We start from the raw sequence: 54,595 nt of genomic DNA on the forward strand, positions 1-54,595 counted from the left end.
TCTTCATGGGCGACTCCGGTTCCATGATGATCGGCCTCATGCTCGCCGGCGCCACGACGTCGGCGAGCGGCCGCGTCAGCTACACCCGCTTCTCCGCTTCCGACGCGCTGGCGCTGCTCTCGCCCTTGGTCGTGGTCGTGGCCGTGCTCTTCGTCCCCGTGCTGGACCTCGTCATGGCCGTCATCCGCCGCACCCGCCGCGGCGAAAGCCCCTTCGCGGCCGACAAGATGCACCTCCACCACCGCCTGTTGGAGATCGGCCACTCCCAGCGCCGCGCCGTGCTGCTCATCTACTTGTGGGCGGGCATCCTCGCGTTCGGCGCGGTGTCGGTGACGTTGTTCGACAGCCCTCTGGTGTTCTGGGGTATCGGGGCGGGACTGGTGGTGGCCGTGCTGGTGTCGTTGGTGCCGCGGTTGCGGGCACGGCACCGAGCCGGTTGAGGGTTTCGCGAATTCATTTCTCCTGATTTGCCGCCGGCGTCTTGTGGTTTTCCGTTAGTCGGGAACCGAAGTGGGAATGCGCGGAGGCGTCGTGTTGTTGCCGGCCGGCGCGACGGCAAGCACCTTTCCTTGAACCCGCGTTGCTGCCGAGCCGGCGGGGGCGGGTCCGGTCGACTCGAGAAGATCGTTGCGGCGCAACGGGAGTCCTCGGCTGGCCACGCGCGCGTGAAGCAGTCCGGAGTGGTTTGATCCGGCGCAGGTGAGCAACGGCTGCGCAGTGCTGGGGACAATCCTGTGCAATTCCCCTGCGGCGACCCGGTCGTCGAAAAATGGTCGCCGGTGACACGAGTTCCCCATCTCCGCGAGCCCTGGGCAACGTGAGGCGCGACCAAGGAGCGTGGCGGGGGCTCCGGAGACCGGTCACCAGGTTCTCTACACTCGACGGGCGAACCGAGTAGGGAGCCAGCTGTGAGCGAAACAGAAACCTCGTCCGACGCGACGGAGAACCCGCACGCCAAGGTGGTGCTGCAGGCAGCTCGCGCGATGACGAGGGCTTCGCTGCTGGTCACGCCGCCGGCGGTGCTCGTGTGCATTGTGGTGTTCAGCATCGTCTTCGGGCTGCACGGCTTCCTCGGGTCGCTGGTCGGCGCCGTGCTCGCGATGCTGGCAGCCCTGTCGACGCTCGGGCTCATGCGCTTCAGCGCGGGCCAGGATCCGATGTTCGTCCTGGTGATCGCGCTCGGTGGGTACGTGGTCAAGGTCGTGGTGCTGTTCCTCGCGCTCACGCTGCTCAAGGGCGTCACCGCGTTGCACCCGTTGTCGTTGGGAATCACCATGATCGTCGCGATCCTGGTGTCCGCCGCAGCCGAGTTCGCGGCCTTCCGCAAGACGAAGATCCCGACGATCATTCCGTCCTGAGTGTGCCCGCTACTGCCAGTGAAAGTCGGCTGCTGCATCCGAGTGTGACCTGAAACACATCGGCCGACTTTCGGGCGTGAGCAGCACCTCGCCGCGGCCCTCACCTGTGGTGTTGCGAAACCGGTCGCGAGTGTCCCGGACTTGGGTCCCGGACCGTCCCGGGACCTAAGTCCTGAGCTGATCGGTTGGTATGAAGTACGCGTGTACGGCACCGATTGACCTGCTGGTAGGGTCCGCGTCAAGGGTGGCGGCCTCGACCGCGCACTCCCTCAGACGAACCGCGACCAGCAGTGTGGCGATCCGATTGTTCCGCCCCTCAGCCGCTGGTCCGAAGTGGATTGCAGGGCAGTGCTCACGCGAGCCGAACCTCTGTGCAGGGCTTGAAATTCATTCACTGCGCGGTGGCCATGGCCGCCTCCGGCGTGCTCGTGCGTATCGGGTACGTTAAGTCCAGATCGTGACGATTCCCCCGGCGGAGTGAACGCCGGCCGGGAGAACCGGGAGGAGCGCAGTGATCGCGCTGGTACTGACCGAGGGTGCGACTTTCACGCCCCCTGGTACTGATGCCTTCGAGCTGCCGCCGTTTTTGGGGTCTGGCGACTGGGGCCTGAACAAGCCGAAGCTGCTGGTGATCATCGCTTTGGTCATCGTCGCCGCCTACTTCTTGGTGGCTTCGCGCAAGCTGAAGATCGTGCCCACCAAGGGCCAGTTCATCGCTGAGTCTCTCTACGACTTCAGCCGCAACAACATCACGCGAAGCCAGATCGGCTCGAAAGAGTTCAAGCCGTTCATCCCGCTGGTTCTCGCGCTGTTCACCTTCATCCTGGTGAACAACCTCTTCGGGATCATTCCCTTCTTCCAGTTCCCGACCATGGCGCGGATCGGCTTCCCGCTGGCCATGTCGCTGCTGGTGGTCTACCCGGTGTACCACTACGTGGGCATCAAGAAGCACGGCCTGGGCGGGTACCTGAAGAACCAGCTGGCGCCGGCGGGAATCCCGAAGTTCGTGCTTCCGCTGTACGGCCTGATCGAGTTCGCGCAGAAGTTCTTCATCACCCCGATCACGCTGGCCATCCGTGTTTTTGCCGCCATGTTCGCCGGGCACCTGATCATCATCGTGTTCACCTTGGGCGGCACCTTCCTGCTCACGGAGACCTCGGGCTGGGCCCTCAAGCCGGTGTCGATCCTCGGCTGGGTCCTGGCGATCCTGATGACTTTCCTCGAGGCCTTCATCCAGGTGCTGCAGGCCTACATCTTCGCCCTGCTGTCGGCCGGGTACATCGGCGCCGCGCTGGCGTCGGAGCACTGAGAAACACACAAGCCCCCGATCCGCGCGAGTGCGCGGACCGAAGTGAAGGGAAACGCACGTGAGCAACATCGTTCTCGCCCAGGCCGCCGAGCAGGCTGTCAACATCAACCCCGGCCTCGCCGCCATCGGCTACGGCTTGGGCGCGATCGGCCCGGGCATCGGCATCGGCTTGATCTTCGCCGCGGTCATCAACGGCACCGCGCGTCAGCCGGAGGCCCAGGGCAAGCTGCAGGGCATCGGCTTCTCGACCTTCGTGCTCACCGAGGTCCTCGCGCTGATCGGTATTGTCATCTACTTCATCGCCTCCGCGGGCTGAGTCACCCCACTCTCGCCATTAAGGAGACGTCATGCTGAAGACCGAAGCGGTGTTGGCGGCCGAAGGCTCCAACCCGATCATTCCGGACATCCCGGAGCTGATCCTCGGCATCGTCGCCTTCCTGATCCTGCTGTTCATCCTGAAGAAGTACGTCGTGCCCCGCTTCGAGGCTGCGTACGAGGAGCGGGCGCAGAAGATCGAAGGCGGCATCGAGAAGGCCGAGAAGGCCCAGGCCGAAGCCGAAGACGCGCTCGCCGAGTACAAGGCGCAGCTGGCCGAGGCCCGGTCCGAGGCCGCGAAGATCCGTGACGACGCCCGGCTCGAAGCCGAGCAGATCAAGGCGGAGCTGCGGGCCGAGGCCGAGTCCGAGTCCCAGCGGATCGTCGCGCAGGGGCAGGCTCAGCTGCAGGCCCAGAAGGCGCAGATCATCGCCGAGCTGCGGGCCGACATGGGCCGCAACGCGGTGGAGCTGGCGAGCCGCATCGTCGGCGAGTCGCTCGAGGACGAGGTGCGCCGCCGCGGCACCGTCGACCGGTTCCTCTCGGAGCTGGAGACCGCCACCAACGGAGCGGGGAAGTAGACCAGAGATGACGCTGCATGCTGCGAGCCGTGAAGCGCTCGACCTCGCCGAGACCCGTCTCGGCGAGGTTCTGGCCGACGCGGGTACCGACCCCGCGACGGTCGGGGACGAGCTGCTCTCGGTCGTCGACCTCCTTGACCGCGAAATCGGCCTGCGCCGAGCGGTCAGCGACGCTTCGGCCAGCCCGGAGAGCCGCCAGGGCCTCGTCCGCCGCCTGTTCGACGGCAAGCTGAGCGAGCCGGCCCTGAAGGTTCTCGACGCCGTGGCGGGCAGCCGCTGGTCAAGCCCTCGTGAGCTGGTGGACGGGATCGAGTCGATCGGGCGCTCGGCCTTGCTCACCTCCGCCGAGAAGACCGGGAACGTCGAGACCGTCGAGTCCCAGCTGTTCCAGGTCGCACGGATCGTCTCGAGCTCCTCGGAGCTCGAGGCCGCGCTGTCCGACCTGGCCGCTCCCGCCGACGCCAAGCGGACCCTGGTCCGCGGGCTGTTCGCGGACAAGGTCGACGTGGTCACCGAGACCCTCGTCGAGCAGGTCGTGCGCCGCGCCAAGGGGCGCGGGGTCGGCAACGGGCTCGACAAGCTGGTCGCGCTGGCCGCGGAACGGCGTGAGCGTTCGGTCGCGTACGTGACCAGCGCCAACGCCCTCACCGACGAGCAGCAGGCCCAGCTCGGGTCGAAGCTCAACGGCATCTACGGGCGGACCCTCGCGCTGCACGTCGAGGTGGACCCCCGGCTGGGCGGCGGGCTCGTCGTCCGCGTCGGCGACGAGGTCATCGACGGCAGCACGGCCGGCCAGCTCGCGGCGGTGCGCCGCAGGCTCAGCCGGGCCTGACGGGTGCGCCCGCACCACAGACTTTGCACACTGGACAGAACAGAAGCGAGAGCGGGAACGAAATGGCGGAGCTGACGATCTCCTCGGACGAGATCCGCAGTGCGATCGAGAACTACGTCTCGAGTTACGCCCCGGATGTGAACCGGGAAGAGGTCGGCGTGGTCGCCGACGCCGGTGACGGTATCGCCCACGTCGAGGGCCTCCCCTCGGCCATGGCCAACGAGCTGCTCGAGTTCCCGGGCGGCGTCCTCGGTGTGGCGCTGAACCTGGACGCCCGTTCCATCGGTGCGGCCATCCTCGGCGACTTCGAGACGATCGAAGAAGGCCAGCAGGTCAAGCGGACCGGCCAGGTCCTGTCCGTGCCGGTCGGCGACGGCTACCTCGGCCGGGTCGTCGACCCGCTGGGCGCGCCCATCGACGGCCTCGGCGAGATCGAGACCACGACCCGGCGTCCGCTGGAGCTCAAGGCCGCCTCGGTGGTCGAGCGCCAGCCGGTGTCCGAGCCGCTGCAGACCGGCATCACCGCCATCGACGCGATGACGCCGATCGGCCGGGGCCAGCGCCAGCTGATCATCGGTGACCGCAAGACGGGCAAGACCGCCGTCGCCGTGGACACGATCATCAACCAGAAGGCCAACTGGGAGACCGGCGACCCGAAGCAGCAGGTCCGCTGCATCTACGTCGCGATCGGCCAGAAGGGCTCCACGATCGCGTCGGTCAAGAAGTCGCTCGAGGACGCGGGCGCGATGGAGTACACGACCATCGTCGCGGCCCCGGCTTCCGACTCCGCCGGCTTCAAGTGGATCGCCCCCTACACCGGCTCGGCCATCGGCCAGCACTGGATGTACGAGGGCAAGCACGTCCTGATCGTGTTCGACGACCTGACCAAGCAGGCCGACGCCTACCGCGCGATCTCGCTGCTGCTGCGCCGCCCGCCGGGCCGTGAAGCCTTCCCCGGCGACGTCTTCTACTTGCACTCCCGCCTCCTCGAGCGCTGCGCCAAGCTGTCGGACGAGCTGGGTGCCGGCTCGCTGACCGGCCTGCCGATCATCGAGACGAAGGCCAACGACGTGTCGGCCTACATCCCGACGAACGTCATCTCGATCACCGACGGCCAGTGCTTCTTCCAGTCGGACCTGTTCAACGCCGGTCAGCGCCCGGCCATCGACGTGGGCATCTCGGTGTCCCGCGTGGGTGGTGCCGCGCAGGTCAAGGCGATGAAGTCGGTCTCCGGCTCGCTCCGCATCGACCTGTCGCAGTACCGCGAGCTGGAAGCGTTCGCCGCCTTCGCCTCGGACCTCGACGACGCGTCGAAGGCGCAGCTCGAGCGCGGTGCGCGCCTGTACGAGGTGCTCAAGCAGCCGCAGTACTCGCCGATCCCGGTCGAGGAGCAGGTCTGCACGGTGTGGCTCGGCACCAACGGCCACTTCGACTCGGTCCCGACCGAGGACGTGCGCCGCTTCAACCAGGAGTTCCTGGACTCGGCGCGCCGCAAGCACACCGAGGTCCTCGGCGCGATCCGCGACAGCGGCAAGTTCGAGGACGACACGCGTGACGCGCTCGTGACCGCGGTGAACGAGTTCAAGAAGGAGTTCACCACCTCCGAGGGCAAGCCCCTGGAGTCGAACGCCGACGCGATGGACGCCGACAAGGTCGGGCAGGAGACCGTCAAGGTCAACAAGCCCGCCCCGAAGAAGTGAGCTGATAGCTCATGGCCGCACAACTCCGGGAACTTCGGTCGCGCATCAAGGCGACCAAGTCGATCGGCAAGATCACGAAGGCGATGGAGCTCATCGCCACCGCGCGCATCACCAAGGCGCGGGCGAAGGTCGCCGCTTCCCGGCCGTACGCGGACGAGATCACCAAGGTGCTCTCGGCGCTGGCCGGTGCGGCGGCGAACCTCGACCACCCGCTCCTGGTCGAGCGCCCCAACCCGAAGCGGGCCGCGGTCCTCGTCGTCACCAGCGACAAGGGCCAGTGCGGTGGCTACAACACCAACGTGCTGAAGGCGACCGAGGAACTCCTCGCCCTGCTCCGCGAGGAGGGCAAGGAGCCCGAGGTCTACGTCACCGGCAACAAGGGCCTGAACTACTACCGGTTCCGCGGCCGTGAGGTCGTCGACAGCTGGACGGGCTTCTCCGACCAGCCGGCGTACACGGACGCGGTCGCGGCGGCCGAGACGCTGGTGGAGTCGTTCCTCTCCGGCACCGAAGCGGGCGCCCCGGGTGCCCTCGCCGGCGTAGACGAGATCCACGTCGTCTACACCGAGTTCGTCTCGATGCTGACGCAGCGGCCGATCGCCAAGCGGGTCGCCCCGCTCGAGGTCGAGTACACCGAGAGCGAGGAGCAGAAGCCCGCGGGTGAGCTGCTGCCGAGCTACGAGTTCGAGCCGAGCGCCGACAAGCTGCTGGGCGCGCTGCTGCCGAAGTACATCAACACGCGCCTGTACTCGGCGCTGCTGGAGTCGGCGGCGTCCGAACTGGCAGCCCGCCGCACCGCGATGAAGGCCGCGTCGGACAATGCGAACGACCTGGTGAACACGCTCACGCGGGAGGCGAACCAGGCCCGCCAGGCGCAGATCACCCAGGAGATCTCCGAAATCGTCGGTGGCGCGAACGCGCTCACCGCAGCAGGAAGTGATGACTGATGACCAGTACTGAAGCCCCGCGCGCCAAGGGGCGCATCGTCTCGGTGACCGGGCCGGTCGTCGACGTCGAGTTCCCGCGCGGTTCCGTTCCCGACCAGTACAACGCGCTCAAGGTCGACATCGAGTTCGAGCAGCTGCGCAAGACCGTGACCCTCGAGGTCGCCAGCCACCTCGGTGACAACCTCGTCCGCACGATCTCGCTGCAGCCGCAGGACGGTCTCGTCCGCGGTGCCGAGGTCACCAACACCGGCGGCCCCATCACGGTGCCGGTGGGCGACAAGGTCAAGGGCCACGTCTACAACGCCCTCGGCGAGTGCCTCGACGAGCCCGGCTACGGCGAGGACCTCGAGCGCTGGGGCATCCACCGCAACCCGCCGGCCTTCGACCAGCTCGAGGGCAAGACGGAGATGCTGGAGACCGGCCTCAAGGTCGTCGATCTGCTGACCCCGTACGTGCAGGGTGGCAAGATCGGCCTGTTCGGCGGTGCCGGCGTGGGCAAGACGGTGCTCATCAAGGAGATGATCACCCGCGTCGCCCGGAACTTCGGTGGTACGTCGGTGTTCGCCGGTGTCGGCGAGCGCACCCGTGAGGGCAACGACCTCTTCCTGGAGATGTCCGAGGACGGCGTCATCAACGACACCGCCCTCGTCTTCGGCCAGATGGACGAGCCGCCGGGCACGCGTATGCGTGTCGCCCTGTCCGCGCTGACGATGGCGGAGTACTTCCGCGACGTGCAGAACCAGGACGTGCTGCTCTTCATCGACAACATCTTCCGGTTCACCCAGGCCGGCTCCGAGGTGTCGACCCTGCTGGGCCGCATGCCTTCGGCCGTGGGTTACCAGCCGACGCTGGCCGACGAGATGGGTCAGCTGCAGGAGCGGATCACCTCGACGCGTGGTCGTTCGATCACCTCGATGCAGGCGATCTACGTGCCGGCGGACGACTACACCGACCCGGCCCCGGCGACGACGTTCGCCCACCTGGACGCCACCACCGAGCTTTCGCGGTCGGTGTTCCAGAAGGGCATCTTCCCGGCGGTGGACCCGCTGGCGTCGACGTCGACGATCCTCGACCCGGCCATCGTCGGTGAGGACCACTACCGCGTGGCGTCCGAGGTCATCCGGATCCTGCAGAAGTACAAGGAACTGCAGGACATCATCGCGATCCTCGGTATGGACGAGCTCTCGGAAGAGGACAAGCTCACCGTTCAGCGCGCGCGCCGCATCGAGCGGTTCCTGTCGCAGAACATGCTGGTCGCCGAGGCGTTCACGCAGATCCCGGGCTCGACCGTGCCGCTGTCGGAGACGATCGAGTCGTTCGACCGCATCAGCAAGGGCGACTTCGACCACTACCCGGAGCAGGCGTTCCTGGGTATCGGTGGCCTCGAGGACCTCGAGAAGAAGTACAAGGAAATCACCAAGAAGTGATCTCCTGAGCGCGGCGGGGGCTGGGTCCACTGTGGACACCTGCCCCCGCCGTTCTCGTAACCGAAGCAGGACCTATTACACTCGGTGGTGACACCCCGAGCGAAGGAGTGCTACGTGGCTGAGATGTCCGTGGAGCTGGTGGCCGTGGAGCGCCGGCTCTGGTCGGGTACCGCCACCTTCGTGGTGGCGCAGACCACCGAGGGCGAGATCGGCATCATGCCCGGCCACGAGCCGGTGCTGGGCCAGCTCGTCGAGGGTGGTGTGGTCAAGGTGAACACGACCGACGGCGAGATCCTCACCGCCGCGGTGCACGGCGGTTTCCTGTCGGTCACGGCCACCGGGGTGAGCGTGCTCGCCGAGAGCGCCGAGCTGTCCGACGAGATCGACGTCGACGCGGCCAAGGCGGCGCTGACGGCCGACGACGAGGCGGAGCGCACGAGGGCGACGGCCCAGCTCCGCGCGGCCGGTCAGTCGGTCTGATCGAACGACGAGCAGGAGCCGGGCCGTGAAGATCGCCATCGTGGTGCTGGGGCTCCTGATCGTGCTCGCCGTGCTGGTGGCCTGGTACGGCCAGCGGTGGATCCGGATGCGCCGCGGCGGTGGCGTGAGCGTCGCGCTGCGGTGGCGTCCGGACAACCCGCGCGCCAGCTGGCACCTGGGGCTCGGCCGGTACGAGGGCGACGAGTTCGTCTGGTACCGCGTGTGGAGCCTGCGCAGTGGTCCGGACCGCGTGTTCCAGCGCGAGAGCATGCAGATCGCCGACCGCCGCGACCCGTCCGGCACGGAGGCGTACGCGGTGCCGGAAGGATCCACCGTCCTGCGGTGTGAGTCGCCCACGCAGGAAGCGATCGAGATCGCGATGGGGCCCGGTGCGCTCACCGGGTTCCTGTCCTGGCTGGAGTCGGCTCCACCGGGACGAATGCTGCCGCACGCGTCCTGATCAGCGGCTACCCTCGGGTGATGGAGCCCGAGGAGCAGGCCGACCGCAAGCGTCGCTGGGCCAAGCTGCCCGAGCACGTGCGGCTCGAGGACATGATCACGGCCCAGGACGTCGAGCCCGGGGGCGATTCGACGTGGGACGTCGACTACGAGCGCTACTGGACCGCGCGAGAGCTGCGCTGACCCGCTGGGTGACGGCTGCTCAGCCGCCCGGCTTCCACAGCACGTCGCCGTCCGGGTTGGCCAGCCGGCCGAGGATGAACAGCAGGTCGGACAGCCGGTTGAGGTACTTCACGGCGATCGGGTTCGTGGTGTCCGGCTCGGCCTCGACCAGCGCCCACGCCGAGCGCTCCGCCCGCCGCGTGACGGTGCGGGCCTGGTGCAGGTAGGCCGCGCCCGGGGTGCCGCCCGGCAGGATGAACGAAGTGAGCTTGGGCAGCCGCTCGTTGAACTCGTCGCACCAGCCCTCGACCCGCTCGAGGTAGGCCTCGGTGATGCGCAGGGGCTCATACGGGGGATTTTCCTGGATCGGCAGGCACAGGTCCGCGCCGACGTCGAACAAGTCGTTCTGCACGCGCTGCAGCACCGCGGTGAGCTCGTCGCCCAAGTTGCCCATCGCGATGGCCAGTCCGATGACCGAGTTGGCCTCGTCGGTGTCGGCGTAGGCGCCCAGGCGGGGCGAGGTTTTGGGGATCCGTGAGCCGTCGCCGAGCGCCGTGGTGCCGCTGTCGCCGACCTTCGTGTAGACGCGGTTGATGCGAACGACCATGCCTTCGACTCTACCGGCCCCGCGCGAGCCGAAACTGGGCGAGAGGGCATGATTGGCGGCCATGAGCGAGCACTTCGACGTGCACGGCGGGGCACGGCTGGTCGGCGAGGTCGACGTGGTCGGGGCCAAGAACAGCGTGCTGAAGCTGATGGCCGCGGCGCTGCTGGCCGAGGGCACCACCACCATCACGAACTGCCCGCAGATCCTCGACGTGCCCCTGATGGGCGATGTCCTGCGCAGCGTCGGCTGCGAGGTCGTGATCGACGGCGACACGGCGCGCATCACCACGCCGGCCGAGCTGTCGCACCGCGCCGACTCGGCGGCGATGGGCAAGCTGCGCGCGTCCGTGTGCGTGCTGGGTCCGCTGGTCGGGCGGCTCAAGCAGGCCGTGGTCGCGCTGCCCGGCGGTGACGCGATCGGCTCACGGCCGCTGGACATGCACCAGAACGGCCTGCGCAAGCTCGGCGCCACGAGCACGATCGAGCACGGCTGCGTGGTCGCGAACGCCGAGTCGCTGGTCGGCGCCCAGATCTGGCTCGACTTCCCCAGCGTCGGCGCCACCGAGAACATCCTGATGGCCGCGGTGCTGGCCGAGGGCACGACGGTGATCGACAACGCGGCGCGCGAGCCCGAGATCGCCGACATCTGCACGATGCTCGTGGAGATGGGCGCGAAGATCGAGGGTGCCGGCACCTCCACGCTGACCGTGCACGGCGTCGAGCAGCTGCGCCCGACCGAGCACCGCGTGATCGGCGACCGGATCGTGGGCGCGACCTGGGCCTTCGCCGCGGCGATGACCCGCGGCGACCTGACCGTGCGCGGCGTGAACCCCCACCACCTCGACCTGGTGCTCGACAAGCTGCGGCTCGCGGGCGCGGACGTGACCACGTTCGACGAGAAGGGCTTCCGCGTCGTGCAGCCCGAGCGGCCGAAGGCGGTCGACTGGGTCACGCTGCCCTACCCCGGCTTCGCCACGGACCTGCAGCCGTTCGCGGTGGCGCTTTCGGCGGTGTCCGAGGGCACGTCGATGATCACCGAGAACGTCTACGAAGCCCGCTTCCGCTTCATCGAGGAGATGATCCGGCTTTCCGGCGACGCCCGCACCGACGGTCACCACGCCGTGGTCCGCGGCGTCGAGCAGCTCTCCAGCGCCCCGGTGTGGGCGTCGGACATCCGCGCCGGCGCCGGTCTCGTGCTCGCCGGCCTGTGCGCCGAGGGCGTCACGGAGGTGTGGGACGTGTTCCACATCGACCGCGGTTACCCGCACTTCGTCGAGAACCTCAACCGCCTCGGCGCCCGCATCGAGCGCGTGGCGGGGGAGCCGGAACGGGCGTAGCCGGGCTCGTCGGTGTCAGGTCGTCCGGGCGTCGAGCGCGCGCAGGACGTGCTCGACGATCCGCTCCAGGAACTCCGGGCCCGGTGGCTCTCGCCGCACGATCAGGCGCCAGTACAGCGGGCCCGCGAGCAGGTCCATGGCCAGCTCGACGTCGGCGCCGGCCGGCACCTCGCCGCGCGCGATGGCGCGGTCGAACACGCTCCGCGCGATGTCACGGCGGGGTCCGCCGATGGCCGCGCGCAGGTTCTCCGCGGGGCCGGGGTTGCGGGCCCCTTCGGCGACGAGGTCCGGCAGGATCCGGGCGAATCGGGGGTGCGTGAGCCAGTCCTGCACGGCCTGCTGCATCTCCAGCAGGTCGCCGCGCAGCGTGCCCGTGTCCGGCGCGCTCGCGCGGCTCACGCTGAACTCCGCGACCACCGCCGAGATCATCTCGTCCTTCGACCGCCAGCGGCGGTACAGCGCTCGGCCCATTTGCGTGCAGTCCTGGGCGAGACCATGAACATCTTCGCTGCGTCGGCAGGGCGCCAGTTCTGCTCGATGATCAAACGCGCCAGCCGTAGACGGGCACGCGGCGTCAGCGCCGCGTTAGGGTGGGACACGAAGGCCTCCGGACATGTGAAGCGGTTCCTCGACAGCTCCACTTCACAACCAGAGGCCTTCACCTGTCTTCACGACAGGCCGTCACACCCTCAAACCAGAACAACGTCCCCGGAAATCACATCTAGGCCTCCAGCGCCAGCCCCACCCCGAACCCGATCAGCACCGTGCCGGTGACGCCGTCGAGGGTGCGGCGCACGTGGCGGCGTTCGAGCCAGCCCCGCACGCGGTGCACGAGCAGCAGCAACAGGATCTGCCACACCGCCCCGACGGCGGCGACGGTGTAGGCGAGCAGTAGTGCGTCGCCGGTCGTGGTGACGCCGGGGGTGAGGAACTGCGGCAGCACCGACAGGTACAGCACGAGCACCTTCGGGTTCGTCATGTTGGACAGGAACCCTTCGCGCCAGCGGCGGAACGCGCTCCGGCGGGCGCGTTCCCCGTCGGCGAGCGACGCGTAGTCACCACGCCAGGCGCCGCGCAGGGCCTGGAAGCCGAGGAAGCACAGGTAGGCGACGCCGAGCCACTTCACGGTCTCGAAGATCGGGCGCGAGTTCGTGATCACGGCGCCGAGCCCGAGGGCGGCGAGCGTGCCCTGCAGGAAGTTCGCGACGGCGATGCCGAAGCACGCCCAGGCACCACCGCGGGCACCGCCGGAGAGCGCGTTCTTGAGCACGACCATGCTGTCGGGCCCGGGTGCCACGGCGAGCACCACCATCATGGCGAGGAACCCGCCGTACACACCCCACGTCATGCGGCGAACGGTAACGCGGGTCAGGACTCCAGGGCCAGGGCTGCTCCGAAGCCGACGAGCGCGGTGCCCGTGACGCCGTCGAGCGTGCGACGCACCTTGCGCTGCTTGAGCCACGCACGCACGCGGTGCACGAAGAACAACAGCACCAGCAGCCAGATCGTGCCCAGCACCGCCACGGTGTAGGCGAGCACGAGCGCGTCCCAGGTGGTGGTGCGCACGGGGTCGAGGAACTGCGGCAGCACCGACAGGTACAGCACGAGGACCTTCGGGTTGGTCACGTTGGACAGGAAACCCTCACGCCAGCGGCGGAAGCTGCTCGCGCGCTTGCGCTGGGTCTCCTCCACGGCGGCGTAGTCGCCGCGCCACGCGCCGCGCAGGGCCTGGAAGCCGAGGAACACCAGGTAGGCCGCCCCGAGCCACTTGAGCGTGATGAACACGGGCTGCGACCGGGCGATGACCACGCCGAGGCCGAGCGCCGCGGCCGTGCCCTGCAGGGCGTTGCCGGCGAAGATGCCGGCCGTCGCGAGCAGCCCGCCGCGGGGGCCGCCGGACAGCGCGTTCTTCAGCATCACCATCGTGTCCGGTCCCGGTGCCAGGACGATGAGGACCACGATGACGAGATAGCTGCCGTACCCACTCCAAGTCACGTTGTTCCACGGTAATGGGCCGGCTCGGGGGAGTCTCGCGGATTTCGGTCACAGCACTTCGCGACGCGGGGCAACCTGGACGCGTCGGACGGCGTGCTCATACCGGAAGAGGGGGGACGCGATGAATCCGATCGCCGAGGGTGAGACGGTGTTGTGGACGGGCCGGCCGCGGCGGTACGAGCGGCGGTTCCGGGACTTCCTGCCATGGGTGCTGGTCGTATGGGTGATCGTGTGGTTGGGCCTGGGGTTCACGTTGCTGGTCGACGCCTCCTTCGCCTTCGTGGCGCCGTACGTGGTCGGCTTCGCCGTCGTGCTGGCGATCCTCGTCGAGAAGCAGCGGCCCCGGCAATTCGCCGCGACCTCGTATGTCCTGACCGACCGGCGGCTGATCTTCGTGCTGAACTGGGCGTACGGCGTCGAGTACCGCTGGGTTCCGATCGGCCTGCTCGGCACGCCGCGCGTGCGCGAGCTGAAGGACGGCGTCGGCACCGTCACTTTCGACCGGTCGGTACTGCGGTGGCTGCGAGGGCGGTATCCGTGGCGGCGCCCCACCATGGTTCCGGTGCTGCCGGAACTGATGGCGATCCCGGACGCGGGGCAGGTGGCCGACCTGATCGCCCGGAACGCACCGCAGCAGTCGGTCGTTGGGTGACACGTGCAGGTCATCATGTCGATCGCGCTGCCCGCCGCGACGCTGCTGCTCGTGATCGTGGGCGCGTGGGAGGTCCGGCCGGGGCGCAAGCCGTCGCGGCTGAAGAAACGGCTGTCCTCGACGTACCTCGACGAGGTCACCTCGTTCCTCTACGGCAGCAAGCGCAACGAGCTCGAACACCGCGACTCCGTGGAGATGACCCTCGACCAGGACGCGCAGGGCGCGCCGCCACTGGGCATCGTCGACCTGGACCGCGGGGTGGCGATCGTGTGTCCCGTGAATCAGGACAAGCGTCCCGAGCACTGAGCAGGATTTCGGGAACCCGGCCTTCGGAGTGTGCCGATCCGACACGGAACGAAAGCCCTCGGACACGCATTGTTCGAGCCCGGTCAATTTACGATAACGGCTTCCGGTCATTACTCTGTTCCGCGTGCTCTGTTCCAGGTGGACACCTACGTTCGATCCACGGAAATGTGATCGAAACGGGGTGCTGACATGAAGCACGACGAATGGTCGAGACGACAGCTGTTCCGGCGGTCCGCGCTGGTGGGGGCGGCTGTGCTGGGTGGTCCGGTACTGCTTTCCGCATGCTCGCCGACGTCGTCGGGAGACGCGTTGCAGGCGGCTCAGTCCGCCAAGAAGATCAAAATCGGAATCGCCAACGAATCTCCCTACGGGTACACCGATCAAAGTGGAAAAGTCACCGGGGAAGCGCCTGAAGTGGCGCGCGCGGTGTTCAGGAACTTGGGGATCGACAACGTCGAAGCGAGCGCCGTTTCCTTCGACCAGCTGATCCCGGCGCTCAACGCGAAGCAGTACGACGTGGTGGCTGCCGGCATGAACATCACGGCGGCACGCTGCGGCCAGGCCGCGTTCTCGATCCCGGACTACTCGGCGCTCACCGCGTTGCTGGTGCCGAAGGGCAACCCGCAGCAGGTGCTCACGTTCGCCGACATCGCGGCGAAGAAGGTCCAGGTCGCGGTCCTGTCCGCGGCGGTCGAGAAGGGCTACGCGACCAGCGCCGGCGTCCCCGAGAGCCAGATCCAGACACTGGACTCGCAGGACAACATGCTGCGCGCCGTGACCGACGGCCGCGTCTACGCCGCGGCGCTCACCGACATCTCGCTGAAGGACGTCCTGAAGAAGAACCCCGGCGCGCCCGCCGAGGTGACACCCGGGTTCGACCCGGTCGAGAACGGCCAACCGGTCATCTCGGCGGGCGGGTTCGTCTTCCGCAAGGGTGACAAACCGCTGCTCGACGCGTTCAACGCCGAGCTGAAGAAGCTGCACGACAGCGGGGAGTGGACGAGGATCGTCACGCCCTTCGGCTTCACGGCGGCGAACCTGCCGAAGCCGGACGTGACGACCGAGAAGCTCTGCGCGGCGTGACGGGCGGTGCGCCGTGTCGAACGTGCCGCACATCATCTCGTCCATCCTCGCCGGACTGGCCACGACGATCGAAGCCGCGGTCGGCGGGATCCTCGTCACCATCGTCGTCTCGCTGATCGCCGGACTCGCACTGCTCTCGCCACGGTGGCCCGTCCGGGCGGTCACACGGGTGTACGTCGAGGTTTTCCGCGGCACGTCCGAGGTCGTCCAGCTGTTCTGGCTGTACTTCGTGCTGCCGGTGCTCGTCGGGCTCCAGCTGGTGCCGTTGTTCGCCGGCATCCTGGTCCTCGGTCTGAACCACGGCGCGTACGGGGCCGAGATCGTGCGCGGCGCCGTGCGGTCGGTGCCGAAGGAGCAGTACGAAGGCGCTGTCGCGCTCAACTTCTCGCCGGCGCAACGGATGTTTCGGGTGCTGCTGCCGCAGGCCTTCGCCGAGATGCTGCCACCGTTCAACAACCTGTTCATCCAGCTGCTCAAGAGCACGGCGCTGCTGTCCTTCATCTCCGCGGGTGAGATCACCGAACGCGGTGAGCTGCTGCGGCCGGTGTTCGGCGCGGACATCGGCTGGATCTACGGCACCGAGCTGGTGCTCTACCTCGTGCTCGCCGTGCTGATCACGACCGGGATGCGGGCGCTGGAACGGTGGGCGGCGCGCCGGCTCGGCCGCGCACCGGTGGCGAGCACGCCCCGGGTGCTCTCGGCGGATCGCGGAGGTACTGCGTGAACTGGGACTGGCAGGCCGCCGCCGACGCGATCCCGTTGCTGCTCAAAGGATTGCTGGTCACGGTCGAGCTCACGTTGTTGGGCTCGGCGGTCGCGTACGCGCTCGGTCTGGTGCTGGCCTTGCTGCGCCGGGCCGGGATCCCGGTGCTGTCCCGGTTGGTGCTGTTCTTCATCGAGTTCATCCGCAGCACGCCGCTGCTGATCCAGGTGTTCGTGCTGTATTGGCTCGTTCCGCCGCTGACGGGGATCACGATGTCGGCGTTCGTCACCGGTGTCGTGGCACTCGGCGTGCACTACGCGACCTACACGGCCGAGGTCTACCGGGCCGGCATCGAAGCCGTCCCGAAAGGGCAGTGGGAAGCGGCGGTGGCGTTGAACCTGCCGCGGCCGCGGGTGTGGACGGCGGTCGTGTTGCCACAGGCGATCCCGCGGGTGGTGCCGGCGCTGGGCAACTACACGATCTCGATGTTCAAGGAAACACCGTTGTTGCTGGCGATCGGCGTGCTGGACGTGCTCAACCGCGCCAAGGAGGTCGGCGCCGAGACCTTCCGCGTCGTCGAGCCCTACACCCTGGCCGGGGTGCTGTTCCTGCTGGTGAGCCTGCCCTCCTCACTGCTGGCCCGACGATGGGAGCGCCGTGCCGAACGAGCCTGAGGCGATGATCCGGTTTTCCGGTGTGGTCAAGAAGTTCGGGGACCACGTCGTGCTCGACGACCTCGACTTCACCGTGGCACCGGGGGAGTTCGTGTCCCTGATCGGGCCCAGCGGCTCGGGCAAGACGACGATCCTGCGGCTGCTGATGACCTTGGAGAGGGTGGACGGCGGCACGATCGACGTCGGCGGCGAGTGCCTGAGCCACACTCGTCGCGGCGACCGGCTGGTGCCCGCCGACGAGAAGCACCTGCGGCTGATGCGGCGGCACATCGGCATGGTGTTCCAGCAGTTCAACCTGTTCCCCAACATGAACGTGCTGCGCAACATCACCGAGGCGCCGGTGCGTTCGCTCGGGCTGCCGGCGGCCGAGGCCGAGCGGCGGGCGCGTGAGCTGCTCGGCCTCGTCGGGCTCGAGGACAAGGCCGACGCGCACCCGACGCGGCTCTCCGGTGGCCAGCAGCAGCGGGTCGCGATCGCGCGCGCCTTGGCGATGCGGCCCGACGTGCTGCTGCTCGACGAGGTCACCTCGGCGCTGGACCCGGAGCTCGTCGCCGACGTCCTGCGAGTGCTGCGCGACATCGCGACCACCACGGACATCACCATCCTGTGCGTGACGCACGAGATGCAGTTCGCGCGGGACGTGTCGGACCGGGTGATGATGTTCGACCACGGCCGGGTCCTGGAGGACGCTGCGCCGGAGAAGCTCTTCACCGCGCCGTCCCACGAACGCACGAAGGAGTTCCTCCGCGCGGTGATCGACCGTCGTTAGCCCAGGATCCCTCGGTGGAGTGCCCGATTCGTACCGGCGCCCGTTCCGTTGCGCGCCCGGCGGCGTTACGGTCGGGTCATGGCCGAGTACGAGCACCTCCTCGTGAAGCGTGACGGCGACACGATCACTATCACGATGAACCGCGCCGCGCGGCGCAACTCGCTGTCCGCCGAGCACCTGACCGAGCTGCTCGCGGCGTTCCGCGAAGCCGGTGCCACCGACGCGACGGGCATCGTGCTCGCCGGCGCCGGCCCGGTGTTCTCCGCGGGCCACGACTTCGGTGACGTCGCCGCGCGTGATCTCATGGGTGTGCGCGCGTTGCTGACGATGTGCACCGAGCTGATGCGCACGATGCAATCGCTGCCGCAGGTGGTCGTCGCCCGCGTGCACGGCCTGGCGACGGCGGCGGGCTGCCAGCTCGTGGCCTCGTGCGACCTCGCCGTCGCCGCGGCGTCCGCCGGCTTCGCCCTGCCCGGCGGCAGGGGCGGCTGGTTCTGCCACACCCCGGCCGTGCCGGTGGCGCGCTCGGTCGGCCGCAAACGCTTGATGGAGCTGGCTTTGACGGGCGACGTCGTCGACGCCGCCACCGCGCTCGACTGGGGGCTGGTCAACTCCGTCGTGCCCGACGAGGAGCTGGACGACGCCGTGGCCGCCCTGCTCGCGCGCGCCACCCGCGGCAGCCGGGCGAGCAAGGCGATGGGCAAGCAGACCCTCTACGCGCAGCTCGACCGTCCGGAAGCCGACGCCTACGCGATCGCTCTGGAGGTCATGGCGTCGGCGTCGCAGCTGCCGGGTGCGCGTGAAGGGATGGCGGCGTTCCTGGAGAAGCGCAAGGCCGAGTGGCCGGACTGATGAGGTCTGGTCTCAACCGCGCTCGTGCAGCAGCAGGAGCGTGTACGCGGCGATCGACTGCGCGTCGGTGATGCCGCCGGTCGAGATCATCTTCTCGACCTCCGGGCGGGTGAACCACGCCGTGGTCATGTCCTGTTCCTCGAGCTCGCGCTCCGGCTCTCCCTCGGTGAGGTCGGTGGCGAGGTAGACGTGGCCGCGCTGGCTCGACATGCCGGGAGCGACGTCCAGCAGCCCGATCGCGGTCATCGTGGCGGCCCGCAGGCCCGTCTCCTCGCGCAGCTCGCGGCGGGCGAGCTCGGCCGGCGGCGTCTCGGCCAGGTCGGGGGCCGTGCCCTGGCAGAACTCCCAGCGGCGCTCGCCGACGGGGTAGCGGAACTGGTCGACCAGGAGCACACGCTCGCCGTCGAGGGGGATGACGAGGGCGTAAGTCGGTTTGTCGACCACGCCGTAGATGCCTTCGCTGCCGTCGGGGCGGCGGATGGCGTCCTCCCGCACCGTCATCCAGTTGTTCCGGTACACCTCACGGGTCGCGACACGCTGAATGGGGTCCACTCGCCCAGTATCACCGAGCCTGTCCTACCCTCGGCGGGTGCGTCTCGTGATCGCTCGCTGCCAGGTCGACTACGCCGGCCGCCTCACCGCCCACCTGCCGATGGCCACGCGCCTGCTGCTCGTCAAGTCGGACGGCTCGGTGTCCGTGCACTCCGACGACCGCGCGTACAAGCCGCTGAACTGGATGAGCCCACCCTGCTGGCTCATCGAGGACGGCAAGTTGTGGATCGTCGAGAACAAGCAGGGCGAGAAGCTCGTGATCTCGATCGACGAGATCTACCACGACCACGAACAGGAACTCGGCGCCGAACCGGGCCTCCAGAAGGACGGCGTGGAAGCGCACCTGCAGGAACTGCTCGCCGAGCACATCAAAACCCTCGGCGACGGCTACACCCTCGTGCGCCGCGAGTTCCCCACCGCCATCGGCCCGGTCGACATCATGGCCCGTGACGCCGACGGCGGCTCGGTCGCCGTGGAAATCAAGCGCCGCGGCGAAATCGACGGCGTGGAACAGCTCACGCGCTACCTCGAACTCCTCAACCGCGACCCGCTGCTGGCGCCCGTGCAAGGCGTTTTCGCCGCGCAGATCATCAAACCCCAGGCCCGCACCCTCGCGGAAGACCGTGGCATCCGCTGCCTGACCCTGGACTACGACGCGTTGCGCGGCATCGAATCCGACGAGTTCAGGTTGTTCTGACCGTGGGGCTCGAATATCCGGGCCCCACTCGGTGAATCGGAAACGCGACACCGCGGCAAAACGTGACGAATTCATTGCGGCTGCGCCATTCAGGTGGACTGAACAACCTTCAATGAGATCTGTGTCACACTTTATCCGAGGGGTTTCACGCCGTTCGCCGAGGTGACCCGAGGCCGCGAATTCCAGTACTGCCAACGGTTTCACGCTGCGCGGAAATCCCTCCGGAAATGTGGCCAGAGGAGGGACCATGCGTTATCGACCCATCGGCACCGATCCCGACGACCCGCGGCTCGGCCGGTTCATCCCGGACGACTGGCACCACGTCGAGCGTTATCCGCTCGCCGCGCTCCCGGCTGAAGAACGGCCCGCGCGCACGCCCGTGGTGATCGGCGTCAACTGGTACCGGGAGTTCGACGAGCCGGAGCAGGACGAGCGGTCCGGGGAACTGTTCATCGCCAGGGCCGGCTCGCTCTCGACTGTCCGAGGTGGACACTGCGTGTGCCTCGAACCGGGTGGCACGCCGGATTCCGACGAGTGGTACGCGTTCTACGACCAGGGCGCTGAAGGCGCGTGCGTGGGCTTCGGCTGGTCGCGGTGCATGTCGTTGTTCAACAACGAGGAGTACGCCGCCCGCTGGCTGTGGGATGCGGCGAAGCGCCGCGACGAATGGCCCGAGACCAAACCCGGTGACGACAACGGCACCTCCGTGCGGGCGGCCGCCGAGGTGCTGAAGGACGTGGGCCACGTCAAGTGGCGGTCGAAGTACGCCGACGACACCTGGCAGGAGCGCGAGGGCTACACCGCCGACGTGAAGCAGGGCATCCGGGCCTTCCGCTGGGCGCGCTCGGTCGACGAGGTCCACACCGCGCTCGGCAACAAGCGCGCGGACGAGCTCGGCGCCGTCCCGCTGCTCAACTCGTGGGGCTCGGGCTACCCGCGCCGCGTCTACCTGCCCGACGGGGTGCTGGCGCGCCTGATCGAGGAGGACGGCGAGATCGCGATCCCCACGGACCGCTGAGCGGATCGTCGAGGGCTTCGTTTTCCCACGTCAACCTGGGGAGACGAAGCCCTCTCCGCGGAACCCCCGTGTCAGAGTGCCGCTGCACGATCGATGCAGTACTGTCCGCATCTGACGAGACGCTGGTGTTTCCTGTGGGAAATTGTTTGATTCGGAGGTGGCTCGCGTGGAGGTCCTTGCCGACGCGAACCTGCGGCTCGACGCGAGTGCGATCGACTACATCGAGCTGGCGTTCTACTTCGTGCTGGTGCTGGGCATCGGCTACCTGGCCCGCAGGCAGGTGTCGAGCAGTCTCGACTTCTTCCTCTCCGGGCGATCGCTGCCGGCGTGGGTCACGGGGCTCGCGTTCATCTCGGCGAACCTCGGCGCGATCGAGGTCATGGGCATGTCCGCCAACGGCGCCGAGTACGGCCTGCCGACGGCGCACTACTTCTGGATCGGCGCGATCCCGGCGATGCTGTTCCTCGGCGTCGTGATGATGCCGTTCTACTACGGCTCGAAGGTGCGCAGCGTTCCCGAGTTCATGCTCCGCCGCTTCGGCCCGACCGCGCACTGGGTCAACGGCGCCAGCTTCGCGCTCGCACAGATCCTCATCGCCGGCGCGAACCTGTACCTGCTGGCCAGCGTCGTGAACCTGCTGCTGGGCTGGCCGATCTGGGTTTCGATCATCATCGCGGCCGTCATCGTGCTCACCTACACCGCGCTCGGTGGCCTGTCCGCGGCCATCTACAACGAGGTGCTGCAGTTCTTCGTCATCCTGGCGGCGCTGATCCCGCTCACGATCGTCGGCCTGTACAAGGTCGGCGGCTGGAACGGCCTGATGGAGAAGGTGGCCGGCAGCCCGGGCGGCGCCGCGCAGACGCACTCGTGGCCGGGCAACCAGCTGACCGGTTTCGGCAGCAACTTCCTGTCGGTGCTGGGCCTGGTCTTCGGCCTCGGGTTCGTGCTCTCGTTCGGTTACTGGACCACGAACTTCGTCGAGGTCCAGCGCGCGATGGCGTCGAAGAGCATGTCGGCCGCGCGCCGGACGCCGATCATCGGCTCGTTCCCGAAGATGTTCATCCCGTTCGTGGTGATCATCCCGGGCATGGTCGCCGCGATCACCGTGACCGAGCTGCAGGGCGCGAACAAGCAGGCCCTGCTCGACGGCAAGCCCGCACCCAGCGGCGCGACCTTCAACGACGCGCTCCTGCTGCTGATGCGCGACGTGCTGCCCAACGGCATCCTCGGCGTCGCGATCGCCGGCCTGCTCGCGTCGTTCATGGCCGGCATGGCGGCGAACCTCAGCTCGTTCAACACGGTGTTCACCTACGACATCTTCCAGACGTACTTCGTGAAGAACCGGCCCGACAGGTTCTACCTGAGCACGGGTCGCGTGGTGACCATGGTGGCGACGGTCCTGGCGATCGGCACGGCGTTCATCGCCTCGACGTACGCGAACCTGATGGACTACCTGCAGACGTTGTTCTCGTTTTTCAACGCACCGCTGTTCGCCACGTTCATCCTCGGCATGTTCTGGAAGCGGATGAGCAAGGCGGCCGGCTGGTCGGGCCTGGTGTTCGGCACCTTGGCGGCCATCGTGGTGTTCGTGCTGAACGAGACCGGCGCGTTCACCCTGCCGGGCCAGGGCAGCAGCTTCGTGGCCGCGATCGCGGCGTTCGTCGTGGACATCGTGGTGAGCGTGGGCGTCACGTACTTCACGCCGCCCAAGCCGGAGTCGGAGCTGGTGGGCCTGGTCTACTCGCTCACGCCACGCGATTCGCTCAAGCACGAGGCCACCGGCGAGGACGCGGGCTGGTACCGCAAGCCGGTGCTGCTGGCCGGCATCGCCGCGGTGATCACCATCATCCTGAACTTCGCCTTCTAGGAGGACGCGAGCCATGGCAACGGAATCCACGCCGCGGGCCCACAAGGCCGGCGCGTTCGACATCCGCCTGATCATCGCCCTGCTGACCGGCGTGTACGGCATCATCCTCACGGTGATGGGGGCGGCGTTCGACACCGAGGCCGACCGGGTGAAGGCGGCCGGGGTGAACATCAACCTGTGGGCGGGCATCGCGCTGCTGATTTTCACGGCGCTGTTCGTGCTGTGGGCGCGGCTGCGGCCGATCGTGGTGCCGGACCAGCCGGACCAGCCGGACCAGCCGGAGCAGGCCGACGGCACCGAACCGCCCGCCGCCGGATAAGCGGGTTGTCCGGACAGCCGGGGCCGGCTGCCGCTACCGTGCTCCGCGTGGTGCACGATATCGAGCGCAGCCGGCTCGCGAAGCTGTTTCCCCTGGTGGTGGCCGGTGTTCTCGCCGTCACCGCCTGCGGTGGCCCGCAGCTGGGCAAGGAGAACTTCCCCCGCACCACCGTTCCCGCCGCGAGCGGGGACGGTGGCGGCGGACCGATCACCGATGCCGCGGTCGCGGCCGGCGCGCTGCGGCAGGTGCTGCCGTGCCAGTTCCTCGACGCCGCGGCGCTCTCTCCCCTGGGCACGCCCGAGGGCGACCCGACGGCGTCGAGCGTGCGGTACGACGAGTGCAGCGCCAAGGTGCGTGACGCCGGCGGCAAGGAACTTTCCGTCGACGTGCAGCTCGGCGCGATCGTGCTGTTCGCGTCGGACAAGACCACCGGCCAGGTCGGCGGGCTGCCGCAGGTCGAGGTGCCCGATCCGACCGGTGGCGGATCGTGCGAGGTCAGTGCGCTCACCTCGCGTGATCCCAGCCTCGGCGTGGCGTTCGAGATCGACTACCCGGGTGGCGATCCGTGCCGCGCGGGGCGCACGTTGCTCGCGCCGGCCGTGGACAAATTGCACAACTCGCCGCAGAAGTACCCGGAGGTCAAGGGATCCAGCCTCACCGCCGACGCGTGCGCGGTGCTCGACCAGTCCGTCGTGGACGGCGTGCTGAAGGGTGCGAAGGCCGCGGCGACCGGGCTGCACAGCTGCCAGTGGGGCAACAGCCCGAACCTCACGGTGATGTTCTTCCCGGCACTGGCACCGCTGGAGGGCGACGGCTGGCTGAAGGCCGATGTCGGCGGCGCCAATCAGGCGTACGCGAAGAAAGGCACTGCGGGCACGGACTGCAAGGTCGAGTGGCAGCACCGGCCGTGGCAGGGTGACCACGTCGAAATCGTCCAGGTGGGCTACACCGATTACGACCTCAAGCCGGGCACGGGCGACCCGTGTGGCACGGCGACCACGCTGGCGAAAGGCGTGGCTGCTGAATTGCCGCGGCCCTGAACCTTGGCGGGGGGCCGGTGTCGGCGGCTAGGTTGGGGGCATCCACACGCCGACGTGCCGGAGGTTCGCCATGAAGAAGATCATCAACGATCCGGCGACAGTGGTCGCGGAATCCTTGAGAGGCGTCGCCGTCGCCCACGCCGACATCGTCCGGGTGCAGGACGATCCGGCCGTGGTGGTGCGGGCCGACGCCCCCGTGGCGGGCAAGGTCGCCGTGATCTCGGGTGGTGGCTCAGGCCACGAGCCGATGCACGGCGGGTTCGTGGGCCGCGGCATGCTCGACGCCGCCGTGCCCGGCGCGGTGTTCACCTCGCCGACGCCCGACGCGATCCAGGCCGCGGTCACGGCGACCACCGGGCCGGCGGGTGCGCTGCTGATCGTGAAGAACTACACCGGCGACGTGCTGAACTTCGAGACCGCCGCCGAGCTGGCCGCGGCCGAGGACCTCGACGTGCGCAGCGTCGTGATAGACGACGACGTCGCGGTGAAGGACTCGACCTACACCGCGGGGCGGCGCGGGGTCGGCGGCACGGTGTTGCTGGAGAAGATCGTGGGCGCGGCCGCGGAGCGGGGTGACTCGCTCGACGCGGTGGAGGCGCTGGCGCGCAAGGTCATCGGGCAGGTGCGCTCGATCGGGGTGGCGCTGTCGGCGCCGACCGTGCCGCACGTCGGCGAGCCGAGCTTCGACCTGGGCACCGGGGAGATCGAGTTCGGCATCGGCATCCACGGCGAGCCGGGCCGCGAACGCATCCCGGCCGAACCCGCCGACGCGCTCGTGGCGCGGATGGTCGAGGCCATCGTGTCGGACGTGCCGTACGAGTCGGGCGACAAGGTGCTGCTGTTCACGAACTCGATGGGCGGCACGCCGCTGCTGGAGCTCTACCTCGCGCACGGCATCGCCGAGCGGCTGCTGGCCGAGCGTGGGATCGTGGTCGAGCGCAGGCTGGTCGGCCCGTACATCACGAGCCTCGAGATGCAGGGGATGAGCCTGACGCTGCTGAAACTGGACGACGAGACGACCGAGCTGTGGGACGCGCCCGTGCGCACGCCCGCGCTGCGGTGGGGGATCTGATGGCCTGTTCTTCCGAAGGGCTCGCGGCGGCGCTGCGAGCCGCGGCCGAGGTGGTGGCCGAGCACCGCACCGAGCTCGTGGAGCTCGACCGCGCCATCGGCGACGGCGACCACGGTGAAAACCTCAGCCGCGGCTTCACCGCGATCGTCTCCGCTCTGGAGACCGAGGTGCCGGCCACGCCTTCGGGCGTGCTGAAACTCGCGGCCACCACGCTGATCTCGAAGGTCGGCGGCGCGGCGGGACCGTTGTACGGCACGGCTTTCCTGCGTGCGTCGACTCGCTTGGGAGACGCGGCGGAGGTGGACGTGCCGCTGCTCGTGTCCTGTCTGGAGGCGGCTCTGGAGGGCGTGCAGGCCCGCGGCAAGGCCGTCGGCGGCGACGCGACCATGGTCGATGCGCTGATCCCGGCGGTCTCGGCGGCTGCTGCCGCCTCAGGTTCCGCTGCCGAGGTACTGATCGCCGCGGCCGACGCCGCCGACCGCGGCGCGGAGTCCACAGTGGACTTGGTGCCCCGCAAGGGCCGAGCGTCCTATTTGGGCGAACGCGCCGTCGGCCACATGGACCCCGGCGCCCGCTCGACGGCGCTGCTGCTGCGCGCGTTCGCGGAGGCCGCCCGGTGACCGTGGGGATCGTGCTCGTGTCGCACAGCGCCAAACTCGCCGACGGCCTGGCCGAACTGGCCGCCCAGATGGCCCCCGACGTCCGCATCGTCGCCGCCGGCGGCCTGCCCGACGACGGCGGCCTCGGCACCGACTACGACGAGGTCGTGGCCGCCACCCAGCGCGCCGACACCGGCGACGGCGTTGTGCTGCTCTACGACCTCGGCAGCGCCCAGATGACGGCCGAACTCGCCGTGGAATCCCTGGTGGGCGGCCTCGCCGCGCTGGTCGCCGACGGCCCCCTGGTGGAAGGCGCCATCGCGGCCGCCGTCGCCGCCCAGAGCGGCGCCGACCGGACGGCGGTGGCCTCGGCCGCCGCGGGGGCCGGCCTCGCTCCGGACCTCGACGTCGTGTCGGCTCCCGGGGATGGCGTTGAGGAGAAGGAACTGACGCTGGCCAACGAGGTCGGTTTGCACGCCCGCCCGGCCGCGATTTTGGTGCGCAGCTTGGCTTCCGTGGAGGCCGAGGTGACGGTTCGGCTGGGTGAACAGGAAGCCGATGCCCACAGCGTGCTGGCCCTGATGTCCCTCGGCGCCCGCCAGGGTGACCGCATCGTGGTGCGGGCGCGAGGGCCGCAGGCTGCGGATGCGCTGGCCAAGGTGACTTCTCTGGTGGAGTCGAACTTCGGGGAGTGACGGGATTCGGCGCGAGCGGGGTTGAACCCGCCGCGCTGGACCGGCCGACCGCTTGCCCGGGGAAGTTGCACTGTTCGGTCGGTACGCGGGCGGAGCGGCTCGCTCGCGTCGGCTTTCGCGCGCTGGTGGGAACCTTTGGTGGCTCCCGCCGGCTCGGCCAACAACCTCTGCTTGCGTCGGACCCTGCCGCCTGCGGGCGAACGGTCCTGCACCCGCTGGACCCGGGTTGAGGACCCACCGCTCAGTGGGGCTAATCGCGTCTGGCTGAAGCTTGCCCGCGCACCGGCAGGCTCCGCCGAATCCGCCGGCCCATTACTCGCCCAGGCCGAGTCCCGCTCCGTGTGCCTTGGGGTATCCCGACGCTGGCTTCCGCCCGAAGCACTCAGCTCACTGACGAGCACCCCAAGCTGGGCCGAAACAACCCCCGCGGGGCCGAAACAAGGCCCGCGGGGCCGAAACAACCCCCGCCCACCCTAGGGGGCGCGCCCATGTCCATTCTATCGGCCCACCCCGACAAAATCGGGCCCGAAGCCCAGGAATGCTTCGGTTGTCCACAGCTCGGCAAACTTGTGGACAACCGAGGCAATCCCGCCGCTGCCAGACCGAAACCGCAGGCGCGGATCGTTGTCCGAGCGGAGGTCCAGGCGGTACGGGCGCTGTCAAACCCCCAGTTCGGGACGCCGCGGAAAGGTCATCGCCGCGACCATTCAGGCCGGCCGATCCTGCAGCGATCAGCGGCCTTGATGAGTGGCAGCGCATCACGCAATGCGCCACCGCCCGCTCACGCATTCCGGCAATTCACAAACCGAAACGGTCACGAAGCCAGCGCGATCCCCAACCAGATCGCCCCGATCACCGCCGCGCCGCACAGGGCGGCGAGGAGCAGCAGCACTGTGCTGACGGGCCTCGATTGCCGGGGCAGGCGCATCGGTTCCGTGGGCGGACCCCAGTAATCCCGGGAATCCTGTGCGGCCGGTCCGGTCGTGCTCGTCATGGCGCTTCCTCCGTCCCTCGACCGGCGAATCCTTTGTGGTCCGGACGTCGGCCGCCCCGGGAATTCCGTTACCGGAATCGGCGGCCGGGCTTTCGACCGAATCCCGATCGAGAGAAACCGTCGCGGTCGGTGTTCGCGCTGTTCTCGGGAGTCGTCAAGAAGCGGGTGGCAACAGCGGCCCACCACTCCAATGCTGGAACACCAGATTGGTGTGCACCCGCGCAACTTCGTCCCGTGCGGTCAGCTCGTCGAGCACCAGCCGTTGGAGTTCGGCGGCGGAGCTGGTGGCCACGTGGGCGAGGAAGTCGTCCGGGCCGGTGAGGTGGTAGACCGCGCGCACTTCCGGCAGGGCGAGCAGGTCGGTCACGAAGGGGTCCACCAGTTCGCGCCGGTGGGGTCGGACCTGCACGAACAGGAACGCCTCCAGCGGCCGCCCGAGTTTGGCGGCGTCGACGGAGGCGTGCTGGCCCGTGATGACGCCCGTCGAGCGGAGGCGGGCCACGCGGTCGAGGCACGTGGACGGCGCGATCCCGACGGCGGCGGCGAGGTCCTTGTTCGAGGTCCGGGCATCGTTCTGCAGCACTCGCAGGATCTCGAGGTCTACCGGGCTCAGTTCGACGGATGCGGTCACCCGCGAATGATATCCGAAACTGTTGCGGAAAAACCGCACGATGGCCGACGCTCGACGTCATGACGAACGCGCTGCGCACCCGAGCCGTCCACGCCGGCCGGGACGACCTGACCGACCTGGGCCTGCACGCCGCACCCCTCGACTTCTCGACGACCTACCCGTCGCGCGACAGCGCCGCCGAAGCTCAGCGGATCGACGCGTTCTCGGTGGGCGGCGAGGTCAGCGGGATCTACGGCCGTGTCAGCAACTCGACGGTCGAGCGGTTCGAGCGCGCGCTGGCGGAGCTGGAGGGGTTCGAGCACGCGGTGGCGTTCGCGAGTGGCATGGCCGCGGTGTCCGCGTGCCTGCTTTCCGCCGTGGCACAAGGGAAACGGCACGTCGTCTCCGTGCGGCCGCTGTACGGCTGCACGGATCACCTGCTCACCGCCGGGCTGCTCGGCACCGAGGTCACGTGGGCGGCGCCCGGTGAGGTCGCGCAGGTGATCCGCGGCGACACCGGCCTCGTTTTCGTCGAAACCCCCGCCAACCCGACGCTCAGCGAGCTCGACATCCGCGCCCTCGTCGACGCGTGCGGCGACGTGCCCGTGCTTGTCGACAACACCTTCGCGACACCTGTGCTGCAACGCCCCGGCCGCCACGGCGCGCGCCTGGTCTTGCACAGCGCCACGAAGTTCCTCGGCGGCCACGGTGACGTGATGGGTGGCGTCGTCGCGTGTGACGCCGAGGAAGCCGCGCGGCTTCGGGGAATCCGCTTCGCCACGGGCGGGGTGCTGCACCCCCTGGCGGGATACCTGTTGCTGCGCGGGCTTTCCACACTCCCGCTGCGCGTGACGGCGGCCAGCGAGACCGCCGCGATTCTCGCCGAACGCCTCGGGCAGCACGACGCCGTGACGGCCGTGCACTACCCGAAGCTCGGTGGGCCGCTCGTCGCGTTCGAGGTGGCGGGGGATCCGCACACGCTGATCGCGGCAGTCCGGCTGATCACGCCCGCGGTGAGCCTCGGCAGTGTCGACACGCTCATCCAGCACCCGGCGTCGCTCACGCACCGCGTCGTCGCCGAGAGCGATCGCGAAGAAGCCGGTATCACCCACGGGCTGATCCGGCTCTCGACCGGGCTGGAGGCCGTCGAGGATCTGTGGCACGACCTCGACCAGGCGTTGAAGGCCTGCTGAGCGGTCAACCCCCGCAGCACCCGCCGCCGCAACAGCCGCCGCCCGAGGGCGCGGGCGCTGCGGCGGCACCGGTGAGCGCGACGGTGGTCAGCAGCTTCACGGTGTCGGTGTGCCCCTCGGGACACGGCGCCGGCGCGCCGGACTCGCTCATCGGCCGTTGCAGCTCGAACGTGTCCGTGCAGTCGCGGCAGCGGTAGGCGTAAGTGGGCATGCGTCGATTATCGCCGTCGCACGAGCGGGTGGGAAGCTGTCGGCGTGGACGTTCCCCAGATCACGGACCTCCCGCACCTCGGCCAGGTCGTCCCGGCGGTGCTGGGGGCGCTCGGCGTGCCGGGCGAGTCGGGTTCGCTGGTGTTGCCCGAGGCCCGCAGCGCCTGCGTGCTCCTCATCGACGGCCTCGGCTGGCAGCTGCTCGCCGAACACGCCGCCGACGCGCCGGTCCTCACGGAGCTCGCGAAGAGCCCGCTGCGAGTCGGCTTCCCGTCGACCACGGCGGCCGGCGTCGCCGCGATCGGTACCGGCCTCGCGTCGGGGGAGCACGGCATGGTCGGGTACACGTTCGAGGTGCCGGGCGCCGGCGTGCTCAACGCCCTGCGCTGGCGCTCCCACGAAGACGGCAGCGACCTGCGCGGCGCCCTGCCGCCCCGCACGGTCCAGCCCCTGCCGACCACCTTCGAACGTGCCGCCGCGGCCGGCCTCGACACGGCCGTCGTGTCCTCCGCGCACTTCGCCGACACCGCCCTGACCCGCGCCACCCAGAGCGGCGCGCGTTACGCCGGCGTCCACGCGCTGGGCGACCTCGCCGCGCGCACGCTGGACGTGCTCGCGTCGCCGTCGTTCTGCTACGCCTACCACAGCGAACTCGACCTGATCGGCCACCTCTACGGCCCCGGCTCCACGGCCTGGCGGATGCAACTGCGCCACGTCGACCGCCTCGTGGAGTCCCTTGTGGACGGTCTGCCCGCGGGCGCACTGCTGGCCGTGGTGGCCGACCACGGCATGGTGACCGTCTCGGAGAAGCTCGACCTCGAGGACTCGCCCGCCCTGCTCGCGGGCGTCCGCGCCTTCGGCGGCGAGGTCCGCGCCCGCCACGTCTACACCGAACCCGGCGCGGCCGCCGACGTGCTCGCCGCCTGGCAGTCCGAGCTGGACAACCGCGCCTGGGTCCTGCCCCGCGACGAGGCCATCGCGGCCGGCTGGTTCGGCCCCACCGTGAGCGACCGCGTGCGCCCCCGCATCGGCGACGTCGTCGCCGCGGCCCAGGGCACGTTCGGCATGGTGCGCGGCCTGGCGGAGGCGGTGGAGTCGTCGTTGATCGGGCAGCACGGGTCGCTGACGGAGGCGGAGCAGTTGGTGCCGTTGGCTCTCGCGCAGGGGTGAGGATCGCCGGTTTGCCCGGTTGTCGGGGTGCGCGGACACCGCGCGGCGCCTGTGGTCTGCCTCGGCGGACGTGGGCGATGCGGCCCGGCCGACGACGCCACTTCGGCCGGATCGCGTTCGGCAGCGGCTGACCTGTCGGCGCGACGAAGCCGAGCTCCCGGATCACAACACACAGCCCCTGCGGCCGCGCCTCACTCAGCCACCGCCGCCGCCCACGGCCAGTCCGGGCCGACCCACGGGCGGCGACGGAACGATTGGCGCGGATCCAGCGGGAACGTGGCCGTTATCCGACCGGTGGGGCCAAGTCAGCCGCCTTTCGGCCGGGCAGCACGCCGGTGCCGACCCCGGCTCCGACGGACTTGGCGGCCTGTAGCCGATCCGTGCTGCCGACCTGGCGAGGACGGGACTGGTCCTACGGCCGGCCCAGGGCTGCCGACCTGGCCGGCACGGGACGGGGCCAATGTCGGTCTGGGCTGTTGCCCCCGGCCAGGACCGGACTTGCAGTCTGTGGCCAATTCGGCCTGCCGCGCCTGGCCAGGACCGGACTCGAAAGCCGTGACCAACCCGGCCTGCCGACCCCGCCCACTCCCGCACCCAGAGCCCGTGATGAGCCCGGAAAACCCAACAGCCCGACCGGCCTCCGCGCCCCCTCGATCCCTCCGGTTACCGTGGTTGCCGTGCCCCGACACAATCGCCCCGGTCGTGGCCGGTCCGGGCGTGCCGAGCAGCCCGAGGTCGGTGCCGTGAGTGGCTGGGCGCACGCCGAGTCCGGGCCCGACGGCGACTGGCTCGTGCGCACCGTCCCCGGTTCGCACGCCACCAAGACCTACCGCTGTCCCGGTTGCGACCACGAGATCCGCCCCGGCACGCCGCACGTGGTGGTGTGGCCGGCGGACGAAACCGGTTCCGTGGCGGATCGGCGGCACTGGCACCGGACGTGCTGGGACGCCCGGGCGCGACGGCGGCCCAACCGGCGCCGTTGACGGCGGCGGCCAAACCGGCGCCGGTGATCGCGCCGCACGAACGGACAGCTGTCCTCACCGCCGGAAATGCCGCGAAACCCCGCCCTCGGACACCTCCTCCTCGAACCGCGTGAACCCCAGCTTCTCCACGACGCGCAGTGACGGGCCGTTGTCCGCGTTCACGCTGATCAGCACCGGGATCTCCGGCAGCACCCGCTCCGCCCACTCCACGGCGGCCCGCGCGGCCTCCACCGCGTAACCGCGGCCCCAGACGACGGGGTCGAACCGGTACGCCAGGTTCAGCACCCGCTCGCCCCGGAACAGCCGCAGCCGCACACCCGTGAGGCCGAGCACCGAGGGCTCACCACGGCGGAGCACGGCCCAGTAGCCGAACCCGTGCTCGGCCCAGTGGGCGAGCCACGAGTCGAACAGCACGTCGCCGGCCGGGGTGTCAGGCGGGTCCGGGTGAAGCGGCGGGTGGCCGGATCCGTCTGGATCGCCACGACGGCCGCCCGGTCCGCCTCCGTGAACGGGCGCAGCACCAGCCGCGCCGTCCGTATCTCCCTCGGCATCTCCCTCGACATCTCCCTCGGCGCGATCTCCCTCAGCACACCCCGCACGCTAGCCGGGGGGTCCGACAGAATCGGGCCCATGACCGAACTGCCGCTGCTGCTGCTCCACGCCTTCCCCCTCGACGCCCGCATGTGGGACCCCGTCCGCGCACCCCTGGCCGAGCGCCTGCGGCTCATCACGCCCGACCAGCGCGGCCTCGGCCGCAGCCCGCTGCCCGAGACCGACCGCGAGCCGAGCCTCGAGGACGCCGCGCGGGACGTCGTGGCGCTGCTCGACCGGCTGGAGCTCGAAGAAGTGGTGCTGGGCGGGTGTTCCATGGGCGGTTACCTCAGCCTCGCCGTGCTGAAAGCGGCTCCCGAACGCGTCGCCGGGCTCGTGCTCATCGACACCAAGGCCACCGCCGACACGCCCGAAGCGGCGGAAAACCGGCTGAAGGTCGCCGAACGCGTCGAGGCCGAGGGCGTCAAGGGCTGGCTGGCCGACGCGAACCTGCCCAACCTGCTGACGAACCAGGAACCCGCCGACCGCGTGCGCGAGCTCATCGACGCCCAGCCGCCCGCCGGTGTCGCGTGGGCGGCGCGCGCGATGCGCAACCGGCCCGATTCCCTCGACGTGCTGCGGGAGACCGACGTGCCCGCCCTCGTGATCGTCGGTGAGGAGGACAAGCTCACCCCCGTCGAGGAAGCCGCGAAGATGGTGGACGCCCTCGACGAGGCCACGCTCGTCGTGCTGCCCGGCGTCGGGCACCTCACGCCGCTGGAGGAGCCGGTGGGCGTCGTCGAGGCCATCCTCGGCTGGTACGCCTAGAAGTACTCCGCCAGCACCGCCCGCGCTTCCCCCAGCCGCGCGGGGAAGCGCACCGCGAGCAGGTAGCGCCACACCACCACGAACAGCTCACGCAACCGCCCGCAGACCTCCAGCGAAGGCACCGGCCCCGGATACGCCGCCAGGAAGCCGGGTCCGCCCTGTTTCGCCAGGATCGCGAGGTCCCACGCGAGCGGACCACGCCAGGTGTCCTCGAAATCCAGCCAGCACGGCCCCTGCGCGGTCGCGATGACGTTGCCGGGGTGCGCGTCGCCGTGCAGGGCCTGCGTGGAGTCCGGCAGCGCCGCGGCGAGCCGCAACGCCTCGGCGCGCAGGGCGGGCGCGGCACCGTCCATCGTGGCCCCGTGGCGGTCGAGCGCGCCGAGCAGCTCGTCGACGGGGCCACGGTGGGGAAGTTCACCCGGATAGGCAAGCAGTGCCCGGTGGACGGTCGCGAGTGAACTCGCGACTTCTTCCGGCGTGTGCCGATGGTCCGGATCGTGCGGTGTCCAGTGCCAGAGCGTCACCGGCAGCCCGCCGGAGAAATGGGGCCCGGCCGGGGGATCCGTGGTGGGTGAGACGACGAGCACACCACTCTGCGTGAGGTACCGGGAAACGGCGACATCGCGTGCGAGCCAGGCCGTCGCGTCGGGCCGCAGGAGCCGGGTCGTCCCGGGCACGCGCGCGACGACGGAACCCAGTCTCACCAGCACGTTCGAGCGATCGTGGAGTACCTCGGCCGACCCCGTCGCGAGACCGTGCCGACGGGCCACCGAGAGTGCCGCAGCGAGCGCGGAAGCCGTGTACGGGTCGGCCATGCGGTGATCTAACCAGCCGGTGCGAGCGACGGTGGGTAGCGAGGGCTACGATCCCTCTAGCCGCCGGATCGGGCCCGTCCCGACCGGCGACCCGGACGATGACCACCACAAGGTTTCAGTGTTGGAGGCAGGAGTGACGGCCGTAGCCCCCAAGCCGATCGCAACGCGCCCATATCCCGCGCGCGAGACGGTTAAGGGTTCGTACCTGCTGCGGTTGTTCCGCACGACGGACCACAAGCAGATCGGCATCATGTACCTGGTCACCTCGTTCGCCTTCTTCATGGCGGGCGGAGCGATGGCCATGCTGATCCGCACGGAGCTGGCCCGCCCGGGCCAGCAATTCTTGTCGCAGGAGCAGTACAACCAGCTCTTCACCATGCACGGCACGGTGATGCTGCTGCTGTACGCGACCCCGATCCTCTTCGGGTTCGCCAACTTCATCCTGCCGCTGCAGATCGGTTCGCCCGACGTCGCGTTCCCGCGGCTCAACGCGTTCTCGTACTGGCTGTACCTGTTCGGCGGCCTGATCGTCCTTTCCGGATTCCTGACGCCGGGTGGCGCCGCCGACTTCGGCTGGTTCGCCTACACCCCGCTGTCGGACGCGATCCACTCGCCGGGCGTCGGCGCCGACCTCTGGATCTCGGGCCTGATCGTCTCCGGTCTGGGCACGATCCTCGGTGCGGTCAACATGGTCACCACCGTGGTCTGCCTGCGCGCGCCGGGCATGACGATGTACCGGATGCCCATCTTCACCTGGAACATCCTGGTCACGTCGATCCTGATCCTGCTCGCGTTCCCGATCCTGACCGCGGCCCTGTTCGGCCTGCTGGCAGACCGGCATCTCGGGGCACACGTCTTCGACCCGGCCAACGGCGGGGTGATCCTCTGGCAGCACCTGTTCTGGTTCTTCGGTCACCCAGAGGTGTACATCGTCGCGCTGCCGTTCTTCGGGATCGTGTCGGAGATCTTCCCGGTCTTCAGCCGCAAGCCGGTGTTCGGCTACAAGGGCCTGGTCTTCGCCACCCTGGCGATCGCGGCCCTGTCCGTGGCGGTGTGGGCGCACCACATGTACGCCACCGGGGCCGTGCTGCTGCCGTTCTTCTCGTTCATGACGTTCCTCATCGCGGTCCCGACCGGCGTGAAGTTCTTCAACTGGATCGGCACGATGTGGAAGGGCCAGCTGTCCTTCGAGACGCCGATGATCTTCTCGATGGGCTTCATCGTCACGTTCCTCTTCGGTGGTCTGACCGGCATCCTGCTGGCCGCGCCGGCCATCGACTTCCACGTGTCCGACAGCTACTTCGTGGTCGCGCACTTCCACTACGTGCTCTACGGCACGATCGTGTTCGCGACCTTCGCCGGTATCTACTTCTGGTTCCCGAAGATCACGGGCCGGATGATGGACGAGAAGCTCGGCAAGTGGCACTTCTGGACCACGTTCATCGGGTTCCACGGCACGTTCCTGGTGCAGCACTGGCTCGGTGCGGAGGGCATGCCCCGCCGCTACGCGGACTACCTGGCCTCCGACGGGTTCACCACGCTGAACACGATCTCCACGATCGGCGCGTACATCCTCGGGGCGTCCACGCTGCCGTTCATCTGGAACGTGTTCAAGAGCTACCGCTACGGCGAAATCGTCACCGTCGACGACCCGTGGGGCTACGGCAACTCCCTGGAGTGGGCCACCTCGTGCCCGCCGCCGCGGCACAACTTCACCGAGCTGCCCCGCATCCGCTCCGAGCGCCCCGCGTTCGAGCTGCACTACCCGCACATGGTGGAGCGCATGCACGCCGAGGGTGAGATCGGCTTCTTCGGCAAGCCACGCCACCAGGCCGCACCGTCGCAGAAGCTGGTCGACGCGGTCATGCCGGGTGACCACAGCAAGGACAACGCGGGCGAGCAGTAAGGCCTGCTGGAACTGTCAAGGGCGCGTGCCCGGCTTCTCGGGAAGCCGGGCACGCGCCTTTTCGCACCTGGGGCGGGTGGAACCCGCCCCAGGCCGGGCTGCGCGAAGAGGTTCTGCAGCCGTGCCAGGGCCCGCTGAACGGCTGGCGTGTCCCTCGTTCGGGCCCGGCTTGTGTGAAGCCGGGCACGCGCCCTTTTTGCGCCCGGTCATCCGCGCCAGACTGGGCGTGCTCGCACAGCGCCGAACGAGGGATAGAGCCCAGTGACCCAGACGCCCGTCCTGATCACCACGACCGGTCCCGACAAGCCGGGGGTTTCCTCCGTGCTGTTCGCCGTGCTCACGCGCCACGACGTCGACGTGCTGGATGTCGAGCAGGTCGTGATCCGGGGGCAGCTCGTGCTGGGGGTGCTCGCCGGGGTCTACCGCGACCCCGAGGGGCTGCAGGAGTCCGTGGAGCAGGCCATGGCGACCGTCGGCATGCAGGTGGAGGTGCGGATCGGCGACGCGATCGGCGCGGATCCGTTCGCGCTCGGCAAGCAGGGCTCGACGCACGTGCTGGTGATGCTGGGCCGGCCGGTCACGGCGCGGTCGTTCTCCGAGATCGCGGCGCGGCTGGCGGCGCTGGGGGCGAACATCGACTCGATCCGCAGCGTCGCCGACTACCCGGTGACCGGGCTGGAGCTGTACGTCTCCGTCCGCGAGGACACCGAGGCCGCCGACGCCGAGCTGCGGGAGGTGCTGGCCGACGCCGCGTCGACGGCCAACGTGGACGTCGCGGTGGAGCGGGCGGGCATCAGCCGGCGGGCGAAGCGGCTGGTGGTGTTCGACGTGGACTCCACGCTGGTGCAGGGTGAGGTCATCGAGATGCTCGGCGCGCACGCCGGGGTCGAGCCGCAGGTCCGCGAGATCACCGAGGCCGCGATGCGGGGCGAGCTGAACTTCACCGAGTCGCTCGAACGGCGCGTCTCGCTGCTGGCCGGGCTGCCCGCGACGGTGCTCGACGAGGTCGCGGCGTCGATCGAGCTCACGCCGGGCGCCCGCACGACCGTGCGCACGCTGAAGCGCATGGGCTTCCGCTGCGGGGTCGTCTCGGGTGGGTTCACGCAGGTCATCGACCACCTCGTGGCCGAACTCGGCCTCGACTTCGCGGCGGCCAACGAGCTGGAGATCGTCGACGGCAAGCTCACCGGGCGCGTGGTCGGCGAGGTCGTGGACCGCGCGGGCAAGGCGAAGGCGCTTCGCCGCTTCGCCGAGGACTACGGCATCCCGCTGGCCCAGTGCGTGGCCGTGGGCGACGGCGCGAACGACATCGACATGCTGGCAGCGGCCGGCATGGGCGTCGCGTTCAACGCGAAGCCCGCGCTGCGCGAGGTCGCCGACACGGCGCTTTCGCACCCCTACCTCGACGCCGTGCTGTTCGTCCTCGGCGTCACACGCGCCGAGGTCGAGGCCGCCGACGCCGCCGACGGGCTGGAGCTGGTCCGCCCGTGAGCCACGTGCTGGAACCGCTGGGCAGCCGCTACGCCTACTGGCTGGGGCTACCCGCGGCGGACACGTCCGACACCTCGGACGAAGACCCGGCCCAGGTGCGCGCGATGCCCGTGATCCTGCGCATCGAACGCGCCGAGCCACCCGGCCGCACGCCCCTGCTCGAGGCGGCCGCCGCCGCGGCGCTGGCCGTGTGCCTGGACGAGCGCTCCGAGCCCGGCGGCGAGTGGGCCGAGCCGATGCACGCGTGGCTCGACAACCGCATCCGCAAGGTCGCGCGGCGCGCCCGGGGCACCCACTGGCAGGCCGTGCTCGACCTGCCGGGCATCACCGTCGAGGTCGACGGCGCCGAGGCCCGGGCGCTCGTGCCCGGGCTGGTCGGCGAGACGCCGAAAGAGGTGTCCCGGCTGCAGATCTCGGGCAGCGAGCTGCCGCCTGACACCCCGGGCCCGGCGCCCGAGGGCGTGCCGCTGCTGCTGCTCAACCCCGAGGTGCCGATGACCGTCGGCAAGGCGTCCGCTCAGGTCGGCCACGGCATGATGATCCTGGCGTCGCTGCTGTCGGACGCCGAGCTGGCCGCGTGGGCCGCGCAGGGCTACCGCGTGGCGGTGCGCACGCCGTCACCCGCGCGCTGGAAGGAGCTGTGCCCCGTGGACGACCCCGAGGCCGGCTGGCGCGAGGACCGCGTGATCGCGGTGCGCGACGCGGGCTTCACCGAGGTCGACCCCGGCACGATCACGGTGCTGGCGCAGTACCCCGCTTGAGTGCTGTGCGTCGCCCGCCGGAACAGCGGTGCGCCACTTGCGGTTTGACCAGTAGACGACGTCGGGAGGAGCGGGCGATGACCCTGGAAGTGCAGCGCGAGGGCGAGCACCAGTTCGTGGGGCGCAACGAGCGCGGCGCGGAAGTGCGCATCGGGCGCAAGGGCGCGGAAGGCGCGTTCTCACCGTCGGAGCTGCTGCAGATCGCGACGGCGGGCTGCTCGGCCGTCACGGCGGAGCACCTGATCACCCGGCGCATCGGCGAGGACTCGAAGTTCCGGGTCGGGGTGACCGCCGACCGTCAGGAAGGCGCTTCCGAGCTGGACGGTGTGCACGTGACGTTCGACGTGGACGTGTCTTCGCTCGATGCTCAGCAGCGCGAAGACCTGGCCGCCGCGGTGGACCGCGCGATCGACCGCTTGTGCACCGTGAGCCGCACGCTGAAAAAGGCCATCCCCGTCACGGAGACCTTCCCGACCGCCTGACGCGGCCGGGCGCCTTCAGCTCTGCCAGACGACGTACGCCTGGTCGGCGTCCGTGGTCATGGCTTCGATGAACTTGTCGTTGTCGAAGCCGGGCAGGGACTGGAGGCGCTCGATGAGGGCGTCGGCGGCCGGGTCGCCGCTGGGGACGGCCGTGCCCTTGCCGTCGTGGCCGACGAGCATGAAGAAGACATCCTCGTTCCAGGGGCCGTCCGGGATCACTCTGACCATCACGGACGAGAGCTCGGACCACTCAACAGCCTCTTCGCTGCCATCGGCGAGCCGGCGCCGCACCCCGGTGTCGTCGACACTGACGGTCCGGGATCGTGCGCTGGACGAATCCTGGGTCAACCGGTGCTCCCTGTCGTGTTCGTTCTCTTCACCGTACCCGGCCGGGTTGTGCGCGCCGTCACGCGGGCGCGACAGCGTCGGGCTGGCAGGCCCGGCCGGAGTCGATCACACCGGCGCGGCCTCGTCCAGCCGCTTCAGCGCGTCGCGGGCGACCTGGGGATCCGTGGTGGGCCAGAAGGGCGGCAGCGACGCGCGGACGAAGCCGGCGTAGCGCGCGGTGGCCAGGCGCGAATCCAGCACCGCGACCACCCCGCGGTCGGTCATCGAGCGGTGCAGCCGGCCCGTGCCCTGCGCGAGCAGCAGCGCCGCGTGCGTGGCCGCGACGGTGAGGAACCCGTTGCCGCCACGGGCTTCCACCGCACGCTGGCGGGCGGACAGCACCGGGTCGTCGGGCCGCGGGAACGGGATCCGGTCCACCACCACGAGCTGCAGCGACGGACCCGGCACGTCGACGCCCTGCCACAGCGTGAGCGTGCCGAACAAACACGTGCGCGGCTCGTCGGTGAACTGGCGCACCAGCGTGGGCATGGAGTCGTCGCCCTGGCACAGGATCGGGAAGTCGAGCCGTTCGCGCATGGCCTCGGAAGCCTGCTTGGCCGCGCGCATCGAGGAGAACAGTCCGAGCGTGCGCCCGCCCGCGGCCTCGACCAACCCGGCCAGCTCGTCCATTGTGGACTCAGCGAGGCCGTCGCGGCCCGGTGGCGGCAGGTGCTTGGCCAGGTAGAGGATCCCGTTGCGCCGGTGGTCGAAGGGGGAGCCGACGTCGAGGCCCGTCCACTTCGGGCCCTTGTCCTCGTCGGCCGGGGCTTCCTTGTCCGTGGCCGCGCCCGGCGCCTTCGTGACGCGCGCGCCGCCCGGCGGCAGGCCCCACTGGCGGGCCATGGTGTCGAACTCGCCGCCGAGGGTGAGCGTGGCCGAGGTCAGCACGGTGGTGTTGAGGTTGAACACGCGCTCACGCAGCAGCCCCGCCACGCCCAGCGGCGCCACCTTCAACGCCGGCGGCCGCGGGTTGGCGGAGTAGCGGTCGCCCGTGAGCCACACGACGTCGCGCTGGTGGGCCAGATCCTCGTCGTACGCGTCGAGCAGCCGGGCCGCGGTGTCGTGCACCTCTTCGAGCAGCGAGCGGGCCAGCTTGCGCGCGGTGGCGCCGTCGACGTCTTCCTTGCGGTCGGACCCCAGCGCGGTCAGGCACGCCTTCGCGGCGTCGCGCACCGCGGGAATCGCGCCCTTCAGCGGCTGCGGCAGCGAATCCAGCCGTCCGGCGGGGAGGTCGTCGAGGATCAGCGCGAGGCCGTCACTGGCCTCCAGCAGCCGGTCGGCCGCGTCGGCGTCGATCAGCCGCCCGCAGCGGCGTGCGGCCGAGGACACCATGGCGCTGGTGAGCTCGCCGGTGGCGACGGACGTGACGCGGTCCACCAGGTCGTGGGCCTCGTCGATGATCACGAGGTCGTGGTCGGGCAGGACCTGGTAGCCCTGCAACGCGTCGATGGCCAGCAGCGCGTGGTTGGTCACGACCACGTCGGCGCGCCCCGCCTCGGCCCGCGCGCGCTCGGCGAAGCAGTCGGTGCCGATCGGGCAGCGCGCCGCGCCGAGACATTCCTTGGCGGTGACGGAAACCTGGCGCCAGGCCTGGTCGGACACGCCCGGCACGAGCTCGTCGCGGTCACCGGTCTCCGTGTCCGACGACCACTCGTGCAGCCGCGTGACCTCCTTGCCCAGCCGGGAAACGGCGAAGGGGTCGAACAGCTGCGCGTCTTCCGGCTCGTCGGGCGCGCCCGTGTCGAGCCGGTGCAGGCACAGGTAGTTGCGGCGGCCCTTGAGGATCGCGAAGGTCGGTTCGCGGCCCAGCGGCTTCTTCAGCGCCTTCGCCAGCCGCGGCAGGTCGCGGTCGACCAGCTGGCGCTGCAGGGCGATCGTGGCCGTGGAGACGACCACCGTGGCTTCCTTCTCCACCGCGTGGCGGATCGCGGGCACGAGATAGGCCAGGGACTTGCCGGTGCCCGTACCCGCCTGCACGGCGAGGTGTTCACCGGTGCGGATCGCGTGGCCGACGGCGTCGGCCATCTTCACCTGGCCCGGCCGCTCGGCTCCGCCCACGGACTCCACTGCGTGGGTGAGGAGTTCGAGGACACCGGGGAAATCTGTTCGAGCGGGCACAGCGTCACACGATAGCCGCCGGGGGCGACAGGTTCGGCGATCCGGCGCGAACGGGCCGTTCGTGCCGGATCGCCGGCCGGGTCAGTCTTCCTTGTGCAGACGGGCCACCGCGGCCCACGCGAGCGGCAGGACACCCGCCGCCACCACGATCTTCAGCGCGTCGCCGATCAGGAACGGCACCACGCCCTTGGCGAACGCCGTCGAGAAGTCGAAGCCCGCCGCGGCCATCAGCCACGGTGCGCCGAAGGCGTAGATCACGACGTTGCCGGCGATCATGGTGCCCACGGTCCGCAGCGGCGTGCGGTCACCGCCGCGCTTGGCGAGCGCGCCGACGAGGGCGCCGGCGAACACGAACCCGACGACGTACCCGGCCGAAGCGCCGGAGAGCCCCGATGTCGCGCCCTGGAACCACGGCACGCCGGCCGCGCCGACGAGCAGGTACAGCAGCATCGAGGCCGCGCCGCGGCGCATGCCGAGCGAGGCGCCCACGAGCAGCGCGGCGAACGTCTGGCCGGTCATCGGCACCGGGCTTCCCGGGACCGGGATCACCAGCTGCGCGGCGGCGCCGGTGAGCAGGGCACCGCCGGCGACCAGCGTCAGGTCGCGCACGAGGGTGCCGGGCACGAGGTCGGCCAGCACCTGACGGCGGCCGGTGAGGGACAGCGACGACAAGGGGACCTCCTGCGGTTCGGAAACGGACTTCCGAGGAGGTTAACGCTCGTTACCGCGGGTTTCCCCCACAAGTTGCGTTCCTCACCACACCACTCGTCCGGGTGGTCTGGTGGTGGGGACGTTTCGAAGGGGTTCCGCGCTGCCGAGGAAACAACCACAGGTCGAAGGGAGCACGGGCGATGCGCGGACGGATCTTGGTCACGGCGACGGCACTGCTGGGAGCGGCCGCCGCCGGCGCACCCGCCCACGCCGACGCGCCCACCTCGACCGGCTGGGGCTCCTCGGGCAGCGTCGACGTGCTCGTCGACAACCAGCACGTGGTCACCGGCGAACTCGCCCGCTGCGACGCGGACGGCCCCACCTCCGTCCGCACCGAGGGCGGCGCCACCGGCGACGTCGCGGACTTCGGCCTCGGCGGCACCACCTGCGGCCGCACCGGCCCCGCCGCCACGGTGACCGCCGGCGGCCAGCGCTTCGAGGCCGACGTCCTCAAGCGCTACGGCGGCCCGGCGCTGAGTGTCCGCACCTACTCGGCGGGCTGCACGACCACTCGGAACGGCAGCACCGGCACCGTCTCGATCGGCGAGGTCAAGGGCTTCACCGTGCCCTCGTCCATCCCCGCGAACTACCGCGTCCTCATCCCGGGCGGGGCGGCGGGCACCGCGCTGGCCGCGATCACGATCAACGAAACCGTGACCCCGCAACCCGCCGACGGCAGCCTGGTGACCCACGCGGTGCACATCCAGCTCTTCCCCCAGGGCGGCCCGGCCAGCGGCGACATCTACCTGGGCACGGCGGCGTGCAACCCCTTCGGGAAGGGTGGCGCACCGCAGCCACCGGCGGCCTGAGCACGCCACAATGCCGGTGTGCGGAAAGTCGAGATCCGCCCCGCACGTGCCGACGAGTTCGAAGCGGTCGCGCAGTTGCGGTGGCGCTGGGTGGCTGAGCGGGAGGGGCTGCCGGACGCCGGACGGGCCGCGTTCGTGCGCGAGTTCGCGGCCTGGTCCCGGGAGCACGCGGCCACGCACCGGTGCCTGGTCGCCGTGCGTGCGGATCGGGTGATCGGGATGGCGTTCCTCGCCGTCACCGCCCGCGTCCCGGCGCCCCTGGTGTTCGCGCGGGCTTCCGGCGACGTCCAGTGCGTGTACGTGGTGCCGGAGGCACGCGACGACGGAATCGGTGGCCGGCTGATCGACGCGACCCTGGGCCTGGCCGCGGAGCTGGGCCTGGAGCGGGTCACCGTGCACTCGTCGGAACGTGCCGTGCCGGCCTACGAGCGGCACGGGTTCGCGGTGTCACCGCAGTTGTCGCAGGCGAAGCGACCGTGAGCTCGGCCGCTTCGCCCGGAAACCTCCGGCGTCCACTCAGGACGCGGCCGGCGGCACCACCGCGGTGCCGCTGTAGGTGACCCCCGCCTTGTCGAAGTCCGCCAGCGTCGCGTCCACCGTGGGCTGTGAGCCGCCGACCGTCAGGTCGAGCAGGACGTTCACGGAGAAGCCCGCCTGGGCCGCGTCCAGGGCCGTGGCGCGGACGCAGAAGTCCGTGGCGATGCCGACGACGTCGACGGACGTGACGTCGTGGGAGCGGAGCCACTCCGCGAGCGAGTGGCCGTCGCCGGACTTGCCCTCGAAGCCGGAGTAGGCGGCGGTGTACTCGCCCTTCGAGAACACGGCCGTGATGGGCGTGACGTCGAGCGACGGGTGGAACGACGCGCCCGCGGTGCCGGCGACGCAGTGGCGCGGCCAGCTCGTGGAGAAGTTCGGCGTGTCGCTGAAGTGGTCGCCCGGGTCGATGTGGTGGTCGCGCGTGGCGACGACGTGGTCGTAGCCCCCTTCGGCGGCCCGGCGCGAGATGGCCTCGGCCGCGGCCGCGCCGCCGGGCAGGCCGAGCGAGCCACCCTCGCAGAAGTCGTTCTGCACGTCCACCACGATCAGCGCGGTTCCCATGTCGTGCTCCCTCTCGAAAAACGCCTACAGAAACGTCGTCGGTATCGCGGGCTCGCCGTGCGAGAGCTTGAGGCCCTCCCACGGCAGGCTGACCTGGGCGCGGCGCAGGCGCGCCCGCGCGTCGTCCAGCGTGGGCAGATCATCCACCGCGCGGCCGCCGCGCACCAGGGGGATCTGGAGCTCGAGATCGTGTTCCTCGGCCTTCGGGCGGCCCGACGCGGCCGTCCACACGACCTCTTCCACGGCCGTGCCGGTGGAGCGGTGCCGCCGCAGCGAGTGCTTGCGCCCGCCCCGGGATTCCTTGTGCGCGCTGCGTTTCGCAACGGGCCGGCCGTCGACCTCCACCAGCTTGTAGACCATGCCGGCGGTCGGCGCGCCCGAGCCGGTGACCACGGAGGTGCCCACGCCGTACGCGTCCACGGGCTCCGCGCGCAGCGCCGCGATCGCGTGCTCGTCGAGGTCGCCCGACACCACGATGCGGGTGTCCTTGGCGCCGAGGGAGTCGAGCTGGTCGCGCGCCTTGCGGGCGAGCGGGCCGACGTCACCGGAGTCGATGCGGATCGCGCCGAGCTCGGACCCGGCCACGCGCACGGCGGTCTCGATGCCGGCGGTGATGTCGTAGGTGTCCACGAGCAGCGTCGTGTCCGGGCCCATCTTGTCCACCTGGGCGCGGAACGCCTGCTCCTCGCTGTCGTGCAGCAGCATGAAGGCGTGGGCGACGGTGCCGCGCGTCGGAATGCCGTAGCGGCGCCCGGCTTCGAGGTTCGACGTGGTCGCGAAGCCCGCGATGTAGGAGGCGCGTGCGGCGGCCACAGCGGCGTACTCGTGCGTGCGCCGGCCGCCCATCTCGATGATCGGGCGTCCGTGCGCCGCGCCCGACATGCGCGCGGCGGCCGAGGCGATGGCGCTGTCGTGGTTGAGGATCGACAGCACCAGCGTCTCGAGCAGCACGGCCTCGGCGAACGTGCCGGTCACGGTGAGGATCGGCGAGCCGGGGAAGTACAGCTCGCCCTCGGGGTAACCGTCGATGTCGCCGGAGAACTCGTAGCCGGCCAGCCACGACAGCGTCGCGTCGTCGACCACCGCCGTCTGCTCCAGCACGGTGAGCTCGGCGTCGGTGAACCGGAAGTCGGCGATGGCGTCGAGGACGCGCGCGGTCCCGGCGACGACGCCGTAGCGCCGCCCGTCGGGCAGCCGGCGCGCGAAGACCTCGAACACGCAGGGCCGCTCGGCGGTCCCGTCGGCCAGCGCGCTGCCCAGCATGGTCAGCTCGTAGTGGTCGGTGAGCAGCGCGGTGCTGGCGCTGGTGACCGGCTCGGGTGCACCCATGGGGCCAGCCTATTCACCCACATGGCCGGACCTGGCGCGGCGTCCCCCGCGCACCCCGTGACACGATGGGTTCATGTCCACGCCTGTCGCATCCGAACAGACGCAGGTTGATCCACTCGGGGCAGAGGCCACCGAGGAGGACAAGCCGTGGCGGACCATCGTGTGGAACGACCCGGTCAACCTGATGTCGTACGTGACGTACGTGTTCCAGAAGCTGTTCGGCTACAGCCGGGACCACGCCACGAAGTTGATGCTCGACGTGCACCACAAGGGCAAGGCGATCGTGTCCTCGGGGTCCAAGGAGAAGGTGGAGACGGACGTGGCGAAGCTGCACGCCGCGGGCCTCTGGGCGACGATGGAACAGCCCTCGTGAAGGCCTGGCGGCGCAAGGGCGACGTGATCCTCGCGGGGTTCGAGCAGCAGGAGGCCGCCGTGCTGCGCGGCCTGGTCAGCCAGCTCGAGGACATGCTGCGCGCCCGCGGCGAGGAAGCGCCGCAGGACGAGCTGGCCGAGCTCACCGGCATCCGCACCGGCCCGTCGGAGTCGCCGGACGACCCGGTGCTCTCGCGGCTGCTGCCCGATTTCCACAAGCTCGACCCCGACAACCCCTCGCGCGAGGACCTCGACTCGGCGGCCGCGATGCGGTCGCTGCACGAGCCCGAGCTGCTGGAGACGAAGGTCGGCGTGGCGCAGGTCGTGCTCGAAACGCTGCCCCGCGACGGCGGCGACGTGCACCTCGACGTGGAGCAGGCCGACGCGTGGCTGGGCGCGCTCAACGACGTGCGCCTCGCGCTGGGCACGGCGCTCGACGTGACCGAGGACATGCCCGACGAACTGCCCGACGACGACCCGCGCGCCCCGCACCTCGGCGTGTACCACTGGCTGACCTGGGTGCAGGAAACCCTGATCCAGGCGCTGACCGCGTGATCACCGACGTGCCCGGTGTCCTCGTCGGGCACCACCACCGGCTTGGTGACGGCTGGGCCACCGGCACCACCGTGGTCCTCGTGCCGGGCGGCGCGACCGGCGCCGTCGACCAGCGCGGCGGCGCGCCCGGCACGCGCGAGACGAATCTGCTGGAGCCCGAGAACCTGGTGCAGCGCGTGAACGCCGTGTGCCTCTCCGGCGGCAGCGCCTACGGGCTGGCCGCGGCCGACGGCGTGATGCGCTGGCTGTCCGAGCGCAACCTGGGTTTTCCCGTCGGGCTCGAGCCGCACCAGGTCGTGCCCATCGTGCCCGGCGCGGTGCTGTTCGACCTGCCGCGCAGCGACTGGGGCAACCGGCCGGACGCCTCTTTCGGTTACGCGGCTTGCGAAGCGGCGTCGGCGACCTTCGCCTCGGGCACGGTCGGCGCCGGGGCCGGTGCCGTGGTCGGGTCGCTCAAGGGCGGCATCGGTTCGGCGAGCGAGGCGGTCGACGGCGTGACCGTCGGTGCGCTCGCGGCCGTGAACGCCGGCGGTGAGGCCGTGGACTTCACGACCGGTCGCGCGTTCGCCGCGGACCACGAGGTCGACGGCGAGTTCGGCGTCCGCTGGCCTTCGCGCCCGGGTGAGGTGCCCTCGGCGCGGACCGAATTGAACACCACGATCGGCGTGGTCGCGTGCGACGCTTCGCTGTCCAAGGCCGAGGCTCGCCGGCTCGCCGTGGCCGCGCAGGACGGCCTCGCCCGCGCCGTGCGCCCGGCCCACACGATGTTCGACGGCGACACCGTGTTCGCCCTGGCCACGGGCGCGCGTGAGCTGCCGGGCGGCGTCGGCACCTTCGCCGACGGGCAGCGGGCGGCGGCGCTGGACGCGTTGTGCTCGGCCGCCGCGCGGGTGTTCGCCCGGGCGATGGTGCACGGCCTGCTCACGGCGACCGCGGCCGGCGGGGTTGCGGCGTACCGGGACGTGTGGCCGGAGGCGTTCTAGAGATCCGGCAGGGGCTCGTGCGGGGTCTCGGTCGCAACCGCTTGGAGCGCCCGCAGGCGAGCACGACCACGCGCCGGTCGGTGACCACTGCCCGGAATTGTCCCCGACGCAGGTGGTTGAGCGGAAGGTCTCACAGTCTGGACAGGGTGGGTCCACCACCTAAGATGTCGATGTGCTCAGGATCCGCCGTGAACTCGTCGACGAGATCGTCGCCCACGCCCGCCGTGACCACCCCGACGAGGCGTGCGGCGTCATCGCCGGCCCCGAAGGCTCCGACTCGCCCGAACGGTTCATCCCCATGCTCAACGCGGCGCGCTCGCCGACGTTCTACGAGTTCGACTCGGGCGATCTGCTCAAGCTCTACCGCGAGATGGCCGCGAACGACGAGGTGCCCGTGGTGATCTACCACTCGCACACCGCGACGGAGGCCTATCCGTCGCGCACCGACGCGAACATCGCCGCGGAACCCGAGGCGCACTACGTGCTCGTCTCCACGAAAGACCCCGATTCGCACGAGTTCCGCTCGTACCGGATCGTGGACGCCGAGATCACCGAGGAGCCGGTCGAGATCGTCGACTGAGCAAGCCGGAATACGCGGGGCGTCCCGTGCGTCAGCCAGTAGGAACTCACCGGAGGTAGAAAACCATGGCCGTGACCGTCTCCATCCCGACCATCCTGCGCACGCACACCGGCGGCGAGAAGTCCGTCGAGGCGGCGGGCAAGACCGTCCTCGAGGTGATCGACGACGTCGAGTCGCGTCACGCCGGGCTGAAGGCGCGCCTGGTGAAGGAAGAGAAGCTGCACCGCTTCATCAACGTCTACGTCAACGACGAAGACGTGCGCTTCGCCGGTGGCCTCGGGGCCGAGGTGAAGGACGGCGACACGCTCACCATCCTGCCCGCCGTGGCCGGCGGCGCGCGCTAAGCCGATGGCTCGCTACGAGTCCTTGCTCGAGGCGCTCGGCGGCACCCCGCTCGTCGGGCTGCCCCGGCTCTCGCCCACGCACGACGTGCGGCTGTGGGCGAAGCTCGAGGACCGCAACCCGACCGGCTCGATCAAGGACCGGCCCGCGCTGGCCATGATCGAGGCCGCCGAGCGCGACGGCACGCTGCGGCGCGGTTCGACGATCCTCGAGCCGACGTCGGGCAACACCGGCATCTCGCTGGCCATGGCCGCGAAGCTCAAGGGCTACGGCCTGGTGTGCGTGATGCCGGAGAACACCTCGACCGAGCGCAAGCAGCTGCTGCAGGCCTACGGCGCGCGGATCGTGTTCTCCCCGGCGGCGGGCGGGTCGAACGAGGCCGTGCGCCGGGCCAAGGAGCTGGCCGAGCAGAACCCCGACTGGGTGATGCTCTACCAGTACGGCAACCCGGCCAACGCCGAGGCGCACTACCGCGGCACCGGGCCCGAGCTGCTGAAGGACCTGCCGACGGTCACGCATTTCGTCGGCGGCCTCGGCACCACGGGCACCCTGGTGGGGGTCGGGCGCTACCTGCACGAGGCGAAGCCCGACGTGCAGATCATCGCGGCCGAGCCCCGCTACGGCGAGCTCGTGTACGGCTTGCGCAACCTCGACGAGGGGTTCGTGCCGGAGCTGTACGACGCGAGCGTGCTCAACGGGCGCTACTCCGTCGGCGCGTACGACGCGCTTCGGCGCACGCGTGAGCTGCTGGAGCACGAAGGCATTTTCGCGGGTATTTCAACGGGTGCGGTCCTGCACGCGGCGCTGGCCGTCGCGGAGAAGGCCGCCGCGCGCGGGGAGGCCGCGGACGTGGCTTTCGTCGTCGCGGATGCCGGCTGGAAGTACCTGTCGACGGGAGCGTATTCGGGCTCGCTCGACGAAGCCGCGGCGCGGCTGGACGGGCAGCTCTGGGCGTGAAGACGATCGGGCTCCTGGGCGGCATGAGCTGGGAGTCTTCGGCGGAGTACTACCGCCTGGTGAACACGCGGGTGCGCGAGAAGCTGGGCGGGTACCACTCCGCGCGGGTGCTGCTGTACTCCGTGGACTTCGCGGAGATCGAGGCACTGCAGTCCTCGGGTGACTGGGCGGCCGCGGGCGAGGTGCTGGCCGCGGCCGCTTCGGCTCTGGAGGCGGCGGGCGCGGACGTGATCGTGTTGTGCACCAACACGATGCACAAGGTGGCGTCGTCGATCCGGGTCGGCGTGCCGTTCCTGCACCTCGCGGACACGACGGCGGTGGCGGTGGTGTCTGCGGGCGTTTCCCGGGTGGGGCTGCTGGGCACGGCGTTCACGATGAGCCAGCCCTTCTATGCCGAACGCCTTGCAGCACATGGGCTTTCGGTGCTTGTTCCGTCCGAACAGGACCAGGAGCTGGTGCACCGGGTGATCTACGACGAGCTGGTGCGCGGGGTCGCCCGGCCGGCTTCGCGGGCCGTGTACCGGGACGTGATCTCGCGGCTGGTCGCCGCGGGAGCCGAGGGCGTGATCTACGGCTGCACGGAGATCGAGCTGCTGGTGGACCAGTCCGACAGCCCCGTGCCGGTGTTCCCGACCACGCGGCTGCACGCGGAGGCGGCTGTCGACTGGGCGCTGGGGCTTCGCGAGCTGCCCTGATCACCACTGGCAGCGCGCTGGCAGGAGGTGCCAGGCGCTTGGCAGTGTGGTGTGCGCGGGGTGCCAGCCGATCACGGCACCGTCGGGTTCGATGGCGGCCACCGGGCTGCCCCGGAACCCTCGGGAGTCACCATGAACACCGTCACGATCATCGGCGCCGGACTCGGCGGCCTCACCCTCGCCCGTGTCCTGCACGTCCACGGCATCGCGGCCACGGTCTACGAAGCCGAGGCCTCCGCCGGCGCGCGGTCGCAGGGCGGGATGCTCGACATCCACGACTACAACGGCCGGATCGCCGTCTCGGCCTGTGGCCTGATGGACGAATTCACCGGCCTCATCCTCGACGGCCGCCAGCAGATGCGGATCCTCGACAAGCACGGGACCGTGCTGCTCGACAAGGCCGACGACGGCACCGGGGGCCGCCCCGAAGTGCAGCGCGGGGAGCTGCGGCAGCTGCTGCTCGACTCGCTCCCCGCCGGCACCGTGCGCTGGGGCCACAAGGTCCTCTCCGCCCGCACCCTCGCGGACGGCCGGCACGAGGTGACGTTCGCGAACGGCAGCGTGGTCGTCGCCGATCTGCTGGTCGGCGCGGACGGCGCGTGGTCCCGGGTGCGGCCGCTGCTTTCGTCTGACGTTCCGACGTACGCGGGTACGGCCGTGGTCGAGACCTATCTGTACGAGGCCGACACCCGTCACCCCGCCACGGCCAAGATCGTCGGCGGCGGCTCGATGGGCGCGACCGGGTCGGACCGGGGGATCATGGCCCATCGCGAAAGCGGAGACACGCTTCACACGTACGTGGAGCTGACGCGTCCGCTGGACTGGTTCGAGGCCATCGACTTCACCGATCCGGTCGCGTCCGCCGCCCGCGTCGCCGAGGAATTCGCCGGCTGGGCCCCGGAACTCACCGCCCTGATCACCGATGGCGACACCCCGCCGGTGCTGCGCCCGCACTACGTCCTGCCGCTGGAGCACCGTTGGGCCCGGGTCCCGGGCGTGACGTTGGTCGGCGACGCGGCCCACCTCATGCCGCCCAACGGCGAAGGCGCCAACCTCGCCATGCTCGACGCCGCCGAACTCGGCCAGGCCCTCGCCGCCCACCCGGACGACATCGAGACCGCGCTGGCCGCCTACGAGGCGGCGATGTTCCCGCGCAGCACCGAAATCGCGGTCACCAGCGCCGAGTTCGAGGAGGCGATGGCCGGACGGTCCGAGGAGGACGCCACGAACGCCATGATCAAGATCTTCTCCGAACTGGGCGCGGGCGAGAGCCCCTTCGAATCGCGCCGTTAATCTCCAAGCTGTGCCCGACGCCTTCGAGACCGCGATGCGCATGATGCGGCGCCACAACAGGCAAACCCAGGAGGACGGCTTCCAGCTGCTCCTCGCCGACGCCGCCGGCCATGCCGACGCGCTGATCGCGGAGTTCGAGGCCGAGACCGAGGACCACGGGCTGCGGTGCCGGCTCCTGGAGCTGATCGGCGAGGCGGCGGTGCCCCAGGCGCTGCCCGTCCTCGTCGCCCAGCTCGACAGCACCGACGAATCGTTGCGCGGCTGGGCCGGGCGCGGGCTGGAGCGCCTGGACACCCACGAAGCCCGGACGGCGCTGTGGCGGGCGCGGGCGAACGGGACGATCGCCTGACCCGGGTGCAGGGCCCTGAGCTCGAACATCAGGGAATTCACCCGAGGCCACCCCCGCCCGGCGGACGTAACCTGGACCACGTGAGCACACTTCCACCGCAGCCCATGCCGTTCGGGGACCAGCCGGCGGACAAGGGCAAGTCCACAGACGTGGCGAAGCGCATCCTGCCGCCCAACCCCAAGGCGGCGGCCATCGTCGCGGTGGGGTTCACGTTGGTGCTCTACCTCGTGGAGCTCGTGGACGTGATCCTGCCGGCGAACCTCGACCACGGGGGCATCGTGTCGAGGCAGCTCTCGGGGCTCGACGGGATCCTGTGGGCGCCGCTGTTGCACGCCGGGTGGGGACACCTGTTCTCGAACACGGTGCCGGTGCTGGTGTTGTCATTCCTGGCGATGGCGTCGGGCATCGGGCGCTGGGCGGTGGTCACGGCGATCATCTGGATCGTGTCCGGGCTGGGGGTGTGGCTGGTCGGGCCGTCGAACACCTACACGGTGGGTGCGTCCGGACTGGCGTTCGGCTGGCTGGCGTACCTGCTGGTGCGCGGCATCTTCAACCGGGCGTTCGGGCAGATCGTGGTTGCGGTCGTGCTGCTGGGCGTGTGGAGCGGGATGCTGTGGGGCCTGCTGCCCGGCAACCCCGGCATCTCCTGGCAGGGCCACCTCTTCGGCGCGCTCGCGGGCGTGCTCGCGGCCTGGCTCACGGCGCGGGGCGACCGTCCCAAGAAGAAGGCGACCGGTAGCCTCGAGGTGTGAGCACCCCGACCGCCGACGCGCCCATCGGGGTCTTCGATTCCGGCGTCGGCGGTCTCACCGTCGCCCGGTCGATCCTCGAGCTGCTGCCGGCCGAGCAGCTGCGTTACGTCGGCGACACCGCGCGCAACCCGTACGGCCCCCTCCCCATCGCCACAGCCCGCCAGTACGCCCTCGAAGCCCTCGACAACCTCGTCGAAGGCGGGGTGAAAGCCTTGGTCATCGCGTGCAACACGGCCTCGGCCGCATGCCTGCGCGATGCCCGCGAACGCTACGACGTCCCCGTGATCGAGGTCGTCCTGCCGGCCGCGCGCCGGGCCGCGGCGGTCACGCACAGTGGCCGGGTCGGGGTGATCGGGACGGAGGGGACCGTTCGCTCCCGGGCCTACGACGACGCGTTCGCCGCCGCGCCCGGGGTGCGGCTCAGCAGCGTCGCGTGCCCGCGGTTCGTCGACTTCGTGGAGCGCGGCATGACGTCCGGGCGCCAGATCCTGGGGCTGGCGCAGGGTTACCTGCAGCCGCTGCTCGAAGCCGACGTCGACACACTCGTGCTCGGCTGCACGCACTACCCGCTGCTCTCGGGTGTGCTGCAGATCGTGATGGGCCAGGACGTCACGCTGGTCTCCAGCGCCGACGAGACCGCCAAGGACCTCTACCGCGTGCTCACCGACCTCGACCTGCTGGCCGAGCGCGACGAACCCCCGAAGCACGAGTTCCTGGCCACGGGCTCGCCCGAGCCGTTCACCCGGCTGGCGGCGCGGTTCATGGGCTTCGCGCCGGGTGTCCTCGCGCCCACCAGCGCCTAGGCTGAACCCGTGCGACTGACGATCCTCGGCTGCTCGGGCAGCGTCCCCGGCCCGAACGCCGCCGCGTCCGGGTACCTGCTGGAGGCGGAAGGGTTCCGGCTGGGCCTGGAGCTCGGCAACGGCGCCTTCGCGCAGCTGCAGACGGTGCTCGACCCGTTCGACCTCGACGCGCTGCTCCTGTCGCACCTGCACTCCGACCACTGCGCCGACGTCAACTCCCTTACGGTGCTGCGCCGCTACCACCCGGCGCCGCCCTACCCGGCCCGGCCGCGGCGGCTGCCGCTCTACGCGCCCGCGGACGCGCCGACCCGGCTGGCCCACGCGTACGCGGCCGACGCCGACGAGCGCGCGGCGGTGGATCTGTCCGACGTCTACGACTTCCACACGCTGCGTGAGGAAACGCGCGAGATCGGGCCGTTCGACGTGACCGCCGCCCTCGTGCGGCACCCGACGCCCGCGTTCGGCCTGCGCATCGCCTACGGCGGTTGCATCCTCGCCTACACCGGCGACACCGGGCCGTGCCCCGCGCTGGGTGAGCTGGCCGACGGCGTCGACGTGCTGCTGTCCGAAGCCTCGTGGACGCACGCGACCGACCGGCCCGACGGCGTGCACCTGTCCGGAAAACAGGCCGGTGAGCTGGCGAAGGACGCGAGTGTCGGGCGGTTGCTGCTCACGCACATCGCGCCCTGGACCGATCGTGGCGCGGTGCTCGCGGAGGCGGCCGAGGTGTTCCCGGACACGGAGCTCGTGACGCAGGGCGCCGTCTACGAGATCTGAGCGGCTGCTTGTCGGGGGTCTGCTTTAAGGTGCAGGTCGTGACGAGGAAAGATGGCAGGAACGACGACCAGCTCCGTGACATCAAGATCACCCGCGGGTTCCAGAAGTGGCCTGCCGGGTCGGTGCTCATCGAGTTCGGCAACACGCGTGTGCTCTGCGCGGCCAGCGTCACCGAGGGCGTGCCGCGGTGGCGGGCGGGTTCCGGGCTGGGGTGGGTCACGGCGGAGTACGCGATGCTCCCGTCGGCCACCAACACCCGCGGCGACCGCGAAGCCGTGAAAGGCCGCATCGGCGGCCGCACCCACGAGATCTCCCGGCTGATCGGCCGGTCCCTGCGCGCGTGCATCGACCTCGCCGCGCTGGGCGAGAACACGATCGTGATCGACTGCGACGTGATCCAGGCCGACGGCGGCACCCGCACCGCCGCGGTCACCGGCGGCTACGTGGCCCTGCACGACGCCATCACCTGGCTCGGCGCGGCCAACCGGCTCAACGACCCGCAGCCGCTGTCGTCGTCCGTCGCGGCGGTGAGCGTCGGGGTGGTCGACGGGCGCGTGCGCCTGGACCTGCCGTACGAGGAGGACTCGCGCGCGGAGGTCGACATGAACGTCGTCGCCACCGATGCCGGCACGCTCATCGAGGTGCAGGGCACGGGCGAGGGCGCCACCTTCGCGCGGTCCACTTTGGACACCATGCTCGACCTGGCGCTGGCCGGCTGCGCCACGCTCACGCAGCTGCAGAACGAGGCGCTGGCGCTGCCGTATCCGGGTGAGCTGCCGCAGCCGCGTCCGGACAAGAAGAAGGGCGCGAAGTGACGAAGCTGCTGCTGGCCACGCGCAACCAGAAGAAGCTCGGCGAGCTGCGGCGCATCCTCGAGGCCGAGGGCATCGCCGGCATCGAGGTGCTGGGGCTGGCCGACGTCGCCGAGTTCCCCGAGGCCCCGGAAACCGCGCCGGACTTCGAGGGCAACGCCGTCGCCAAGGCGCGGGACGCCGTCGCGGCCACGGGCCTGCCCGCAGTCGCCGACGATTCGGGTCTGGCCGTTGACGCGCTGAACGGCATGCCCGGCATCCTCTCGGCCCGCTGGTCCGGCCGGCACGGCGACGACGACGCCAACCTCGACCTGGTGCTCGCCCAGCTCACCGACACCCCCGACGAGCGCCGCGGCGCGGCCTTCGTGTGCGCCGCCGCGCTCGTGCTCCCGTCCGGCGAGGAAACCATCGTTCGCGGCGAGTGGCGCGGCACGCTGCTGCGCGAGCGCCGCGGCACCAACGGCTTCGGCTACGACCCGATCTTCGTGCCGGA

General features: G+C 70.2%; 67 protein-coding genes and 1 pseudogene (2 of these 68 cut by a window edge). 52 read left to right on the plus strand and 16 right to left on the minus strand.

Annotated elements, in window-relative coordinates; genetic code table 11:
- From ACWEOE_RS21830 to ACWEOE_RS21885, 12 genes are all read left to right on the plus strand, one after another.
- Nucleotides 1–440, plus strand: partial view of a glycosyltransferase family 4 protein gene (locus tag ACWEOE_RS21830; protein ID WP_452011970.1) — the end only. 715 nt of this gene lie to the left of the window's left edge; the window shows 440 of its 1,155 coding nt (coding positions 716–1,155); its start codon lies off the left edge, out of view; it ends in the stop codon at nt 438–440.
- A gap of 468 nt (nt 441–908) precedes the next feature.
- A complete protein-coding gene (locus ACWEOE_RS21835) occupies nt 909–1,358 on the plus strand; it encodes a hypothetical protein (protein ID WP_452011972.1) in 450 nt (149 codons plus the stop codon).
- 511 nt (nt 1,359–1,869) lie between these two features.
- On the plus strand, nt 1,870–2,667 hold the full coding sequence (gene atpB, locus ACWEOE_RS21840; RefSeq protein ID WP_452011974.1) for a F0F1 ATP synthase subunit A: 798 nt from the start codon (nt 1,870–1,872) through the stop codon (nt 2,665–2,667).
- Between the two features lie 58 nt (nt 2,668–2,725).
- Nucleotides 2,726–2,983, plus strand: a complete 258-nt coding sequence (locus ACWEOE_RS21845; RefSeq protein ID WP_452011977.1) for an ATP F0F1 synthase subunit C — start codon at nt 2,726–2,728, stop codon at nt 2,981–2,983.
- Nucleotides 2,984–3,014: 31 nt separating this feature from the next.
- A complete protein-coding gene (locus ACWEOE_RS21850; RefSeq protein ID WP_452011980.1) occupies nt 3,015–3,563 on the plus strand; it encodes a F0F1 ATP synthase subunit B in 549 nt (182 codons plus the stop codon).
- A gap of 7 nt (nt 3,564–3,570) precedes the next feature.
- Nucleotides 3,571–4,395, plus strand: a complete 825-nt coding sequence (locus ACWEOE_RS21855) for a F0F1 ATP synthase subunit delta (RefSeq protein ID WP_452011983.1) — start codon at nt 3,571–3,573, stop codon at nt 4,393–4,395.
- 62 nt (nt 4,396–4,457) lie between these two features.
- The gene (atpA, locus tag ACWEOE_RS21860) at nt 4,458–6,095 is read left to right on the plus strand and encodes a F0F1 ATP synthase subunit alpha (protein WP_452011986.1); all 1,638 of its coding nucleotides are present in this window, start codon (nt 4,458–4,460) and stop codon (nt 6,093–6,095) included.
- An 11-nt stretch (nt 6,096–6,106) separates the two neighbouring features.
- Nucleotides 6,107–7,042 carry a F0F1 ATP synthase subunit gamma gene (locus ACWEOE_RS21865; protein ID WP_452011989.1) on the plus strand — a complete coding sequence of 312 codons (936 nt, stop codon included), beginning with the start codon at nt 6,107–6,109 and terminating at the stop codon, nt 7,040–7,042.
- The gene (gene atpD / locus ACWEOE_RS21870) at nt 7,042–8,469 is read left to right on the plus strand and encodes a F0F1 ATP synthase subunit beta (protein WP_452011991.1); all 1,428 of its coding nucleotides are present in this window, start codon (nt 7,042–7,044) and stop codon (nt 8,467–8,469) included. Before ACWEOE_RS21865 ends, atpD begins: the two co-directional genes overlap by 1 nt.
- 114 nt (nt 8,470–8,583) lie before the next feature.
- Nucleotides 8,584–8,949, plus strand: coding sequence for a F0F1 ATP synthase subunit epsilon (locus ACWEOE_RS21875; protein WP_366587566.1), 366 nt, complete (start codon nt 8,584–8,586; stop codon nt 8,947–8,949).
- 25 nt (nt 8,950–8,974) lie between these two features.
- On the plus strand, nt 8,975–9,409 hold the full coding sequence (locus tag ACWEOE_RS21880; protein ID WP_326565743.1) for a DUF2550 domain-containing protein: 435 nt from the start codon (nt 8,975–8,977) through the stop codon (nt 9,407–9,409).
- A 20-nt stretch (nt 9,410–9,429) separates the two neighbouring features.
- Nucleotides 9,430–9,591 (plus strand): hypothetical protein, encoded by a 162-nt coding sequence (locus ACWEOE_RS21885; RefSeq protein WP_452011994.1) that lies wholly within the window; start codon nt 9,430–9,432, stop codon nt 9,589–9,591.
- Between the two features lie 19 nt (nt 9,592–9,610).
- Here the strand turns inward: ACWEOE_RS21885 and ACWEOE_RS21890 are convergent, their stop codons facing one another.
- The gene (locus ACWEOE_RS21890; protein ID WP_452011996.1) at nt 9,611–10,177 is read right to left on the minus strand and encodes a cob(I)yrinic acid a,c-diamide adenosyltransferase; all 567 of its coding nucleotides are present in this window, start codon (nt 10,175–10,177) and stop codon (nt 9,611–9,613) included.
- Between the two features lie 61 nt (nt 10,178–10,238).
- On the opposite strand from ACWEOE_RS21890, the gene murA reads away from it, so the two are divergent.
- Complete coding sequence (gene murA / locus ACWEOE_RS21895) at nt 10,239–11,513, plus strand: UDP-N-acetylglucosamine 1-carboxyvinyltransferase (RefSeq protein ID WP_452011998.1); 1,275 nt, start codon at nt 10,239–10,241, stop codon at nt 11,511–11,513.
- A 15-nt stretch (nt 11,514–11,528) separates the two neighbouring features.
- On the opposite strand, the gene ACWEOE_RS21900 is transcribed toward murA, so the two are convergent.
- From ACWEOE_RS21900 to ACWEOE_RS21915, 4 genes and pseudogenes are all read right to left on the minus strand, one after another.
- The gene (locus ACWEOE_RS21900; RefSeq protein WP_452012000.1) at nt 11,529–11,984 is read right to left on the minus strand and encodes a TetR-like C-terminal domain-containing protein; all 456 of its coding nucleotides are present in this window, start codon (nt 11,982–11,984) and stop codon (nt 11,529–11,531) included.
- A pseudogene (locus ACWEOE_RS21905) lies at nt 11,957–12,112 on the minus strand (IS481 family transposase); the annotation flags it as partial. The pseudogene ACWEOE_RS21905 and the gene ACWEOE_RS21900, both read right to left, overlap by 28 nt.
- A 122-nt stretch (nt 12,113–12,234) precedes the next feature.
- A complete protein-coding gene (locus ACWEOE_RS21910; RefSeq protein WP_452012002.1) occupies nt 12,235–12,861 on the minus strand; it encodes a LysE family translocator in 627 nt (208 codons plus the stop codon).
- A 20-nt stretch (nt 12,862–12,881) separates the two neighbouring features.
- Nucleotides 12,882–13,508 carry a LysE family translocator gene (locus tag ACWEOE_RS21915; RefSeq protein WP_452012004.1) on the minus strand — a complete coding sequence of 209 codons (627 nt, stop codon included), beginning with the start codon at nt 13,506–13,508 and terminating at the stop codon, nt 12,882–12,884.
- 121 nt (nt 13,509–13,629) lie between these two features.
- Between ACWEOE_RS21915 and ACWEOE_RS21920 the strand changes: the two genes are divergently transcribed.
- The 7 genes from ACWEOE_RS21920 (at nt 13,630) to ACWEOE_RS21950 (ending at nt 18,547) form a co-directional block, all read left to right on the plus strand.
- Entirely contained in the window at nt 13,630–14,160 is a 531-nt protein-coding gene (locus tag ACWEOE_RS21920; RefSeq protein ID WP_452012007.1) for a hypothetical protein, read from the plus strand.
- Nucleotides 14,161–14,163: 3 nt separating this feature from the next.
- On the plus strand, nt 14,164–14,466 hold the full coding sequence (locus tag ACWEOE_RS21925; RefSeq protein ID WP_452012010.1) for a DUF6191 domain-containing protein: 303 nt from the start codon (nt 14,164–14,166) through the stop codon (nt 14,464–14,466).
- A 189-nt stretch (nt 14,467–14,655) separates the two neighbouring features.
- Nucleotides 14,656–15,549: an ectoine/hydroxyectoine ABC transporter substrate-binding protein EhuB gene (gene ehuB / locus ACWEOE_RS21930; RefSeq protein ID WP_452012012.1), complete on the plus strand. Its 894-nt coding sequence runs from the start codon at nt 14,656–14,658 to the stop codon at nt 15,547–15,549.
- A 13-nt stretch (nt 15,550–15,562) separates the two neighbouring features.
- The gene (gene ehuC / locus ACWEOE_RS21935; protein WP_452012014.1) at nt 15,563–16,273 is read left to right on the plus strand and encodes an ectoine/hydroxyectoine ABC transporter permease subunit EhuC; all 711 of its coding nucleotides are present in this window, start codon (nt 15,563–15,565) and stop codon (nt 16,271–16,273) included.
- Nucleotides 16,270–16,926: an ectoine/hydroxyectoine ABC transporter permease subunit EhuD gene (gene ehuD / locus ACWEOE_RS21940; protein ID WP_452012016.1), complete on the plus strand. Its 657-nt coding sequence runs from the start codon at nt 16,270–16,272 to the stop codon at nt 16,924–16,926. Before ehuC ends, ehuD begins: the two co-directional genes overlap by 4 nt.
- 4 nt (nt 16,927–16,930) lie before the next feature.
- A complete protein-coding gene (gene ehuA / locus ACWEOE_RS21945; protein WP_452012019.1) occupies nt 16,931–17,695 on the plus strand; it encodes an ectoine/hydroxyectoine ABC transporter ATP-binding protein EhuA in 765 nt (254 codons plus the stop codon).
- A 78-nt stretch (nt 17,696–17,773) separates the two neighbouring features.
- Nucleotides 17,774–18,547: an enoyl-CoA hydratase-related protein gene (locus ACWEOE_RS21950; RefSeq protein WP_452012022.1), complete on the plus strand. Its 774-nt coding sequence runs from the start codon at nt 17,774–17,776 to the stop codon at nt 18,545–18,547.
- Between the two features lie 12 nt (nt 18,548–18,559).
- Here ACWEOE_RS21950 and ACWEOE_RS21955 read toward each other — a convergent pair whose 3' ends face one another.
- Nucleotides 18,560–19,099, minus strand: coding sequence for an NUDIX domain-containing protein (locus ACWEOE_RS21955; RefSeq protein WP_452012024.1), 540 nt, complete (start codon nt 19,097–19,099; stop codon nt 18,560–18,562).
- A 37-nt stretch (nt 19,100–19,136) separates the two neighbouring features.
- On the opposite strand from ACWEOE_RS21955, the gene nucS reads away from it, so the two are divergent.
- From nucS to dhaM, 8 genes are all read left to right on the plus strand, one after another.
- The gene (nucS, locus tag ACWEOE_RS21960; protein WP_452012026.1) at nt 19,137–19,796 is read left to right on the plus strand and encodes an endonuclease NucS; all 660 of its coding nucleotides are present in this window, start codon (nt 19,137–19,139) and stop codon (nt 19,794–19,796) included.
- Nucleotides 19,797–20,043: 247 nt separating this feature from the next.
- Nucleotides 20,044–20,814, plus strand: a complete 771-nt coding sequence (locus ACWEOE_RS21965; RefSeq protein ID WP_452012029.1) for a hypothetical protein — start codon at nt 20,044–20,046, stop codon at nt 20,812–20,814.
- 166 nt (nt 20,815–20,980) lie between these two features.
- The gene (locus tag ACWEOE_RS21970; RefSeq protein WP_452012031.1) at nt 20,981–22,681 is read left to right on the plus strand and encodes a sodium:solute symporter family protein; all 1,701 of its coding nucleotides are present in this window, start codon (nt 20,981–20,983) and stop codon (nt 22,679–22,681) included.
- A 13-nt stretch (nt 22,682–22,694) separates the two neighbouring features.
- Nucleotides 22,695–23,000 (plus strand): hypothetical protein, encoded by a 306-nt coding sequence (locus tag ACWEOE_RS21975; RefSeq protein WP_452012034.1) that lies wholly within the window; start codon nt 22,695–22,697, stop codon nt 22,998–23,000.
- Between the two features lie 47 nt (nt 23,001–23,047).
- Nucleotides 23,048–24,040 (plus strand): hypothetical protein, encoded by a 993-nt coding sequence (locus tag ACWEOE_RS21980; RefSeq protein WP_452012036.1) that lies wholly within the window; start codon nt 23,048–23,050, stop codon nt 24,038–24,040.
- Between the two features lie 70 nt (nt 24,041–24,110).
- Nucleotides 24,111–25,112, plus strand: a complete 1,002-nt coding sequence (gene dhaK, locus ACWEOE_RS21985) for a dihydroxyacetone kinase subunit DhaK (protein WP_452012038.1) — start codon at nt 24,111–24,113, stop codon at nt 25,110–25,112.
- A complete protein-coding gene (gene dhaL, locus ACWEOE_RS21990) occupies nt 25,112–25,732 on the plus strand; it encodes a dihydroxyacetone kinase subunit DhaL (protein WP_452012041.1) in 621 nt (206 codons plus the stop codon). The genes dhaK and dhaL overlap by 1 nt, the downstream gene beginning before the upstream one ends.
- Complete coding sequence (gene dhaM, locus ACWEOE_RS21995) at nt 25,729–26,406, plus strand: dihydroxyacetone kinase phosphoryl donor subunit DhaM (RefSeq protein WP_452012044.1); 678 nt, start codon at nt 25,729–25,731, stop codon at nt 26,404–26,406. The genes dhaL and dhaM overlap by 4 nt, the downstream gene beginning before the upstream one ends.
- Before the next feature lie 814 nt (nt 26,407–27,220).
- Here the strand turns inward: dhaM and ACWEOE_RS22000 are convergent.
- A complete protein-coding gene (locus ACWEOE_RS22000; RefSeq protein WP_452012047.1) occupies nt 27,221–27,400 on the minus strand; it encodes a hypothetical protein in 180 nt (59 codons plus the stop codon).
- Between the two features lie 154 nt (nt 27,401–27,554).
- Nucleotides 27,555–28,031 (minus strand): Lrp/AsnC family transcriptional regulator, encoded by a 477-nt coding sequence (locus ACWEOE_RS22005; RefSeq protein ID WP_452012050.1) that lies wholly within the window; start codon nt 28,029–28,031, stop codon nt 27,555–27,557.
- A 59-nt stretch (nt 28,032–28,090) separates the two neighbouring features.
- Between ACWEOE_RS22005 and ACWEOE_RS22010 the strand changes: the two genes are divergently transcribed.
- A complete protein-coding gene (locus ACWEOE_RS22010; RefSeq protein ID WP_452012052.1) occupies nt 28,091–29,203 on the plus strand; it encodes a trans-sulfuration enzyme family protein in 1,113 nt (370 codons plus the stop codon).
- 4 nt (nt 29,204–29,207) lie between these two features.
- Here ACWEOE_RS22010 and ACWEOE_RS22015 read toward each other — a convergent pair whose 3' ends face one another.
- Nucleotides 29,208–29,414 (minus strand): FmdB family zinc ribbon protein, encoded by a 207-nt coding sequence (locus tag ACWEOE_RS22015; protein WP_452012054.1) that lies wholly within the window; start codon nt 29,412–29,414, stop codon nt 29,208–29,210.
- 44 nt (nt 29,415–29,458) lie between these two features.
- Between ACWEOE_RS22015 and ACWEOE_RS22020 the strand changes: the two genes are divergently transcribed.
- Both ACWEOE_RS22020 and ACWEOE_RS22025 read left to right on the plus strand, forming a co-directional pair.
- Entirely contained in the window at nt 29,459–30,583 is a 1,125-nt protein-coding gene (locus ACWEOE_RS22020; RefSeq protein WP_452012057.1) for an alkaline phosphatase family protein, read from the plus strand.
- A 677-nt stretch (nt 30,584–31,260) separates the two neighbouring features.
- Nucleotides 31,261–31,566 (plus strand): hypothetical protein, encoded by a 306-nt coding sequence (locus tag ACWEOE_RS22025; protein ID WP_452012059.1) that lies wholly within the window; start codon nt 31,261–31,263, stop codon nt 31,564–31,566.
- Nucleotides 31,567–31,620: 54 nt separating this feature from the next.
- Here the strand turns inward: ACWEOE_RS22025 and ACWEOE_RS22030 are convergent, their stop codons facing one another.
- Nucleotides 31,621–31,980 carry a GNAT family N-acetyltransferase gene (locus ACWEOE_RS22030; RefSeq protein ID WP_452012062.1) on the minus strand — a complete coding sequence of 120 codons (360 nt, stop codon included), beginning with the start codon at nt 31,978–31,980 and terminating at the stop codon, nt 31,621–31,623.
- Nucleotides 31,981–32,196: 216 nt separating this feature from the next.
- Here ACWEOE_RS22030 and ACWEOE_RS22035 point away from each other — a divergent pair, with 216 nt between their 5' ends.
- The gene (locus ACWEOE_RS22035) at nt 32,197–32,925 is read left to right on the plus strand and encodes an alpha/beta fold hydrolase (protein ID WP_452012065.1); all 729 of its coding nucleotides are present in this window, start codon (nt 32,197–32,199) and stop codon (nt 32,923–32,925) included.
- On the opposite strand, the gene ACWEOE_RS22040 is transcribed toward ACWEOE_RS22035, so the two are convergent.
- Nucleotides 32,922–33,740, minus strand: coding sequence for a phosphotransferase (locus tag ACWEOE_RS22040; RefSeq protein WP_452012067.1), 819 nt, complete (start codon nt 33,738–33,740; stop codon nt 32,922–32,924). The genes ACWEOE_RS22035 and ACWEOE_RS22040 overlap by 4 nt on opposite strands.
- A 133-nt stretch (nt 33,741–33,873) precedes the next feature.
- Here ACWEOE_RS22040 and ctaD point away from each other — a divergent pair, with 133 nt between their 5' ends.
- The 4 genes from ctaD (at nt 33,874) to ACWEOE_RS22060 (ending at nt 38,380) form a co-directional block, all read left to right on the plus strand.
- Nucleotides 33,874–35,646 (plus strand): aa3-type cytochrome oxidase subunit I, encoded by a 1,773-nt coding sequence (ctaD, locus tag ACWEOE_RS22045; protein ID WP_452012069.1) that lies wholly within the window; start codon nt 33,874–33,876, stop codon nt 35,644–35,646.
- Between the two features lie 261 nt (nt 35,647–35,907).
- The gene (gene serB, locus ACWEOE_RS22050; RefSeq protein WP_452012071.1) at nt 35,908–37,137 is read left to right on the plus strand and encodes a phosphoserine phosphatase SerB; all 1,230 of its coding nucleotides are present in this window, start codon (nt 35,908–35,910) and stop codon (nt 37,135–37,137) included.
- Entirely contained in the window at nt 37,134–37,898 is a 765-nt protein-coding gene (locus ACWEOE_RS22055) for a peptidyl-tRNA hydrolase (RefSeq protein ID WP_452012073.1), read from the plus strand. The genes serB and ACWEOE_RS22055 overlap by 4 nt, the downstream gene beginning before the upstream one ends.
- 77 nt (nt 37,899–37,975) lie before the next feature.
- Nucleotides 37,976–38,380: an OsmC family protein gene (locus tag ACWEOE_RS22060; protein ID WP_452012075.1), complete on the plus strand. Its 405-nt coding sequence runs from the start codon at nt 37,976–37,978 to the stop codon at nt 38,378–38,380.
- Between the two features lie 15 nt (nt 38,381–38,395).
- On the opposite strand, the gene ACWEOE_RS22065 is transcribed toward ACWEOE_RS22060, so the two are convergent.
- The 3 genes from ACWEOE_RS22065 to ACWEOE_RS22075 all read right to left on the minus strand — a co-directional run bounded on the left by ACWEOE_RS22065 (nt 38,396) and on the right by ACWEOE_RS22075 (nt 41,557).
- Nucleotides 38,396–38,728 (minus strand): hypothetical protein, encoded by a 333-nt coding sequence (locus ACWEOE_RS22065; RefSeq protein ID WP_452012077.1) that lies wholly within the window; start codon nt 38,726–38,728, stop codon nt 38,396–38,398.
- A 105-nt stretch (nt 38,729–38,833) separates the two neighbouring features.
- Nucleotides 38,834–40,885: an ATP-dependent DNA helicase gene (locus ACWEOE_RS22070; RefSeq protein ID WP_452012079.1), complete on the minus strand. Its 2,052-nt coding sequence runs from the start codon at nt 40,883–40,885 to the stop codon at nt 38,834–38,836.
- Between the two features lie 81 nt (nt 40,886–40,966).
- A complete protein-coding gene (locus tag ACWEOE_RS22075; protein WP_452012081.1) occupies nt 40,967–41,557 on the minus strand; it encodes a biotin transporter BioY in 591 nt (196 codons plus the stop codon).
- Nucleotides 41,558–41,736: 179 nt separating this feature from the next.
- On the opposite strand from ACWEOE_RS22075, the gene ACWEOE_RS22080 reads away from it, so the two are divergent.
- Both ACWEOE_RS22080 and ACWEOE_RS22085 read left to right on the plus strand, forming a co-directional pair.
- Complete coding sequence (locus ACWEOE_RS22080; RefSeq protein WP_452012084.1) at nt 41,737–42,405, plus strand: hypothetical protein; 669 nt, start codon at nt 41,737–41,739, stop codon at nt 42,403–42,405.
- 18 nt (nt 42,406–42,423) lie between these two features.
- Nucleotides 42,424–42,885, plus strand: coding sequence for a GNAT family N-acetyltransferase (locus ACWEOE_RS22085; protein WP_452012087.1), 462 nt, complete (start codon nt 42,424–42,426; stop codon nt 42,883–42,885).
- 36 nt (nt 42,886–42,921) lie between these two features.
- Here ACWEOE_RS22085 and ACWEOE_RS22090 read toward each other — a convergent pair whose 3' ends face one another.
- Together ACWEOE_RS22090 and ACWEOE_RS22095 are read right to left on the minus strand one after the other, a co-directional pair.
- Nucleotides 42,922–43,503 carry an isochorismatase family protein gene (locus ACWEOE_RS22090; protein WP_452012089.1) on the minus strand — a complete coding sequence of 194 codons (582 nt, stop codon included), beginning with the start codon at nt 43,501–43,503 and terminating at the stop codon, nt 42,922–42,924.
- 24 nt (nt 43,504–43,527) lie between these two features.
- Nucleotides 43,528–44,832, minus strand: a complete 1,305-nt coding sequence (locus ACWEOE_RS22095) for a nicotinate phosphoribosyltransferase (protein WP_452012091.1) — start codon at nt 44,830–44,832, stop codon at nt 43,528–43,530.
- 73 nt (nt 44,833–44,905) lie between these two features.
- Here ACWEOE_RS22095 and clpS point away from each other — a divergent pair, with 73 nt between their 5' ends.
- The 14 genes from clpS to rdgB form a co-directional block, all read left to right on the plus strand.
- Nucleotides 44,906–45,205, plus strand: coding sequence for an ATP-dependent Clp protease adapter ClpS (clpS, locus tag ACWEOE_RS22100; RefSeq protein WP_452012094.1), 300 nt, complete (start codon nt 44,906–44,908; stop codon nt 45,203–45,205).
- Nucleotides 45,202–45,759, plus strand: coding sequence for a DUF2017 domain-containing protein (locus ACWEOE_RS22105; RefSeq protein ID WP_452012097.1), 558 nt, complete (start codon nt 45,202–45,204; stop codon nt 45,757–45,759). The genes clpS and ACWEOE_RS22105 overlap by 4 nt, the downstream gene beginning before the upstream one ends.
- Entirely contained in the window at nt 45,756–46,742 is a 987-nt protein-coding gene (locus ACWEOE_RS22110; protein WP_452012100.1) for a P1 family peptidase, read from the plus strand. The genes ACWEOE_RS22105 and ACWEOE_RS22110 overlap by 4 nt, the downstream gene beginning before the upstream one ends.
- 172 nt (nt 46,743–46,914) lie before the next feature.
- Nucleotides 46,915–47,322 (plus strand): Mov34/MPN/PAD-1 family protein, encoded by a 408-nt coding sequence (locus ACWEOE_RS22115; protein WP_452012102.1) that lies wholly within the window; start codon nt 46,915–46,917, stop codon nt 47,320–47,322.
- A gap of 65 nt (nt 47,323–47,387) precedes the next feature.
- Entirely contained in the window at nt 47,388–47,666 is a 279-nt protein-coding gene (locus tag ACWEOE_RS22120) for a MoaD/ThiS family protein (protein ID WP_452012104.1), read from the plus strand.
- 4 nt (nt 47,667–47,670) lie between these two features.
- On the plus strand, nt 47,671–48,621 hold the full coding sequence (locus ACWEOE_RS22125) for a PLP-dependent cysteine synthase family protein (protein WP_452012106.1): 951 nt from the start codon (nt 47,671–47,673) through the stop codon (nt 48,619–48,621).
- Nucleotides 48,618–49,316, plus strand: coding sequence for an aspartate/glutamate racemase family protein (locus ACWEOE_RS22130; protein ID WP_452012109.1), 699 nt, complete (start codon nt 48,618–48,620; stop codon nt 49,314–49,316). The genes ACWEOE_RS22125 and ACWEOE_RS22130 overlap by 4 nt, the downstream gene beginning before the upstream one ends.
- A gap of 132 nt (nt 49,317–49,448) precedes the next feature.
- Nucleotides 49,449–50,609 (plus strand): FAD-dependent oxidoreductase, encoded by a 1,161-nt coding sequence (locus tag ACWEOE_RS22135; RefSeq protein WP_452012111.1) that lies wholly within the window; start codon nt 49,449–49,451, stop codon nt 50,607–50,609.
- Between the two features lie 10 nt (nt 50,610–50,619).
- The gene (locus ACWEOE_RS22140) at nt 50,620–50,958 is read left to right on the plus strand and encodes a HEAT repeat domain-containing protein (RefSeq protein WP_452012114.1); all 339 of its coding nucleotides are present in this window, start codon (nt 50,620–50,622) and stop codon (nt 50,956–50,958) included.
- A gap of 80 nt (nt 50,959–51,038) precedes the next feature.
- Nucleotides 51,039–51,710, plus strand: coding sequence for a rhomboid family intramembrane serine protease (locus tag ACWEOE_RS22145; protein ID WP_452012116.1), 672 nt, complete (start codon nt 51,039–51,041; stop codon nt 51,708–51,710).
- Nucleotides 51,707–52,513, plus strand: a complete 807-nt coding sequence (murI, locus tag ACWEOE_RS22150) for a glutamate racemase (RefSeq protein ID WP_452012119.1) — start codon at nt 51,707–51,709, stop codon at nt 52,511–52,513. Before ACWEOE_RS22145 ends, murI begins: the two co-directional genes overlap by 4 nt.
- Before the next feature lie 9 nt (nt 52,514–52,522).
- Nucleotides 52,523–53,290 carry an MBL fold metallo-hydrolase gene (locus ACWEOE_RS22155; protein ID WP_452012121.1) on the plus strand — a complete coding sequence of 256 codons (768 nt, stop codon included), beginning with the start codon at nt 52,523–52,525 and terminating at the stop codon, nt 53,288–53,290.
- A gap of 38 nt (nt 53,291–53,328) precedes the next feature.
- Nucleotides 53,329–54,105, plus strand: coding sequence for a ribonuclease PH (rph, locus tag ACWEOE_RS22160; protein ID WP_452012124.1), 777 nt, complete (start codon nt 53,329–53,331; stop codon nt 54,103–54,105).
- Nucleotides 54,102–54,595: the 5' portion of an RdgB/HAM1 family non-canonical purine NTP pyrophosphatase gene (rdgB, locus tag ACWEOE_RS22165; protein WP_452012126.1), read on the plus strand. The gene runs 115 nt beyond the window's last position; 494 of the gene's 609 nt are visible here — the first part of the coding sequence; it begins with the start codon at nt 54,102–54,104; its stop codon lies off the right edge, out of view. Before rph ends, rdgB begins: the two co-directional genes overlap by 4 nt.

The sequence above is a fragment of the Amycolatopsis sp. NPDC004368 genome, from assembly GCF_053602515.1.

Excerpts from the sequence above, each read along its gene's own strand:
- ACWEOE_RS22125 (WP_452012106.1), top strand. The coding sequence starts at position 47,671 with ATGGCTCGCTACGAGTCCTTGCTCGAGGCGCTCGGCGGCACCCCGCTC.
- ACWEOE_RS22095 (WP_452012091.1), bottom strand. The coding sequence starts at position 44,832 with ATGGGTGCACCCGAGCCGGTCACCAGCGCCAGCACCGCGCTGCTCACC.
- ACWEOE_RS21975 (WP_452012034.1), top strand. The coding sequence starts at position 22,695 with ATGGCAACGGAATCCACGCCGCGGGCCCACAAGGCCGGCGCGTTCGAC.
- ACWEOE_RS21855 (WP_452011983.1), top strand. The coding sequence starts at position 3,571 with ATGACGCTGCATGCTGCGAGCCGTGAAGCGCTCGACCTCGCCGAGACC.
- ehuB (WP_452012012.1), top strand. The coding sequence starts at position 14,656 with ATGAAGCACGACGAATGGTCGAGACGACAGCTGTTCCGGCGGTCCGCG.
- ACWEOE_RS21920 (WP_452012007.1), top strand. The coding sequence starts at position 13,630 with ATGAATCCGATCGCCGAGGGTGAGACGGTGTTGTGGACGGGCCGGCCG.
- ACWEOE_RS22135 (WP_452012111.1), top strand. The coding sequence starts at position 49,449 with ATGAACACCGTCACGATCATCGGCGCCGGACTCGGCGGCCTCACCCTC.
- ACWEOE_RS22060 (WP_452012075.1), top strand. The coding sequence starts at position 37,976 with ATGACCCTGGAAGTGCAGCGCGAGGGCGAGCACCAGTTCGTGGGGCGC.
- ACWEOE_RS21885 (WP_452011994.1), top strand. The coding sequence starts at position 9,430 with ATGGAGCCCGAGGAGCAGGCCGACCGCAAGCGTCGCTGGGCCAAGCTG.
- murA (WP_452011998.1), top strand. The coding sequence starts at position 10,239 with ATGAGCGAGCACTTCGACGTGCACGGCGGGGCACGGCTGGTCGGCGAG.
- clpS (WP_452012094.1), top strand. The coding sequence starts at position 44,906 with ATGTCCACGCCTGTCGCATCCGAACAGACGCAGGTTGATCCACTCGGG.
- dhaK (WP_452012038.1), top strand. The coding sequence starts at position 24,111 with ATGAAGAAGATCATCAACGATCCGGCGACAGTGGTCGCGGAATCCTTG.
- ACWEOE_RS21900 (WP_452012000.1), bottom strand. The coding sequence starts at position 11,984 with ATGGGCCGAGCGCTGTACCGCCGCTGGCGGTCGAAGGACGAGATGATC.
- ACWEOE_RS22090 (WP_452012089.1), bottom strand. The coding sequence starts at position 43,503 with ATGGGAACCGCGCTGATCGTGGTGGACGTGCAGAACGACTTCTGCGAG.
- ACWEOE_RS22010 (WP_452012052.1), top strand. The coding sequence starts at position 28,091 with ATGACGAACGCGCTGCGCACCCGAGCCGTCCACGCCGGCCGGGACGAC.
- ACWEOE_RS21865 (WP_452011989.1), top strand. The coding sequence starts at position 6,107 with ATGGCCGCACAACTCCGGGAACTTCGGTCGCGCATCAAGGCGACCAAG.
- ACWEOE_RS21950 (WP_452012022.1), top strand. The coding sequence starts at position 17,774 with ATGGCCGAGTACGAGCACCTCCTCGTGAAGCGTGACGGCGACACGATC.
- ACWEOE_RS21850 (WP_452011980.1), top strand. The coding sequence starts at position 3,015 with ATGCTGAAGACCGAAGCGGTGTTGGCGGCCGAAGGCTCCAACCCGATC.
- ehuA (WP_452012019.1), top strand. The coding sequence starts at position 16,931 with ATGATCCGGTTTTCCGGTGTGGTCAAGAAGTTCGGGGACCACGTCGTG.
- atpA (WP_452011986.1), top strand. The coding sequence starts at position 4,458 with ATGGCGGAGCTGACGATCTCCTCGGACGAGATCCGCAGTGCGATCGAG.
- ACWEOE_RS22015 (WP_452012054.1), bottom strand. The coding sequence starts at position 29,414 with ATGCCCACTTACGCCTACCGCTGCCGCGACTGCACGGACACGTTCGAG.
- ACWEOE_RS22120 (WP_452012104.1), top strand. The coding sequence starts at position 47,388 with ATGGCCGTGACCGTCTCCATCCCGACCATCCTGCGCACGCACACCGGC.
- ACWEOE_RS21890 (WP_452011996.1), bottom strand. The coding sequence starts at position 10,177 with ATGGTCGTTCGCATCAACCGCGTCTACACGAAGGTCGGCGACAGCGGC.
- ACWEOE_RS22000 (WP_452012047.1), bottom strand. The coding sequence starts at position 27,400 with ATGACGAGCACGACCGGACCGGCCGCACAGGATTCCCGGGATTACTGG.
- ACWEOE_RS22080 (WP_452012084.1), top strand. The coding sequence starts at position 41,737 with ATGCGCGGACGGATCTTGGTCACGGCGACGGCACTGCTGGGAGCGGCC.
- atpD (WP_452011991.1), top strand. The coding sequence starts at position 7,042 with ATGACCAGTACTGAAGCCCCGCGCGCCAAGGGGCGCATCGTCTCGGTG.
- dhaL (WP_452012041.1), top strand. The coding sequence starts at position 25,112 with ATGGCCTGTTCTTCCGAAGGGCTCGCGGCGGCGCTGCGAGCCGCGGCC.
- ACWEOE_RS21910 (WP_452012002.1), bottom strand. The coding sequence starts at position 12,861 with ATGACGTGGGGTGTGTACGGCGGGTTCCTCGCCATGATGGTGGTGCTC.
- ACWEOE_RS21965 (WP_452012029.1), top strand. The coding sequence starts at position 20,044 with ATGCGTTATCGACCCATCGGCACCGATCCCGACGACCCGCGGCTCGGC.
- ACWEOE_RS22035 (WP_452012065.1), top strand. The coding sequence starts at position 32,197 with ATGACCGAACTGCCGCTGCTGCTGCTCCACGCCTTCCCCCTCGACGCC.
- ACWEOE_RS22040 (WP_452012067.1), bottom strand. The coding sequence starts at position 33,740 with ATGGCCGACCCGTACACGGCTTCCGCGCTCGCTGCGGCACTCTCGGTG.